General features: G+C 69.9%; 53 protein-coding genes, 1 tRNA gene and 1 pseudogene (1 of these 55 running past the window's edge). 22 read left to right on the top strand and 33 right to left on the bottom strand.

The genetic code is table 11. The features are described from left to right. Both JOE48_RS12405 and JOE48_RS12400 read left to right on the top strand, forming a co-directional pair. Positions 1-718: the final stretch of a B12-binding domain-containing radical SAM protein gene (locus JOE48_RS12405; protein WP_210030128.1), read on the top strand. It extends 968 nt beyond the left edge of the window; only the last 718 of its 1,686 coding nucleotides appear in the window; its start codon lies beyond the left edge, outside the window; the stop codon is at positions 716-718. A gap of 278 nt (positions 719-996) precedes the next feature. Next, the gene (locus JOE48_RS12400) at positions 997-1,317 is read left to right on the top strand and encodes a multidrug efflux SMR transporter (protein ID WP_210030127.1); all 321 of its coding nucleotides are present in this window, start codon (positions 997-999) and stop codon (positions 1,315-1,317) included. Positions 1,318-1,320: 3 nt separating this feature from the next. On the opposite strand, the gene JOE48_RS12395 is transcribed toward JOE48_RS12400, so the two are convergent. The 5 genes from JOE48_RS12395 to JOE48_RS12375 form a co-directional block, all read right to left on the bottom strand. Next, positions 1,321-3,006: a methyl-accepting chemotaxis protein gene (locus JOE48_RS12395; protein ID WP_210030126.1), complete on the bottom strand. Its 1,686-nt coding sequence runs from the start codon at positions 3,004-3,006 to the stop codon at positions 1,321-1,323. Positions 3,007-3,102: 96 nt separating this feature from the next. Beyond that, the gene (locus JOE48_RS12390) at positions 3,103-4,107 is read right to left on the bottom strand and encodes a magnesium transporter CorA family protein (RefSeq protein ID WP_210030125.1); all 1,005 of its coding nucleotides are present in this window, start codon (positions 4,105-4,107) and stop codon (positions 3,103-3,105) included. A 152-nt stretch (positions 4,108-4,259) separates the two neighbouring features. After that, positions 4,260-4,532 carry a hypothetical protein gene (locus JOE48_RS12385; protein ID WP_210030123.1) on the bottom strand — a complete coding sequence of 91 codons (273 nt, stop codon included), beginning with the start codon at positions 4,530-4,532 and terminating at the stop codon, positions 4,260-4,262. Between the two features lie 52 nt (positions 4,533-4,584). Next, a complete protein-coding gene (locus tag JOE48_RS12380) occupies positions 4,585-5,823 on the bottom strand; it encodes a class I SAM-dependent RNA methyltransferase (RefSeq protein ID WP_210030122.1) in 1,239 nt (412 codons plus the stop codon). After that, the gene (locus JOE48_RS12375; RefSeq protein WP_210030120.1) at positions 5,820-6,602 is read right to left on the bottom strand and encodes a TlyA family RNA methyltransferase; all 783 of its coding nucleotides are present in this window, start codon (positions 6,600-6,602) and stop codon (positions 5,820-5,822) included. The genes JOE48_RS12380 and JOE48_RS12375 overlap by 4 nt, the downstream gene beginning before the upstream one ends. A 109-nt stretch (positions 6,603-6,711) precedes the next feature. On the opposite strand from JOE48_RS12375, the gene JOE48_RS12370 reads away from it, so the two are divergent. After that, the gene (locus JOE48_RS12370) at positions 6,712-7,263 is read left to right on the top strand and encodes a superoxide dismutase family protein (protein WP_210030118.1); all 552 of its coding nucleotides are present in this window, start codon (positions 6,712-6,714) and stop codon (positions 7,261-7,263) included. Here JOE48_RS12370 and JOE48_RS12365 read toward each other — a convergent pair. From JOE48_RS12365 to JOE48_RS12340, 6 genes are all read right to left on the bottom strand, one after another. Next, positions 7,256-7,708, bottom strand: coding sequence for an acyl-CoA thioesterase (locus JOE48_RS12365; protein WP_210030116.1), 453 nt, complete (start codon positions 7,706-7,708; stop codon positions 7,256-7,258). The genes JOE48_RS12370 and JOE48_RS12365 overlap by 8 nt on opposite strands. A gap of 26 nt (positions 7,709-7,734) precedes the next feature. Beyond that, positions 7,735-7,872: a hypothetical protein gene (locus tag JOE48_RS12360; protein ID WP_210030115.1), complete on the bottom strand. Its 138-nt coding sequence runs from the start codon at positions 7,870-7,872 to the stop codon at positions 7,735-7,737. A gap of 148 nt (positions 7,873-8,020) precedes the next feature. Then, positions 8,021-8,287, bottom strand: a complete 267-nt coding sequence (locus JOE48_RS12355) for a hypothetical protein (protein WP_210030114.1) — start codon at positions 8,285-8,287, stop codon at positions 8,021-8,023. 176 nt (positions 8,288-8,463) lie between these two features. Beyond that, on the bottom strand, positions 8,464-8,649 hold the full coding sequence (locus tag JOE48_RS12350; RefSeq protein ID WP_210030113.1) for a DUF1508 domain-containing protein: 186 nt from the start codon (positions 8,647-8,649) through the stop codon (positions 8,464-8,466). 248 nt (positions 8,650-8,897) lie between these two features. Further along, positions 8,898-10,436, bottom strand: a complete 1,539-nt coding sequence (locus JOE48_RS12345; protein ID WP_210030112.1) for a DEAD/DEAH box helicase — start codon at positions 10,434-10,436, stop codon at positions 8,898-8,900. Positions 10,437-10,704: 268 nt separating this feature from the next. Then, positions 10,705-12,648 carry an OPT family oligopeptide transporter gene (locus JOE48_RS12340; protein ID WP_210030111.1) on the bottom strand — a complete coding sequence of 648 codons (1,944 nt, stop codon included), beginning with the start codon at positions 12,646-12,648 and terminating at the stop codon, positions 10,705-10,707. A 776-nt stretch (positions 12,649-13,424) separates the two neighbouring features. On the opposite strand from JOE48_RS12340, the gene JOE48_RS12335 reads away from it, so the two are divergent. Further along, positions 13,425-15,413 carry an adenylate/guanylate cyclase domain-containing protein gene (locus JOE48_RS12335; protein WP_210030110.1) on the top strand — a complete coding sequence of 663 codons (1,989 nt, stop codon included), beginning with the start codon at positions 13,425-13,427 and terminating at the stop codon, positions 15,411-15,413. Between the two features lie 179 nt (positions 15,414-15,592). Here JOE48_RS12335 and JOE48_RS12330 read toward each other — a convergent pair. Beyond that, positions 15,593-15,677 (bottom strand) — tRNA-Leu (locus JOE48_RS12330). Positions 15,678-15,798: 121 nt separating this feature from the next. After that, a complete protein-coding gene (locus JOE48_RS12325) occupies positions 15,799-16,104 on the bottom strand; it encodes a FliM/FliN family flagellar motor switch protein (RefSeq protein WP_210030108.1) in 306 nt (101 codons plus the stop codon). An 88-nt stretch (positions 16,105-16,192) separates the two neighbouring features. Between JOE48_RS12325 and lipB the strand changes: the two genes are divergently transcribed. After that, a complete protein-coding gene (gene lipB / locus JOE48_RS12320) occupies positions 16,193-16,924 on the top strand; it encodes a lipoyl(octanoyl) transferase LipB (protein ID WP_210030106.1) in 732 nt (243 codons plus the stop codon). Positions 16,925-16,935: 11 nt separating this feature from the next. On the opposite strand, the gene JOE48_RS12315 is transcribed toward lipB, so the two are convergent. Then, the gene (locus tag JOE48_RS12315; protein WP_210030104.1) at positions 16,936-19,059 is read right to left on the bottom strand and encodes a carbohydrate porin; all 2,124 of its coding nucleotides are present in this window, start codon (positions 19,057-19,059) and stop codon (positions 16,936-16,938) included. A gap of 347 nt (positions 19,060-19,406) precedes the next feature. On the opposite strand from JOE48_RS12315, the gene JOE48_RS12310 reads away from it, so the two are divergent. The 4 genes from JOE48_RS12310 to JOE48_RS12295 are packed head-to-tail and all read left to right on the top strand — an operon-like array spanning position 19,407 to position 22,630. Next, a complete protein-coding gene (locus tag JOE48_RS12310; RefSeq protein WP_245252807.1) occupies positions 19,407-19,970 on the top strand; it encodes an iron transporter in 564 nt (187 codons plus the stop codon). A 16-nt stretch (positions 19,971-19,986) separates the two neighbouring features. Further along, positions 19,987-20,331: a cupredoxin domain-containing protein gene (locus JOE48_RS12305; RefSeq protein WP_409518577.1), complete on the top strand. Its 345-nt coding sequence runs from the start codon at positions 19,987-19,989 to the stop codon at positions 20,329-20,331. Next, a complete protein-coding gene (locus JOE48_RS12300; RefSeq protein ID WP_210030102.1) occupies positions 20,328-21,761 on the top strand; it encodes a 4Fe-4S binding protein in 1,434 nt (477 codons plus the stop codon). The genes JOE48_RS12305 and JOE48_RS12300 overlap by 4 nt, the downstream gene beginning before the upstream one ends. Positions 21,762-21,805: 44 nt before the next feature. Continuing rightward, positions 21,806-22,630, top strand: a complete 825-nt coding sequence (locus JOE48_RS12295) for an FTR1 family protein (RefSeq protein WP_210030100.1) — start codon at positions 21,806-21,808, stop codon at positions 22,628-22,630. A 126-nt stretch (positions 22,631-22,756) separates the two neighbouring features. On the opposite strand, the gene JOE48_RS12290 is transcribed toward JOE48_RS12295, so the two are convergent. Both JOE48_RS12290 and sseA read right to left on the bottom strand, forming a co-directional pair. Next, positions 22,757-23,245 (bottom strand): hypothetical protein, encoded by a 489-nt coding sequence (locus JOE48_RS12290; protein ID WP_210030098.1) that lies wholly within the window; start codon positions 23,243-23,245, stop codon positions 22,757-22,759. A gap of 140 nt (positions 23,246-23,385) precedes the next feature. Continuing rightward, positions 23,386-24,231, bottom strand: coding sequence for a 3-mercaptopyruvate sulfurtransferase (gene sseA / locus JOE48_RS12285; RefSeq protein ID WP_210030096.1), 846 nt, complete (start codon positions 24,229-24,231; stop codon positions 23,386-23,388). A 397-nt stretch (positions 24,232-24,628) separates the two neighbouring features. Here sseA and JOE48_RS12280 point away from each other — a divergent pair, with 397 nt between their 5' ends. After that, on the top strand, positions 24,629-24,862 hold the full coding sequence (locus JOE48_RS12280) for a GcrA family cell cycle regulator (protein ID WP_192710123.1): 234 nt from the start codon (positions 24,629-24,631) through the stop codon (positions 24,860-24,862). A 24-nt stretch (positions 24,863-24,886) separates the two neighbouring features. Here the strand turns inward: JOE48_RS12280 and JOE48_RS12275 are convergent, their stop codons facing one another. From JOE48_RS12275 to cpaB, 7 genes are all read right to left on the bottom strand, one after another. Further along, complete coding sequence (locus JOE48_RS12275) at positions 24,887-25,864, bottom strand: type II secretion system F family protein (protein ID WP_210030094.1); 978 nt, start codon at positions 25,862-25,864, stop codon at positions 24,887-24,889. A 33-nt stretch (positions 25,865-25,897) separates the two neighbouring features. After that, a complete protein-coding gene (locus JOE48_RS12270; RefSeq protein ID WP_210030092.1) occupies positions 25,898-26,896 on the bottom strand; it encodes a type II secretion system F family protein in 999 nt (332 codons plus the stop codon). A 4-nt stretch (positions 26,897-26,900) separates the two neighbouring features. Continuing rightward, positions 26,901-28,343: a CpaF family protein gene (locus tag JOE48_RS12265; protein ID WP_210030090.1), complete on the bottom strand. Its 1,443-nt coding sequence runs from the start codon at positions 28,341-28,343 to the stop codon at positions 26,901-26,903. A 51-nt stretch (positions 28,344-28,394) separates the two neighbouring features. Then, a complete protein-coding gene (locus JOE48_RS12260; RefSeq protein WP_210030088.1) occupies positions 28,395-29,669 on the bottom strand; it encodes a CpaE family protein in 1,275 nt (424 codons plus the stop codon). A 69-nt stretch (positions 29,670-29,738) separates the two neighbouring features. After that, positions 29,739-30,506, bottom strand: a complete 768-nt coding sequence (locus JOE48_RS12255) for a CpaD family pilus assembly protein (RefSeq protein ID WP_210030087.1) — start codon at positions 30,504-30,506, stop codon at positions 29,739-29,741. An 18-nt stretch (positions 30,507-30,524) separates the two neighbouring features. Continuing rightward, positions 30,525-32,087 carry a type II and III secretion system protein family protein gene (locus JOE48_RS12250; RefSeq protein ID WP_210035719.1) on the bottom strand — a complete coding sequence of 521 codons (1,563 nt, stop codon included), beginning with the start codon at positions 32,085-32,087 and terminating at the stop codon, positions 30,525-30,527. 14 nt (positions 32,088-32,101) lie between these two features. Next, a complete protein-coding gene (cpaB, locus tag JOE48_RS12245; protein WP_210030086.1) occupies positions 32,102-32,917 on the bottom strand; it encodes a Flp pilus assembly protein CpaB in 816 nt (271 codons plus the stop codon). A 259-nt stretch (positions 32,918-33,176) separates the two neighbouring features. Between cpaB and JOE48_RS12240 the strand changes: the two genes are divergently transcribed. After that, positions 33,177-34,412 carry an ABC transporter substrate-binding protein gene (locus JOE48_RS12240; protein WP_210030085.1) on the top strand — a complete coding sequence of 412 codons (1,236 nt, stop codon included), beginning with the start codon at positions 33,177-33,179 and terminating at the stop codon, positions 34,410-34,412. A gap of 134 nt (positions 34,413-34,546) precedes the next feature. Here JOE48_RS12240 and JOE48_RS12235 read toward each other — a convergent pair whose 3' ends face one another. Together JOE48_RS12235 and JOE48_RS12230 are read right to left on the bottom strand one after the other, a co-directional pair. Continuing rightward, entirely contained in the window at positions 34,547-35,710 is a 1,164-nt protein-coding gene (locus tag JOE48_RS12235) for an iron-containing alcohol dehydrogenase (RefSeq protein ID WP_210030084.1), read from the bottom strand. A 274-nt stretch (positions 35,711-35,984) separates the two neighbouring features. Continuing rightward, a complete protein-coding gene (locus JOE48_RS12230) occupies positions 35,985-36,932 on the bottom strand; it encodes a LysR family transcriptional regulator (RefSeq protein WP_245252806.1) in 948 nt (315 codons plus the stop codon). Positions 36,933-37,048: 116 nt separating this feature from the next. Here JOE48_RS12230 and JOE48_RS12225 point away from each other — a divergent pair, with 116 nt between their 5' ends. From JOE48_RS12225 to JOE48_RS12195, 7 genes are all read left to right on the top strand, one after another. Continuing rightward, positions 37,049-38,545: a CoA-acylating methylmalonate-semialdehyde dehydrogenase gene (locus JOE48_RS12225; protein ID WP_210030082.1), complete on the top strand. Its 1,497-nt coding sequence runs from the start codon at positions 37,049-37,051 to the stop codon at positions 38,543-38,545. A gap of 186 nt (positions 38,546-38,731) precedes the next feature. Further along, the gene (locus JOE48_RS12220) at positions 38,732-39,877 is read left to right on the top strand and encodes an isobutyryl-CoA dehydrogenase (RefSeq protein WP_210030081.1); all 1,146 of its coding nucleotides are present in this window, start codon (positions 38,732-38,734) and stop codon (positions 39,875-39,877) included. Beyond that, positions 39,874-40,935: an enoyl-CoA hydratase/isomerase family protein gene (locus JOE48_RS12215; RefSeq protein WP_210030079.1), complete on the top strand. Its 1,062-nt coding sequence runs from the start codon at positions 39,874-39,876 to the stop codon at positions 40,933-40,935. The genes JOE48_RS12220 and JOE48_RS12215 overlap by 4 nt, the downstream gene beginning before the upstream one ends. A 238-nt stretch (positions 40,936-41,173) precedes the next feature. Beyond that, positions 41,174-42,067 carry a 3-hydroxyisobutyrate dehydrogenase gene (gene mmsB, locus JOE48_RS12210; RefSeq protein WP_210030077.1) on the top strand — a complete coding sequence of 298 codons (894 nt, stop codon included), beginning with the start codon at positions 41,174-41,176 and terminating at the stop codon, positions 42,065-42,067. Beyond that, positions 42,064-42,843: an enoyl-CoA hydratase gene (locus JOE48_RS12205; RefSeq protein ID WP_210030074.1), complete on the top strand. Its 780-nt coding sequence runs from the start codon at positions 42,064-42,066 to the stop codon at positions 42,841-42,843. Before mmsB ends, JOE48_RS12205 begins: the two co-directional genes overlap by 4 nt. A gap of 54 nt (positions 42,844-42,897) precedes the next feature. Then, positions 42,898-44,631: an AMP-binding protein gene (locus JOE48_RS12200; RefSeq protein WP_210030072.1), complete on the top strand. Its 1,734-nt coding sequence runs from the start codon at positions 42,898-42,900 to the stop codon at positions 44,629-44,631. Positions 44,632-44,952: 321 nt separating this feature from the next. Next, complete coding sequence (locus JOE48_RS12195; protein WP_210030070.1) at positions 44,953-45,585, top strand: transglutaminase-like cysteine peptidase; 633 nt, start codon at positions 44,953-44,955, stop codon at positions 45,583-45,585. A gap of 6 nt (positions 45,586-45,591) precedes the next feature. On the opposite strand, the gene JOE48_RS12190 is transcribed toward JOE48_RS12195, so the two are convergent. Beyond that, positions 45,592-45,849: a hypothetical protein gene (locus JOE48_RS12190; RefSeq protein WP_210030068.1), complete on the bottom strand. Its 258-nt coding sequence runs from the start codon at positions 45,847-45,849 to the stop codon at positions 45,592-45,594. Between the two features lie 321 nt (positions 45,850-46,170). Between JOE48_RS12190 and JOE48_RS12185 the strand changes: the two genes are divergently transcribed. After that, positions 46,171-46,878, top strand: coding sequence for a transglutaminase-like cysteine peptidase (locus tag JOE48_RS12185; protein WP_210030066.1), 708 nt, complete (start codon positions 46,171-46,173; stop codon positions 46,876-46,878). Between the two features lie 12 nt (positions 46,879-46,890). Here JOE48_RS12185 and JOE48_RS12180 read toward each other — a convergent pair whose 3' ends face one another. The 7 genes and pseudogenes from JOE48_RS12180 to JOE48_RS12150 form a co-directional block, all read right to left on the bottom strand. Continuing rightward, positions 46,891-47,220: a DUF6949 family protein gene (locus JOE48_RS12180; protein ID WP_210030064.1), complete on the bottom strand. Its 330-nt coding sequence runs from the start codon at positions 47,218-47,220 to the stop codon at positions 46,891-46,893. Positions 47,221-47,610: 390 nt separating this feature from the next. Continuing rightward, a complete protein-coding gene (locus tag JOE48_RS12175; protein ID WP_091721446.1) occupies positions 47,611-47,826 on the bottom strand; it encodes a DUF3126 family protein in 216 nt (71 codons plus the stop codon). Positions 47,827-47,928: 102 nt separating this feature from the next. Beyond that, a complete protein-coding gene (gene cysE, locus JOE48_RS12170) occupies positions 47,929-48,795 on the bottom strand; it encodes a serine O-acetyltransferase (protein WP_210030063.1) in 867 nt (288 codons plus the stop codon). Positions 48,796-48,999: 204 nt separating this feature from the next. After that, positions 49,000-49,899: pseudogene (locus JOE48_RS12165) on the bottom strand (helix-turn-helix transcriptional regulator); the annotation flags it as partial. A gap of 326 nt (positions 49,900-50,225) precedes the next feature. Beyond that, complete coding sequence (locus JOE48_RS12160; RefSeq protein WP_210030061.1) at positions 50,226-51,164, bottom strand: lytic transglycosylase domain-containing protein; 939 nt, start codon at positions 51,162-51,164, stop codon at positions 50,226-50,228. 220 nt (positions 51,165-51,384) lie between these two features. After that, entirely contained in the window at positions 51,385-52,206 is an 822-nt protein-coding gene (locus JOE48_RS12155; protein ID WP_210030060.1) for a Cof-type HAD-IIB family hydrolase, read from the bottom strand. A 4-nt stretch (positions 52,207-52,210) separates the two neighbouring features. Beyond that, positions 52,211-52,786: a gluconokinase gene (locus tag JOE48_RS12150; protein WP_210030059.1), complete on the bottom strand. Its 576-nt coding sequence runs from the start codon at positions 52,784-52,786 to the stop codon at positions 52,211-52,213. 174 nt (positions 52,787-52,960) lie between these two features. Between JOE48_RS12150 and JOE48_RS12145 the strand changes: the two genes are divergently transcribed. The 3 genes from JOE48_RS12145 to JOE48_RS12135 all read left to right on the top strand — a co-directional run bounded on the left by JOE48_RS12145 (position 52,961) and on the right by JOE48_RS12135 (position 55,085). Further along, positions 52,961-53,236: a DUF3072 domain-containing protein gene (locus JOE48_RS12145; protein ID WP_210030058.1), complete on the top strand. Its 276-nt coding sequence runs from the start codon at positions 52,961-52,963 to the stop codon at positions 53,234-53,236. A 184-nt stretch (positions 53,237-53,420) separates the two neighbouring features. Continuing rightward, positions 53,421-53,669 carry a Flp family type IVb pilin gene (locus JOE48_RS12140; protein ID WP_210030057.1) on the top strand — a complete coding sequence of 83 codons (249 nt, stop codon included), beginning with the start codon at positions 53,421-53,423 and terminating at the stop codon, positions 53,667-53,669. Between the two features lie 246 nt (positions 53,670-53,915). Next, positions 53,916-55,085, top strand: coding sequence for a polysaccharide biosynthesis/export family protein (locus tag JOE48_RS12135; RefSeq protein WP_210030056.1), 1,170 nt, complete (start codon positions 53,916-53,918; stop codon positions 55,083-55,085). The last annotated feature ends 100 nt before the right edge of the window (positions 55,086-55,185 follow it).

Here is a 55,185-nt window from a genome sequence, read left to right as displayed (position 1 = left end):
CGTGACCGCCGGCTTCATCGTCGGCTTCGACACCGAGAAGGACAGCATCAGCAAGGCGATGTCGCTCTGCATCAGCCAGACCGGCGTCCCGATCGCCATGGTCGGCCTGCTCTTCGCGCTGCCGAACACCCAACTCTCGCGCCGCCTGCGCAAGGAGGGCCGCCTCTACGAGAACTACGCGGCGACCACGGCCGACCAGGGCGACCAGTGCACGCAGGGGATCAACTTCGTGACCCTGCGCCCGCAGCGCGACGTGCTGGCCGATTATCGCGACGTCCTCCAGGAGATCTACGACCCGCCGAACTTCTTCGACCGGGTGCGGGTGGTCGCGCGGCAGGTGAAGCGGCCGAAATTCGCCGCTCAGAAGCTCAACTGGCGCCACATCGTCCACGATCTCTATTCGCTGCTGCGCGTGTGCTGGCGGATGACCGTGCGGCGTCCGGAACTGGCCAAGCACTTCTGGAGCGTGTTCCTGGAGACCGCCCGCCGCAACCCGGCCGCCCTGGAGGCGGTGGTCACCAACATGGTGATCTACCTGCACGTCTACCCGTTCTCGCGCTACGTCATCCGCGAGATCAACGGCCGGATCGCCGAGCTCGATGCCGGCCGCTGGGTGCAGCCGCCGGTCCTGGCACCCGAGGCCGAGACCTGCAAGGCGCCGCCGGTCGGCAAGGTGGTGGCCAAGGCCGAGGTCAAGCACCTCGCGGCGGTGGCCTGACGGGCCGCCTGTTCAGGGTATCCCGCCGGCGTCCTCATTTCGAGGTGCCGGAGCGCAGCGGAGGCCTCGAAGGAGGCCTCCAGCCAGCCGCGCGATCCCTGGAGCCCGCCTTCAAGGCCCGCTGACGCGGGCGCTTCAGGATGAGGGGACGGGGGGCGCGCGCGCCACCGCCCTTGCGGCCGGCTTCTGTGAACCTTAGCTGAGCTTCCGCGAGGCCACGTCCTCCCCCGCAGGCGGGATACAAGTCCGGGACGGCCCGGCCCTTTCAGGAGGGCCGCATGGCCTGGATCTATCTCGTCACCGCGGGCGTGCTGGAGGTCGTCTGGGCCTTCGCGATGAAGCAATCCGACGGCTTCACGCGCCTGTGGCCCACCGGGATCATGGCTGTGTCGATGGCCGGCAGCGTCGGCTTCCTGGCGCTGGCCATGCGCACGCTGCCCCTGGGAACCGCCTACACGATCTGGACCGGCATCGGCGCGGTCGGCGCGTTCCTGATCGGCATCGCCGCCCTCGGGGAGCAGGCAAGCGCCAGCCGGATCCTCGCCGCCGGCCTGATCGGCTCCGGGCTCGTCCTGATGAAGCTGTCGAGCCCGGGCTGAGCCTCAGGCGGCGCGCACCGTCTGCAGGAACACGTCGATTTCCCGGCGCAGCTCGGCGGATTGCTCCGAGAGGCTCGCCGCCGAGGCGAGCATCCGCGTCGCGGCGGAGCCCGTGTCATCGGCCGCCCGCGCAACCTCGTCGATCGTGCCGGTGACGGCGCCGGTCCCGGATGCGGCCTCGGCGACGTTGCGGGCGATCTCCCGGGTCGCCGCACCCTGCTGCTCCACGGCCGCCGCGATCGAGCTCGCCACGCTGTCGATCTCGCGGATGCGCGTTGCGATCTCGTCGATCGCCCCCACGGTCTGACCGGTCGCGCCCTGGATGCGGCCGACCTGCCCGGCGATCTCCTCCGTCGCCCGGGCGGTCTGGCCCGCGAGCTGCTTCACCTCGCTGGCGACCACCGCGAAGCCGCGGCCCGCTTCACCCGCCCGGGCGGCCTCGATCGTGGCGTTGAGCGCCAGCAGGTTCGTCTGACCGGCAATGTCGGTGATGAGGCGCACGACGTCGCCGATCCGGCCCGCGGCGATGCTCAGCTCCTGCACGAGGCCGGCCGTCTCGCCCGCCTGGACCACGGCCCCCCGGGCAAGCTCGGCCGAGCCGTCCACCTGCCGGCCGATCTCCAGGACCGAGGCCCCGAGTTCTTCCGCGGCCGCCGCGACCGTGCCGACATGCATGGCGGCCTCCTGCGCCGCACCCGCCACGGTCGCCGAGCGCTCGGCCGTGTGGGTGGCGGTGCTGGTCATGGCCTCGGCCTCCGCCCGCAGGCCGAGGGCGGCGTCCGAAACCCGCGCCAGCACGCCGCCGACCGCCGCCTCGAAGGACCCGGCCATGGCATGGACGGCGCGTCGGCGCTGCACTTCGGCGCCTTCCCGCGCCAGGGCGGTCTCCCGCTCCAGGGCACGGCTGTGGATCAGGTTGTCCTTGAAGACCTGCACGGCCGCCGCCATCGCGCCGATCTCGTCACCGCGTCCGGTGTGGGGAACCGGTACGGTCTCGTCGCCCTGGGCGAGCCGGCCCATCGCGCCGGTCATCCGCTCGATCGGGCGCGCGATCCCGAACAGGGCGAACAGCATCGCGGCCGCCGCAACCGCGAGGCCCACCACGGTGGCGGCCATCGCGATGAGCTTGGCGCGCGTTGCCGCCTGCACGGTCTCGGCGACGTTGGCTTCCGTCAACGCCCGGGCCGAGGCGATCGATTCCGTCAGGCTCGCCACCGCCGCGTCGTTCTGCGCCGCCGTCGCGGGGTCCAGTACGAGCCCGAGGGCGCCGGGTTGATCGCCCGCGATCATCAGCTCGACCACTTGCAGCTGGATGTTCTGGTAGGCGTTCCAGGCCGTCGTGAAGCGCTCGTAGACCTCACGATCCCGCGGGCTGGTCAGACGCTCCTGATAGGCCTGCCGGAGGTTGGAGAGCTCCGCCAAGGTGTCGGTGAGCGCGGTCTGGTTCTTGTCCAGGGCCGCCGGGTCGGGGGAGGCGACCGCGAGCCGGTAGAGGCGCAGCCGCGCCTCCCGCACGGCCGTGCCGATGGCCTCGGCCTGGTTCTGCGCGGGCAGGGCCTGCTGAGAGACCGCGTCGGCGTTCCGCTCGATCTCCGACAGGGTCACGACGCTGGCGATCCCCTGGCCGACGGCGGCGAGGGCGAGCAGGCCGATCGCACCGGCGAGGACCGTCTTGAGAGAGAGTCGCATGAGGTTTCCGTCCTCGCGGCCGAGCCGCGCCTACAGGCTCCGCCATGCTCCCGCACAGGTCTTAATATTTTATCGGCTCTGTACCAGCATTTCTGGCTAAAGCCACTTCTTCCACCGGAAGAAAACGTATGGGAATACAGCGGCGACCACCATCATGACCAGCGCCATCGGGTATCCGAAGGTGAGATCTAGTTCCGGTATGGATTTAAAGTTCATGCCGTAGATCGACGCGATCAGCGTCGGCGGCATGAAGACCACGGCCATGACCGAGAACAGCTTGATGATGTTGTTCTGCTCGAGGTTGACGAGCCCGAGGGTCGCATCGAGCAAGAATTGAATTTTCGTGGACAGGAAGGTCGCGTGCTCCTCCAGGGATTGAAGATCCCGCAGCGTCGAACGGACATCCTCCCGCAGATCACGCGGAGCCTTGTTGGTTCGATACGTCGCGGACAGCGAGAGCAGGATCCGCTCCATCGAGACGAGGCTCTCGCGCTGCTTCGAGATCAGGTCGCCATGCCGGCCGAGCGCGCGCAACGTGTCCTGCAGGGCGGTGTTGCGGGCGGACGGGTCCTCCTGCACCTCGAAGATCTTGCCGGACAGGCGGTCGATGCGCTCGCCCTGGAGCTGGAGCACGTCGGCGGCGCGGTCGATCACAGCCTCGATCAGGCCCGCGAGAATCGCCTCGCCGGAGGCCGCGGAGGCGCTGCCGTTGCCCATCGATCGTCCGGCGCGCTGCGTGTACATGCGGAAGGCCTGCGGCTCCTCGTGGCGCACGGTCACGAGCCGGTTGCCGCGCAGGATGAAGGTGATGCCGGCGAGACCCGGCTCCTCGGCGTCGCTCACCTTCGAGAGCACGCGCCCGGTCATGTAGCGGGCGCCGTCCTCGACGTAGAGCAGCTCGGAGGGCTCGATGTCCTTCATCTCCTCGCGGGTGGGAACCTCGATCCCCGCGAAGGCCTCGACCTTCAGCTCTTCCTCGCGGCTCGGTCGGATCAGGTCGAGCCAGATGGTGTCGTCGGGGATCGTGTCCTGAAGGTCGATGACCCGGCGCTCGAGCAGCGTGGCTCCGGCGCCGACGGCAGGCTGGTGGATGAAGATCACGAACGGGTCTCGGATGCGGAACGGTCACGGAGCGACGCTGGCCCAGCCCGCATCCGGCACGCCGAGTCCCGACGCAAGCTGTGCGGCGGATGTGGCGGTGTTTTCTGACGCTTCCGTGACATCGCCGCCCGCCTCGCAGGGACGGCCCGGCCTCAGTTGCAGCCCTCGCAGATGCTGTCGTCGATCTTGTCGGTCAGCGCCCGCTCGCGCCGCTCTTCCCGGCGCGACGGAATCTCGCCCGGGCCGAGCGACGTGCCCGGCGGCTTGGTCACGCCAAGGCTGTTGGTGTTCGGTGCCGTGATGGTCGAGGCCGGTCCCCCGCCGGTCCCGGTCTGGTCGGGCGCGACGGTCTGCGCCGCCAGCGGGGTTGCGCAGGCGAGGCTCAGGACGGCCGGCGCGAGCGGGCGAAGCGAGCGGCGAGTCATGGGACCTCCAATCCTCGAGAGAACGTGGGACTTCGCCGCCGGTTGCGTGGTTTCAGCGCCGCCGCGCGGGCGGGCGGCGAAACACGCCGACCATCTCGACGTGGTCCGAATGGCGGAACTGGTCCACCGGCGTGACCCGCTCCAGCCGGTAGCCACCCGCGACGAGCGCCGCCGCATCCCGGGCGAAGGTGCCGGCATCGCACGCGATGCCGACCACCAGGGGCACACGCGACGCGGCGAGCTGGCGGGCCTGGGCCTCCGCGCCGGCCCGCGGCGGATCGAACACCACCGCGTCGAAGGCGTCGAGCTCGATCGGGAGCAGCGGCCGGCGGAAGAGGTCGCGGCGCTCGCGCGTGATCGCGCGCAGTCCCGTGGCCGCACGGGCCGACCGGTCGAGGCCCGCGAGGGCGGCGGCATCGGCTTCCACGGCCTGGACCGCGGCCTCACGGGCCAGCGCGAGGCTGAGCGGCCCGCACCCAGAGAACAGGTCCGCGACGCGCTTGGCGCGCGGTCCCAGCGCCGACAGCGTGAGATCCGTGAGCACGGCCTGCCCGGCGGCGGTTGCCTGGAGGAAGCCGCCGGGGGCAGGATAGAGGCGGCCTCGGCCATCGGTGACCGAGACGGGCTCGGCCTCCATCAGGCGCTCGCCGTGAAGGGAGAGCCGGGCGAGGCCGAGCTCGCCGGCGATCCGCACCAGGGCGGCGCCGACGCCGGCGCTCACCGGCCCGTGCCCGCGCAGGTCGACGTCCAGGCCCTGGTCGGTGGCGGTGACGGCCACGTCGAGGGGCTTGCGGCCATGGCCGAGGGGCGCCGCGAGGCGGCGCGCCACCTCGGGCGCGGCGTGCAGCGCCGGCACGGTGATCGGGCAATGGTCGATCGGCACCAGCGCGTGGCTGCGCGCCGCCATCAAGCCGGCCTCGGCTCGGCCGTCGATCTCCCGGACATGGAGCGTGATCCGACGCCGCCCGGCGCCATGCGCGTCGATGGCCGGGTCGGGCGCCACGTCGAGGCCGGCCTGGGAGAGGGCCTGCGCGATGAGGCCGCGCTTCCAGGCGAGTTCCGCCGGCCGGGCGAGATGCTGCGTGCGGCAGCCGCCGCAGCGCATGAAGTAGGGGCAGAACGGCTCGACCCGGTCGGCCGAGGCCTGCGCGATGCCCAGAAGCTCGGCCCGCCGGCCCTCCCGGCGGATCGTCGCGCGCTCGCCGGGCAGCGTATAGGGGACGAGGACCCCGTCCTCGGCGATCCCGTCGCCGCGGGCGCCGAGGTCTCGGATCGTGACCGTCTCGCTCATGGGAATCGCGCGCCAATCAGGAATTCGGCATTGCCGTCGCCGCCCGGAACGGGCGAGTCAATCAGGCCGAGGATCGTGGCACCGAGCGCCAGCAGCGCGTCCCGTACTGTCGCGCAGACCTCCGCGTGCACCTCCGGATCACGCACGAGGCCGCCGCGCCCGACCCGCGCGCGGCCGGCCTCGAATTGCGGCTTGATCAGCGCGACGAGGCTGGAGCCGGGTGCGAGCAGCCCCGGCAGAGGCGGCAGCACGAGACGCAGGCCGATGAAGCTCACGTCGACGGTCGCGAGATCCGGAGGCGGCGTCAGCGCGGCCGGAGCGAGGGTGCGGATGTCGGTGCCTTCCAGGTTCGTCACCCGCGGATCGGCCGCCAGGCGGGGATGGAGCTGCCCGCGTCCCACATCCACCGCGTAGACATGAGACGCGCCGCCGGCGAGCAGAACGTCCGTGAAGCCACCCGTGGAGGCCCCGACATCGAGGCAGGTGCGCCCATCCGGAACCAGCCGGAACGCCTCCAGGGCCGCGGCGAGCTTGAGGCCGCCCCGGGACGCGTAGGGATGCTCCGGCGTCGCCTCGACCCGGGCGCCCGGGGCGATCGCGTCCGACGGACGCGTGAGCGGCCGCCCGTCGACCCGCACGAGCCCGGCCCGGATCGCCGCCTGCGCCCGCGCCCGGCTCTCGAAATGGCCGTGTTCCACGAGGAACAGGTCGGCGCGCCGCTTGGGCGGTTCAGCCGCCGCGGTCGTGGCGGGATCCGGTATGGGCCGGTCGCGATTCATCAGGGTTTCGTGCGGTGCCGGTAGAGCTGCGGTAGAGGTTCGGCGGTGCGGCCCTGTCGAAGGGCGGCGCGCTCCCTAACTAGACCGGGCCGTACAGGAGAGCCACCGCATGATCCGTACCCTGCCGCTGCTCGCATTGCTCGGGACCTTCGCCGCGAGCGGCGCCCTCGCGCAGGAACCCCCGAAGGAGGCCGCCAAGGAATCCGCCAAGGCGGCCGAGACCTACGAGGCCCCGATCAAGAACGCCAAGGGCGACACGATCGGGAAGCTGGCGATCCGCGACGGCGCGAACGCGCTGGTGCTGCGTGTCGCGATCCAGCCCGGCGGCCTGCCCCCCGGCTGGCACGGCATGCACTTTCACGCCGTGGGCGACTGCTCGGATCCGAAGTTCATGAATTCCAAGGCCCATGTGAACCACGACCAGAGCAAACACGGCCTGCTGAACGCGGAGGGTCCCGACGAGGGCGATCTGCCGAACCTCTATGTCGGCCAGGACGGCTCGGCCCAGGCCGAGGTGTCGAGCGAGACGCCCCTCAATGGCGAGGGCGGGCTCAAGGACGGCGACGGATCGGCGCTGATCATCCACGCCAACGAGGACGATCACACGGCTCAGCCGATCGGCGGGGCTGGCGACCGGGTTGCCTGCGGGGTGATCAAGTAGCCGCGCGGGGCGAGGGCACCGCCGGCGGGATCGGCCGCGGGCGGCCAGCCTCGTCGATTGCCACGAACGTGAAGGTGGCCTGGGTCACGCGCTCGCGGACCTGGGTGCAGAAGCGCCGCGCCCAGGCCTCGACCTCGATCTTCATCGAGGTGCGGCCCACATGCGACACCCGGGTGTAGACGCACAGCACGTCGCCCACGCGGACCGGCCGGATGAAGGTCATGGCGTTGAGCGACACGGTCACGACCCGGCCCTGCGCCCGGTCGACGCCGGCGATACCGCCGGCCTGATCCATCTGCGAGAGAACCCAGCCGCCGAAGATGTCGCCATTGGCGTTGGTATCGGCCGGCATGGCGATGGTGCGCACCGTCAGGTCGCCCTGAGGTGAATCGATGTCCTGCGGCACAGGAACACCTCCGGCCGATGAGAGTCCGACCTGCTGCATGCCGTCCATCCGCCCGCCTCGCGCCGTCAGGACAGCAGGCCGGCGAGCTTCAATCCCGCCGCCAGCAGAACCGCGACCGCGCTCAGGATGCATTCGAGCGGGATGGATTGCCAGAGGTCCCGCGTCGGCGCTGCCGGCTCGGCGCGTTGCGCGATATCGTTCATCGGATGTCCTCCCGGGCAGGCCGATCTGCCGCGGCCTGTCCCATCGCCTGCACAATAAAGCAGGCGCGCCGTCTGCGCACCTCGAATCAGGATATGAAAAAGCCCGGCGGCTCAGGGGAGCCGCCGGGCCGGTCAAGCCAGCTGGCGCTTAGTAGTAGAACCGGCGGCCGTAATACGGGCGGCGCCAGTAGGGACGCGGGCCGTAGAACCGGCGGCCGTAATACGGGCGGCGCCAATAGGGGCGCGGGCCGTAGAAGCGGCGACGGTAGTAGTACTGGGCCTTCTCGGTGACAGCGGGTGCAGCGCCGGCCGGCAGGGCGAGCCCCGGACCGACGGGGGCGGCGGACGCTCCTTGCGGCGCGGCGGCCGCGAAGCCCAGCACCAGCAGGGCCGCGAGCAGGAATTTCCTCAGCACGGTCTCGACTCCCTTTGTGTGATTGCGTCTCGGTCGACGAACCGCACGGGATGCGAGGACCTCCGCCCGGTTCGAACCGCTGCAACGCATGGGCGAGCGGAAGCGTTGCAGCTTAACCGCTGCGACGTTTCGAACAGGGTTGATCGCGGATTGAGACCCGGCTGGGACTGGCAGGATCAGGCGATCTTGGTCGTCATGTCCTCGACACGAGCCTCGGCGCTCTGGCGCACAAGCGCGATGCCGTGCTCGCAATCCTCGCGGCGGGCATAGCCCTCGCCGGACTCCGCGATCACCTCGCCGTTCCGGGCCCGCAGGCGCCAGCGCCATTCGCCCTTCGCGTCCCGGTAGAGTTCGAACCGCATGGTGCAGGCTCCCTGTGAGATCCGGAAGGAGATGGGTCGAACGGCCTGCGGAGGAAAGAGACCGGACGTCGGCCGGCCGCACGCGGTGCCTGCGCGCGGCTCCGTCATCGCGGGCGACGCTGGCATCGGCCGCCGATGCCCTTCGAGGCGCGGCCTCGCAGGCGCTTCCGAGCGACTCTCAAAAAGAAAGCCGCCCGGGACGGACTCGTCCCGGGCGGCTTCGTGATCGCGATGGGCAGCGTCAGGCCTCAGGAGCGGGGCGACCGCTCCAGCCAGCCGATGCTGCGGCCCTCGCTGCCGCCGCTGCGCGGACGGGCATCCGCCCGCTGGGGCGGCCGGGCGTCGCGGTTCGGACGGCCCTGGCTCGGGCGCTCGCCCTGCGGCCGGGCGGGACGGTCCGCGCGGGTCTCACGACCCTGCGGGGCGTGCTGCGGAGCGTGGCCGCGGCCATCGGCCCGACCCTCCTGGGGGCGGCCCTGACGGGGCGCACCCTGACCGCCGAATCCGCGGCCGCCACCGGGCTGCCCCTGCTGGGGACGGCCCTGCTGCTGTCGGGGCCGCTGGCCCTGTCGACCGCCGCCGGGGCGCTGCTGCCGCTCGGGGCGGCGCTCCTCCTCACGGGCGATCTCCGCGGCTTCCTGGCGCGACGGCGGGTTGAAGCCCTCGGGGAAGCCCGCGACCGGCACCTTCTGGCGGGTGATGCGCTCGATGTCGCGCAGGTAGGCCTTCTCCTCGTCGTTGCAGAACGAGATGGCGAGCCCGTCCGCGCCGGCACGGGCGGTACGGCCGATCCGGTGGACGTAGCTCTCCGGCACGTTCGGCAGATCGAAATTGACCACGTGGCTCACGGCTTCGACGTCGATGCCGCGGGCCGCGATGTCGGTGGCGACCAGCACCCGGCTGGAGCCGTCCTTGAACGCGGCGAGCGCCCGCTCGCGCTGGGGCTGGCTCTTGTTGCCGTGAATCGCCGCCGCCGCGATGCCGACCTTGTCGAGGCCGCGCACGACCCGGTCCGCGCCGTGCTTGGTGCGGGTGAAGACAAGGACGCGCTCGATCGCCGGATCGCGCAGGATATGGCCCAGCAGGGCCTGCTTGGCGCCGGTATGGACGAAGATCACCTGCTGCTCGACCCGCTCGGCCGTGGTGGCGACGGGGGTCACCGCGACCTGGACCGGATCGGCGAGGTACTGGCTCGCGAGCCCGGCGATGTTCTTCGGCATGGTGGCCGAGAAGAACAGGCTCTGGCGCTTCTGCGGCAGCATCTTCACGATGCGCTTGAGGGCATGGATGAAGCCGAGGTCGAGCATCTGGTCGGCCTCGTCGAGGACGAGGATCTCGACGCCGTCGAGCGTCAGGGACCGGCGCTCGATCAGGTCGATGAGCCGGCCCGGCGTGGCGACCAGGATGTCGACGCCGGGTGCGAGCGCCCGCTCCTGGCGGCTGATGGTGACGCCGCCGAACACCACCGTGGTGGTGTAGGACAGGTACCGGCCGTAATCGGTGAACGATTCGGCGATCTGGTTGGCGAGCTCGCGGGTCGGCGAGAGAACCAGCACCCGGCAGCCGCGGCGCGGGGCGCGACGGTCCGAGAGCGAGAGGCGGTGCAGGATCGGCAGCGCGAAGGCCGCGGTCTTGCCGGTGCCGGTCTGGGCGATGCCGCAGAGGTCGCGGCCCGCCATGGCCGGCGGGATCGCCTGGGCCTGGATCGGGGTCGGCGCGACGTAGCCGGCCTCGCTGAGCGCCCGCAGCACGGGCTGGGCGAGGCCGAAATCGGTGAATTGGGTCAAGGATGTATCCGATGCAGCAGGGCCGGCCGCGCGCGTCGCGAGACTGCGAGCGATAACACTTGGGGAGCCGGTCCGTTGGCAGGGGGCAGCCCGCGTGATGGGGCGGCCCGGGTGCATGCACGTTATGAAGAGGGGGGCCGGATCACGCCGGAAGGCGCCCGATCCGTCACGCAGCCCCCTCAAGCGGGCCATGACGGCCGCTGACGCTGCACTGGCGATATGACGGTGTGCGCCTGCGAAGTCAATGCAGGGCCGGGTTGCGGCGGCGTCAGGCCGACCGCCGCGCGTGCTGGTACAGGGCCGCCCCCGATCCCGCGAACAGCAGCAGGCCGGCCAGGGCCGCCGGAGCCGGATCCTCCGCTGCGGCCACCGCCAGGGGCGCGTCGCTGCCAGACAGGTAGACGATCAGCGCGAAGGCGACGCCCCACAGGCTCTCGCCGACGATGAGGCCGGTTGCCGTAAGCGTGCCCATGCGCAGGGACCGCCCGGAATCGGGCCGGCCCCGGGCCCAGCGATCGTACAGGGTGCCGATCACGGCGCCCGCCACCAGCGGCAGCACCAGCTTCATCGGCAGGTAGATCCCGAGCGCGACCGCAAGCGGCGGCAGGCGCAGGGCTTTCAGGCGGCCGAGCCCCGCATCCAGCACGACGAGACACAGGCCGGCGGCGGCGCCCCATCCGAGCATGCGCCAATTGGCGTCGCCGGTCAGGACGCCCCGCGCCAGGGCGGAGATCAGCCCGGCCTGCGGTGCCGCGAGCGCGTTCGGACCCGCCCCGGGCGCGCCCGCGAAGCCGAAGCTCGCCCCGAGGAGGTTCAGGACCGGTGGGATGATCACCGAGCCGAAGGCCACGCCGATGATCAGGGCGACTTGCTGCTTCCAGGGGGTCGCGCCGACGAGCTGGCCGGTCTTGAGATCCTGCAGGTTGTCGTTCGCGATGGTGGCGACGCCGAACACGATGCCGGTGACCGCCAGCGCGTAGGCCACCAGTGCCCGGGTGCCCTGGGGATCCGCCGTGCGGCCGAACAGACCCAGCAACAGCGCCGCGCTCGCCAGGACGGCCAGGATGCCGACGCCCGACAGGGGTGCGTTCGACGCGCCGATCAGGCCGGCCATGTAGCCGGTCACCGCCGCCACGCCGAGCCCGACCACGAGGATGAACAGCAGCGCGCCGGCGATCAGCGGCAGGGCCTCCTCCTCCAGCGGCGTTCCGGCCAGCACGCCCCACAGCAGCCAGCCGATCGGCGCGAGCAGGGCGAGGGAGACCGCGATGACCGCGGAGACCGGCAGGTCGCGCTCCTCGCGGGCGAGCACCTCACCCGCCCTTCGGACGCGTCCGGCGGCGAGCGCCGAGCGGATTCCGCCGAGGACCGGACCGGCGATCCGGACCAGCGTCCAGATCGCCGCGACGCCCATCACGCCGGCGCCGAAGAAGCGCACGTCCTGGCGGAAGACCGTGCCGACCCACGCCTCCAGGCCCACGCCCGGCATCGGCTGCTCGGCCGTGAGGAGCGGGATCAGCCCGCCCCAGGCGATCGCCAGCCCCAGCGCCATCGCGGCCCCGACCGAGGGCCCGACGAGGTGGCCGACGCCGATCAGCGCGAAGGACAGGTTACCGGCGATCCCGGTGGCACCGGCCCCGACCCGGAACCAGGCGCCGGCACTGTCGAGGACGAGGCGGGTCTGCGCGAGCGCCGCGAAGGCCGCCGAGACGAGGCCGTTCCAGGCGAGGATCCGCAGCCCGCGGGCGCTGTCGGCCTCTTCGGCCCGGCTGCGCGATCCGACCGCCAGAACCTCCGCGGCGGCCCGGCCTTCGGGAAAGGGCAGATCGGACTCCACCACGAGCGCCCGGCGCAGGGGCACGGAGAACATCACGCCGAGGATCCCGCCCGTCGCGGTGATGCCCGCCGTGGTGAGCCATGGGAAGCCCTGCCACCAGCCGATCATCACCAGTCCCGGCAGCACGAAAATGATGGCCGACAGCGTGCCAGCCGCGGACGCGACGGTCTGGACGATGTTGTTCTCCAAGACCGTCGCGCCGGGCAGATGGCGCAGGATTGCCATGGCGATGACGGCGGCGGGAATCGAGGTCGCGAAGGTCAGACCCACCTTGAGGCCGAGATAGACGTTGGCGGCGGTGAACAGCAGCGTGATTGCCCCGCCCAGGGCGATGCCGCGCCACGTCAGCTCGGCGGATTGGGGGGTGCAGGCCATTCGGATCAGACTCGAGGTCGGACTGGGATCAATTTAAGCGCCTTCTCTGAGATGGCGCAACAGTTTCTCTGCGGAAATCGCTGGATGTATTTGGAGATTGACTGTAAAATATCGAATATCTGAAATATTTCTAATTCGATCATCTGACGGCGTCGAAATAAAAACTCGATCTGATATGAGTGGCATTAGAGGATAGTTTCGAACGATCCGGGCATCCTGTGTCGGGATCGGCGGTCCTGGCCCCCTGCGCGCGCCTTGTGGGCGGCGAACGGCTGGCCGGCTCGGTCGCTCGTGTCCTGTGGTCGCGGTTCGCCCGGGTCAGGTTAGGAATGGACTGGCCAAATCGACCGCGTTGCGTGCCGGACCCTGTGGAAGAGGCCAGGCTTCGGGATCGTCGCTGGAGCGTGCGTCAGCGTCCCAGGGCGCGCACTGCTTGATGCTGCGGCATGGCTATCCTGGTCCGGCTTCAAAACCTCCCGGTTCGAAGCCGGCCTCTCCGAGGCAGATGCAATCGAGCCAGAATAGATCCCGAATGTTCCAATTTATTATTAGGCTGAGTTTCTGTGAAGTTCATCGTACGCTTCGGCATTGATCGCCGTTCGCGTGATCGGAATGCAGCACCGCATTGATGCTGCCTTCGTATAAGCGAAGCTCCGCATTCCAGGGTCGAACTCCGATGTCGACGCTCCCGGACTTGCGTTTCGGGATCGCCGACATGCTATGATTAAAGCAATGAGGCGCCACGGTTCGGGTCGTAAGCGCAGGGCGGAAAGGTGATGGTCAGGCGTCTGGCGGCGATCGTGGTTGCCGATATCGTCGGGTACAGCCGGCTGATGGGCGCCGACGAAGCGGGGACGATCCGACGCCTCAAAGGTCTCCGTCGCGAAGTCACCGATCCGGCCATCAAGGCGGCACAAGGGCGCATCGTGAAGTCGATGGGCGACGGCCTGCTGGTCGAGTTCCCGAGCCCCTTGAGAGCTGTCTCCTGTGCGATCCACATCCAACGGGCGATGGCCGGGTTCGAGCCCGCATTGCCGGATGACAAGCGGTTCAAGCTGCGCTTCGGGATCAATGTCGGCGACGTGATCGCCCAGCCGGACGGGGATCTGTTCGGGGATGGCGTCAACGTGGCGGCGCGCCTGGAGCCCTTGTCCGAGCCCGGCGGGCTGTGCGTGTCGCGCTCGGTCCACGAGCAGGTGCGCGACAAGGTGCCCTACCGCTTCGAGGACAAGGGCAAGCTGGACCTGAAAAACATCGCGCGTCCGATCGGCGTGTTCGCTCTCTCCGCGGACGCCGTCCGGACCCTCGCGCCGCCCGACGATGAGGAGGACGACGCGGACGAGCCGTCCGCCGCGACCGGCGGGATTCCGCTTTCGCCTCCTGCCGCGGCGGCGCGCCCACGCCGGGGACTCGGCGTTGCCGCGTCGGCTTGCCTCGCGGGCGGCCTGATCCTCGCCCTTGCGGGCGGCACGGTCTGGTCCCTGTGGTCGAGGGCGGCGCCGAGGCCGGAGCAGACGCTCGCGGTCCAGAACGGACTGCCGCCGAAGCCGCTGCCGCCGCTCTCGCTCGTGGTGCTGCCGTTCGCCAACCTGAGCAACGATCCGGAGCAGGATTTCTTCGCCGATGGGCTGACCGAGGATCTGACCACCGACCTCTCGCATCTTGCCGGCAGCTTCGTGATCGCCCGCAACACGGCCTTCACCTACAAGGGCAAGGCCGTCGACGTGAAGCAGGTCGGTCGTGATCTGGGTGTCCGGTACGCGTTGGAAGGGAGTGTTCGGCGCACCGGGGATCATGTGCTCCTGAACGCGCAGCTCATCTCGACGGAGACGGGCGCGCACATTTGGGCCGAACGCTTCGATGGCGAGCGGAGTCGGCTGGGAGAGATCCAGGCCGAGTTCGTTGCGCGACTCGCGCGTTCGCTGGATATTCAGCTCAGTCAGGCCGAAGGACTGAGAATATTGCGGGAGGGCTCGCTCAACCCGACTGCCGCCGACCTGAATATGCTCGGATGGGCCGCGATGAACCGGCCGCGGACGCCCGCAAATACGTTGGAGGCGCGCGGCAAGTTCGAGCAGAGCTTGAAGATCGATAGCAACAACCCGCAAGCGAAGATCGGACTTGCGAGAGCCATCGCGCAATCCGTCAACACAAGGGTCAGCAAAGATGTCGCCGCCGATTCCCGGCTCGCCTTACGGCTCGCGGATGAAGGTATTGCGGCGAACACGCAAAGTTCGATGGCCCATTACGTGAAGGCGGAGGTTCTTCGGGCGACGAAGGATTTCGAGCTGGGGCTGCGAGAGATCGCGGTCGCCGTCGAATACGATCCGAACATGGCGATCGCGCACGCACTTGCCGGTATCATCAATCTCTGGGACGGAAAGGCCGACAAGACCTTCGGGCATGTCGAGAAGGCAATCCGGTTAAGTCCGAAAGACCCGCTCCTCAATGCGTGGGAGTATTATATCTGTCACGCCCATACACATTTGAAGCATTGGGACGAGGCGATCAAGTGGTGCAACCGGTCGGTCGGGCACACGCCGTATTACTTCTCGTATATCGATCTGGCCGTGGCGCATGCTTGGCTGGGTCACAAGGAACAGGCCAAGGACGCTATCGACAACGTCCTCAAGCTCATGCCCGGCTACACGGTGCACACGCTGGCCAAGGCCGACTATTCACGAAACCCGACGTTCATGGAGGAATATGCACATATCGTGGAGGGGGCACGCATGGCCGGCCTGCCCGAGGGCTCGACGGATTGAAGGAACGCGATCGCGAAGGCCTGGGCGGCCTCGCATGGCCGCCGCGCGACGTCGCCGCGCCGGCCGAACCGCTCCATCACATCATTCTGAGACGTCGTTGACGGGACCGCTGCGCAACAGCCGGTCGCCTCCGTCACGATGTTTCGCCCCTGACCTCTTCTCATACTTCAAGAAGAGGTTGGTGCGGCCAAGAGGACTCGAACCTCCACCCCTCGCGGGACTAGCACCTCAAGCTAGCGCGTCTACCAATTCCGCCATGGCCGCATCGGACCCGAAGCCCGGTCCGCTTGCCCGACCGTTGCGCCCCGCGAGAAAACCCGAGGCCGCTTTCGTGTCGCGCGGCGCAGCGGATAACAGATCGATCCGCCGCCGACAAGCGCTCCGCTCACGGGGAATCGTAGCCGCCCTCCAGGAATGGGACCGCGCCGTCGCCGATGCTGATGCCGGGCTCGACGATCGAGGCCGCCTTGCGGATCAGTTCCGTCACCTCGACGGAGATGCGGTCGCCGGTCACCACGATCTGACCGCGGGCGATCGGGTGATCGTTGGCCAGGATCTCGACCATGTCGCTGTCGCTGGCCTCCAGCTCGATCACGGCGCCGCGGCCCATGCGCAGCAGCATGTGAAGCGGCATGCGCGCGCGGCCCAGCACCACCGTCAGATCGACCTTCAGGGTCTCGAAGACCGCCACAGCCCGCCATCCCGTCTCGCGGCCGGACCTTGCCAGCGCCGGCCGCGAATGTTGAAGGCTTCGACCATCGACGCAGGATGGTGAACTCTTGGTAAACGCGCCGCGCCTCACGGTCCGTCCGCACGCCTTCCCCAAGCGACCCGGCCCCGATCCGGTCGCCGGGCCGGTGGGCTGGCGTGTGAGCGACGCGCCCGTGGACTACGCGCCGGCGCTCGCCTGGATGGAGGCGCGGGCGGAGGCGATCGCAAGCGGCGCGGCGCCGGAATGCGTCTGGCTGCTGGAGCATCCGCCGCTCTACACCGCCGGCACCTCGGCGCGGTCCGAGGATCTCGTGGCGCCGGACCGTTTCCCGGTTCATGCCACCGGGCGCGGCGGGCAGTACACCTATCACGGCCCGGGTCAGCGGGTCGCCTACGTGATGCTCGACCTCGACCGGCGCAGCCGCGACCTGCGCGCCTACGTGGCGAGCCTGGAGGCGTGGCTGATCGAGACACTCGCCGCCTTCAATGTCCGCGCCGAGCGCCGGGAGGACCGGGTCGGCGTCTGGGTGCGCCGTCCCGAGAAGGGACCCGGCGTCGAGGACAAGATCGCGGCGATCGGCATCCGGGTCCGCCGCTGGGTCAGCTTCCACGGCATCAGCCTGAATGTCGAACCCGACCTGTCGCATTTCGATGGGATCGTCCCCTGCGGCGTGCGGGAGCACGGGGTGACGAGCCTCGTGGATCTCGGCCTGCCGGTGAGCATGGCCGAGGTCGACATGCAGCTGCGGGCCGCCTTCGAGGATATCTTCGGACCGACGGTGAGCGAGGCGGCGGACTGACCGGATCGCGATCAGAAATCCGCGTGGAGCCGCGAGGCGAAGAAATGCGCCGGCCCGCGGTCGCGGTTGTAGCCGGGATTCCCGATGAACTGATAGTCGAAGGTCAGGGTCACGAACTTGGTGAGGTTCAGGGCGTAGTAGGTCTCCAGCGCCCGCTCGGTGCCGTAGTTCAGCCGGCCGTCGCCGATCAGCAGCCCGTAATAGCCCGCCGCGAAGGCGGCCCGGTGCGAGGGCGAGAGCCCGTTCATCGCCGCGCCGATCCCGACCGTGTCGTCCGGCCGGTCCCAGGCCTTGCCCTTCAGCGACAGGCCGCCGGAAAAGCTCTGGTCGATGTCGGTGAAGGAGATGTTCTCCGTGCGCCCGTCGTTCAGGCTGGCCCGGGCGAACAGGCCGAGTTCCGGCGTGAGGGCCTGCTCCAGGTTGATGTAGCCGCCGGTCTTGCGCCGGGGGCGCCGGGTTGCCCCCACCGCGTCGTTGATATCGTCGAAGGCGCCCAGCTGCGTCAGCGTCACCACCTCCCGGTTGTTGGCCGAGACGCCAACATTCGAGAACAGCCCGAAGCGCAGCTTGCCCGGCTGCTCCAGCCACGGGAGCACGTAGCGCTGCTCGAACTCGGCGTTCAGGCCGGCGCGGCGGAACACGCGCGGGTCGAGCACGTCGCTCGACGGCTCCTTGGGCACCTGCGTGTAGGCGGCGCGGATCGCGAATTCGGGCCGGTTGTACTCGGCGTAAACCCCTTGCGTGAAGCCCGGGAGATTGGCCGGGAAGTCCCAGGCCGAGGAGCCCCAGAGCGACCAGTTGAAGAAATCGACGCGGGGATCGTGCGCGTAGATGTTGCCGTCGAAGAAGTCGCCCAGCGCGAACTTGCCGGCGATCAGCGTGATCCGCTCCGAATCGTAGCGGGTGGCGACCTGGTTCGGGCCGTCCGGCACCTCCACGGTCTCGCCGCCGAGCCCGAAGGTCTGCTTCACGTAGTAGCGGTTCGAGCGCAGCTTCGGGAATGGGGCGCCGGCCTTCTGCGCCTCGCCGTTGACGAAGCCGGCGACGCCCAGCGTCCGGGACAGGCCGAAGCCCTGGCTGAATTCGGGGTTGTAGTAGACCTCGGTGCTGTCGGAGAGCTTCAGCCCGAGGAAGATCGTGGCCGTGGTGGTCTGCCGGGCCTGATGCGGGACCAGGCTCTGCGCACCCGCGTAGGGCGAGCGGAAGCCCGGCACGCCCTGCGCGATCAGGGTGGTCTGCCCGTGCAGCGAGAAGCGGCCGGTGTCGCCGTTGTCGGGATCGTGCGGGGCGGTCTCGTCGGGGTCCGGCGGCACCCTCAGCCCGTCCGGGAACCACATCAGCCGCGCGAACATCTGATTCGAGGTGAAGCTCGCCCGGCTCGTCACCGGTCCGCCGCTCTCCCCCGGTATCGTGCCCAGCGGGAAGCGCCGGCTGCCGCCGAGGTCGATGTAGCGGTAGTCGATGCCCAGGGCGAGCGTGTCGGAGATGGCGTATTGCACGCCCGCGCCCAGGGTGAAGCCGACATAGCCGAGGTCCCGCCGGGCCGTGCTCCGGCCGCCCGTGTCGAGTTCCGGATAGTCTGCCAGGACGCGGGCGTTGGCGCCCGTGAGCCCGAAGCTTCCATAGATCAGGTAGCGGCCGAAGCTGTAGCCGATCCGCGCCCGCAGGCTCCCGTACAGGTCGGTCTTGGCGCGTACGATGTTGAAGGCCGGATCCACGCCCCCGAAGCCGAAGCCCGCGATGGTCGACGGGACGGGCCGCTTCAGGTTCGCCACATCGAGGCTGGCCTCGACGCCGTAGACCCACGGTCCGGTCTGCCAGTTCCAGCCGCCGAAGGCGCCGCCGACCGCGGTGGTGGCATCGCGACCCTGATCGCTGCGGCCTGTGGAGTCGCCGCTCTTGAAGGGAGGGATGGAGCGGCCGCCGATCGTGGTCGGGCCGAAGCTGTAGGCGCCGTAAGATCCGCCCGCGCTGCCCTCGAGACCGAGATAGCCCCCCGACCAGTCGGCGTAGCTGGCCGCCTCCGCGGGCGGGCGCTGTGCGGCGAGGTCCGCCGCCGCCGCCTCACGTGTGAGAAGCGGCAAGGTCAGCACGAGCGCTGCGGCGCTGGCCAGGTGCACGGAGGGGATCGTCATGAGATTCGCAACAGGAATATAGCACTTGCTAAATCGGCGTGCGGCCTCGTGCAAGCCGTGATCCGCGGTCGTACCCTGGCGGCTCGCGTTTTCCCGCGCCGGAACGCATTCTCGCTTCCCAGCGTGGCATTGCGGTGACGATCCCCAATTCCGTTTGTTGGTCAAGATCCGAGCGGGTGCGGCACGTTGAACCTCTTCGTGCGAATCGCTGAGACTTCCCGTGATCCCGACGAAAGACCAGGGAATACAGCGTGCGCCTTCGAAAGCGTCTTAGATTAGAATTGTTATTATTTGATTCTGCTGCGATTCCTGTTTGAACTTCGCGCACGAGGGCTTATGTGCGAGGCATGCGCGCTTCGAACGTCGTCCTGACCCTCCGCGGATTCGCCGCGGCCTCCCTTCTCGCGGTCACGGGCGTTGCCGTGGCCAAGGAGGTGCCGATCGGACCGCACGTAACCCGGAACGGGCTGGAGGTCGCCGCGGTCTACCTGCAGCCGATCGAGATGGATCCGCCCGGCATGATGCGCGAGGCCGCGCAGTCGGACATCCATCTCGAGACGGATATCCGGGCCGCGAAGGACAACCGCAACGGCTTCGCGGAGGGCGACTGGGTGCCGGCGCTCGCGGTGCGCTTCGAGGCGGTGAAGCTCGATGGCGACAAGCCCACGGACCAGAAGGTCTCCGGCATGCTGATGCCGATGGTGGCCAATGACGGGCCGCATTACGGCGATAACGTCAAGCTGTTCGGCCCCGGCCGCTACCGTCTCACGGTCACGGTGGCGCCGCCCGGCAAGGACAGTCATTTCGGTCGTCACGTCGACAAGGAGACCGGGGTCGGTCCGTGGTTCGAGCCCTTCGACGTGACCCAGGACTTCACCTTCGCCGGTGTCGGCAAGAAGGGCGCCTACTGAGAATCCGGAGTTGTCTGTGCCGTCCCGTCTGTTCCGTCACGTCCGATTCGCCGTCCTGCTGCTCGCCGCTGCCGCAGCGGCGCCCGCGCGCGCGGACGACCTGCCGGTGATCAAGGTCGAGATGCGCGACGGGGTGATCCTCCCGGCGGTCATCGAGGTGCCGGCCAACACCCGGTTCAAGCTGGAGATCTCGAATACCGGCCAGTCGCCGGCGGAGTTCGAGAGCACGGAGCTGAAGCGCGAGAAGGCGCTGGCCGCGGGATCGACCTCGGCGATCGTGTTCCGCACGCTCGACGCCGGGACCTACCAGGTGTTCGACGACTTCCACCCGGAGGCGAAGGCGACCCTGGTGGCCAAATGAGCGCGTCAACGGCAGCGCCAGGCTCCCTCACGCTGCCCCGCGTCGCGTCGCGGCGGGCGGTGCTCGACGCGCGGCTCGCCCGGTTCGGTGACGGGCTGCGCCGTCACGGCTGGATCATCCGGGCCATCCAGTGGCTGATCGTCGGCGTCTACGCGGTGCTGGTGATCGTCCCGGCACTGCTGCCGCTGCCCGGCAACGCCGCCCACATCTGGACCAACCTGACGCTCGCCGCGCAATTCGCCTTCTGGGGAATCTGGTGGCCCTTCGTGCTGGTGAGCATGGTGCTGGTCGGCCGGGCGTGGTGCGGCGTGCTCTGCCCCGAGGGGGCGCTCAGCGAGTTCGCGAGCCGCTGGAGCCGCGGCTATGCGGTGCCGCGCTGGATCACGTGGCAGGGCTGGCCATTCCTGGCGTTCGCCGGCACCACGGTCTACGGGCAGATGACCAGCGTGTACGGCTATCCGAAGCCGGTTCTCGCAGTGCTCGGCGGCTCGACCCTCGCGGCAATCGCGGTCGGCCTGCTCTACGGGCGCAACAAGCGGGTCTGGTGCCGCTATCTGTGTCCGGTGAACGGCGTGTTCGCGGTGCTGTCGAAGCTCGCCCCCGTGAGCTTCCAGGTCGACCGCGCCGCCTGGGCGGCCTCGCCGAAGCCCGCCCGGGGTTCGGAGGCCTTCAACTGCGCGCCGCTCGTGCCCGTGAAGGCGATGCGCGGGGCCGGGGCCTGCCACATGTGCGGCCGCTGCAGCAACCATCGCGGCGCGGTGCACCTCGCCCTGCGCTCGCCGAACCACGAGATCGTCCACGTGGCCGGCCAGGAGCCCAGCCTCGATCAGACGATGCTGATCCTGTTCGGCATGCTTGCGCTGGCGGTGGGCGCGTTCCAGTGGTCGGCGAGCCCCTGGTACGTCGATGCCAAGCAATCGGCGGCCACGTGGCTCATCGAGAACGGGACGACGTGGCCGCTGGAGCATTCCGCGCCCTGGTTCGTGCTCACGAATTATCCCGACCGCAACGACGTGATGACCCTCCTCGATGGCGCGCTGCTTCTGGCCTATATCGGCGCCGCGACGCTGATCCTCGGGGTCGCGCTGTCGGCGATGGTGGCGCTCGCAAGCCGCATCCTCGGCGGCTGGTCGCTCCGGCGATTCCATCACCTGACCCAGACGCTGATCCCGGTCGCGGGTTGCGGCGTCTTCCTGGGGCTCTCGGCGCTCACCGTCACGTTCCTGCGCGGCGACGGCATCGTGATCCCTTACGTGGCGGAGATCCGTGCCGGCCTGCTCGCCGGCGCGAGCCTCTGGAGCGTCTGGCTCGCCTGGCGCGTGGCCGGCCTCAGCGCCGGCGGACTCCGCCGGGTCGCAGCCTCGGCCTGCATCGCCGGCGCGGCCGCGCTGTCGGTGGCCAACTGGGTGCTGCTGTTCTGGATCTGGTAGCGCGGCCGGTGCACCCCGCAATCCTCTAACCCCTGGAGACCGCCATGATCGGCGCCTTCGTCATCGCCTTCCGCGAAGTCATCGAGGCGGGCCTCATCATCTCCATCGTGCTGGCGGCGACCCGGGGCATTCCCGGGCGGATGCGCTGGGTGTTGCTCGGGGTGGCCGGCGGGCTCGCGGGCGCCGGCCTCGTCGCCCTGTTCGCCGAGAAGATCTCCGACGCCTTCGAGGGCAACGGCCAGGACATCCTCAACGCCGCGGTGCTGATCGTCGCCGTGCTGCTCCTGATCTGGCACAACACTTGGATGAGCAAGCACGGCAAGGAGCTGGCCGGCGAGCTGCGCGCGGCCGGTGCGGCGGTGCGCTCGGGCGAGCGCGAGGCCGCCGCCCTCTCGATCGTGATCGGCGCCGCGATCCTGCGCGAGGGCGCCGAGCTGGTCCTGTTCCTGTACGGCCTCGTGGCGTCCGGCACCTCCGGGGCCGACATCCAGTTCGGCGCCGTTTCAGGGATCGGGGCGGGCGTGCTCCTCTCGGCGGTGACCTATCTCGGCCTCGCCTCGATCCCGAGCCGCTACGTGTTCTCGATAACCAGCGTGCTCATCATCTTCCTGGCCGCGGGACTCGCCGCGCAGGCTGCCCAGTTCCTCGCCAACGCAGGTGTGGTCGACATCCTCGGCCACACCCTGTGGAACAGCTCTGGGCTGATCGCCGAGAATTCCTGGCCGGGTCGCGTCCTGCACGCCCTCGTGGGCTACACCGACCGGCCGACCGCCCTGCAGGGGGTCGTCTACCTCGCCACGATCGTGGTCATGATCGGCCTGATGCAGTGGAGCGCCGCCGACAAGCGCCGCGCCATCCGGGCGGCCTAGGGCTCGGTGATTCCGGGCCGCCGACAAGCGGCCCGGGTCGACATCTCGGACCGCGCCCGACCAGTACCGCCGCACCGCTGGTCGATGCGGTGGAGCGGGTGCCGGGGCAGTCCCCGCCGGCGGCCCTCAGGCCAGCGGGGCCCATTTCGCGGGATCGGCCGGCTTCTCCTTGTAGATCGTCCCGGCGAAGTCGACGTGCAGCTCCGTTGCCGCCGCCTCGCCCCGGCGCGCCAGGACCTCGAAGTGCTTCGGCTTGCGGCGCGGCGCTTCCGCCGGCGTCCAACCGGCCGCGGCAACCGCCGCCAGCGCGCGTGCAGGATCGGCCGGCCCCTCGGGACGCGTGTCCGCCTGCTTGGATCCGGGCGCGTGATGAGGTTTCTTGTGATGGATCTCCACCGGATCCCGGCCCGCTGCCGAGATCCGCGTAACCTTGATCTCCGAGGGGCGACGCTCGCCCTCGAGGATCACGTGGAGACCGCTCGCCAGCGCGAACGCGTCCGCGCCTTTCGGCCCGAGATCGGCCAGATGCGTCTGGCCGTCCGCCTCGATGGTGAAGCGATGGGCGAAGACGTGCCGGATGGTGCCTGAGAGGGTAGTGGTGTCGTGAAGCGGCATGATTTTCTCCGTAGAGCGCCCAACCGCAGGCGCTTCCGATATATCGGAATTGATACGGAGCGTTCAAGAGGACCTCGGCATACCCGCAGCCCTGTGGCTGCGGGATCCGTGCGTCCGGATTTCGACGCGCGGGCCGCGGCTCAGGCGCCCGTCGCCACAGCCCGGGTCGGATCGGCGCCCCACTCCGACCAGGAGCCGTCGTAGAGACCTCGGGCCGGCCGGCCCATGGTTTCCAGGGCCAGGGCGATGATGGCCGCGGTCACGCCCGAGCCGCAGGTGGTCACGATCGGCCGGCTCGGGTCGACGCCGTTCTCGGCGAAGACCGAGGCCAGTTCCTCCGGGCTCTTCATGCGGCCGTCGCGCTGGAGCGCCGCGTAGTGCAGGTTGCAGGCGCCGGGCATGTGTCCGGGGCGGACACCGGGCCGCGGTTCCGGCTCCTCGCCGCGGAAGCGCGTGCCGGAGCGGGCATCCACCACCTGGGCCGAGCCGGTCTCCAGGGCGCGGGCGACGTCGGTCGCGTCCGCAACCGCGCCGTGATCGAGGCGGGCGGTGAAGTGCCGGCGCTCGGGCTGGCGCGGCTCGCCGTCCTCGGTGGGGTAGCCCGCAGCGATCCAGGCAGGGAGGCCGCCATCGAGCACCAGAGCGTCGCGCACCCCGAAGGTCTTCAGCATCCACCAGACCCGCGGGGCCGAGAACAGGCCTTGGCCGTCATAGACGACGATCTGCTGGCCGTCGCCGACGCCGAGCGCGCGCATCCGCGCGGCGAAGATTTCGGGCCGGGGGAGCATGTGCGGCAGGCTCGACTCGGTGTCGCTCATCGCGTCGAGGTCGAAGCGCCGGGCGCCGGGGATATGCGCCACGCGGAACTCGGCCTCGGGATCGCGGCCGGCCGCCGGCAGGTACCAGGATGCGTCGAGGACCACGATATCCGGGGCGGCGAGACGGTCGTGCAGCCAGTCGGGGGACACGAGGGGCGCATGGGCCATAGGGCAGGTCCGGCTCTGTTCGCGAGAGCGCGCACCAAATCACAGGTCGCACCGGGTTGCACGTCCGGGCGTTCGCCGAGCCGCGGCGTCGAGGCGGTTTCGTCAGGTCCGCGAATGGCAGTGCAGCGGCCCGTGATACGACGAGCTACGCATCCTGCACCATGGTCCGATGCAGCCAATGCAGGCTGGTCTTGTTTTAAAACGCCTTAACCCCAGTTACGACATCATAATCACGCCGTTCGCGTCGGTCCCCGTGGCCGGCATTGAGCCGGCCGCCCTGCAGGCCGGTCCGGTGGACGCGAGCCGGGGCACGGCCCAGCGAAAGGTGTTCCACCCTCCCTGACTGCCGGGGCGTCTTTTCCCGCCGAGCAGGATGCTTATTGAGCCGATCGATCCCATGAATCAACTCGTCCGCATGTCCCAGATCGGCGATGCCGAGACCGTCAAGGAACCCTCTGCCGACCTGCGCGTGCCCTTCGCGCAGTCGGGCGCCTTTGTGTGCAAGTACATCATCGGCGAGCCGAACGACCGCGCGATCTGCTGCGGCGCGCCCGTAGCCGACGGCAAGAGCTGGTGTGCCTATCACCGCCGGATCGTGTTCGAGCCGACCCGCCCCGGCCGCATCCGCTGAGAGAGCCGCCGGGCGCGCCGTCGGTCATTGGGTCCGCATGATCTGGATGACGGCCGGCGTGATGATGACGACGAACAGCACCGGCAGGAAGAACAGGATCATCGGAACCGTGAGCTTGGGCGGCAGCCCGGCCGCCTTCTTCTCCGCCTCGTTCATGCGCTGGTCGCGGCTTTCCTGGCTCAGCACCCGTAGCGCCTGACCGACCGGCGTGCCGTAGCGCTCGGCCTGGATCAGGGCGGTCGCCACGGCCTTCACGGGGTCGAGCCCGGTGCGCAGGACGAGGTTCTCGTAGGCCTGCCGGCGGTCCGGCAGGAACGACATCTCGGCCGTCATCAGGGCCAGTTCCTCGGCCAGCACCACCGAAGCGCCCGCGATCTCGGTGCTCACCTTCCGGAACGCGTGCTCGATCGCCATGCCGGACTCGACGCAGATCAGCGTGAGGTCGAGGGCGTCGGGCCAGGCCTTCCGGATCTCGGTCTGGCGCTTCTTGGCGGCGTTGACCAGGAACAGCTCCGGCGCCTTGATGCCACCGTAGGCCGCCCCGATCACCAGCCCGAACCGGACGAGGTAGGAGGTGTCGATCGCCTCCAGCACGAACAGGTAGAACACGGCGCCGACCACGCTGGCGCATGGGACGACCAGCCGGAAGAACAGGAACGCCGTCTCTGACCCCTGGCCGCGGTAGCCGGCCTGCATCAGCTTCCGCTTGGCCGTGTCGGTGCCGAGCCAGCGGTGGAGCTGATACCGCTCGACGATGGATTTCATGTAGGCCTTCGGCTCCACGCGCAGCGTGACCCGACTGACCGTGCGGTCGCCCTGCAGCCGCTCGCGCCGCCGGATCTGCTCGCGCTCGTCGCTGACGAGCTTCATCCGCTTGGCGAGCCTGTCGGTCTCGAAGAAGGGCTGTGCCACCGCGAAGGCGGTCGCGGCGGCCGCGATCGCGGTCAGCAACGTGCCCATGAAGCGGGGATCGAACAGCTTCTCCGCGATGGCGTCGATCATGAAGCGGTATCCGGCAACGGGAGCAAAAGCGCCTCAGAACTCGAAGGCGATCATCTTCTTGATCGTGAAGATGCCGATCGACATCCAGATGGCTGCGGCGACCAGGGCGATCTTGCCGGTATCGGTCGTCCAGAGCAGCGAGATGTAGTCCGGGCTCGTCAGCGACGTGATGCCCGCCACGCCGAAGGGCAGGCAGGCGATGATCGAAGCCGAGGCCTTGGCCTCCATGCTCATCGCCTGGATCTTGCCGCGCATCTTGGCCCGGTCGCGCAGCACCGTAGAGAGGTTGTTCAGCGCCTCCGACAGGTTGCCGCCCGATTGCTGCTGGATGTTGATCACGATCGCGAAGAAGTTCACCTCGGGCGTGGGCACCCGGTCGACCAGGCGGGTGACCGCGTCGCCGAGCGAGAGGCCGAGCGCCTGGGTCTCAATGACCGTCCGGAACTCGCTGCGGACCGGCTCCTCGGCCTCGCGCGAGACCATGCGGAAGCAGTCGCCGACCGGGATGCCGGTGCGGATGCCCCGCACCACCACGTCGACGGCGTTGGGCAATTCCTTGTTGAATTTCGCGATGCGCTTGAGCCGCATGCGGCGCAGCAGCAGGGCCGGCAGGCCGAACCCCCCCGCGAAGGCGGCGCCGGCCGCCGCGATCGGGCTGTCGGTGATGATGTAGAGCAGGAGCCCGAGGAAGCCCGCGAGGCCGGCCGAGATCAGGTAGAAGGTCTGCTTGGTCCAGGCGAGGCCGGCGCGGGCGAGCTTCAGCTCCAGCGTGGCCTTCGAGGCACCCTTGGCCTTCGCCTCGATCTCGCTCAGCGTCTTGGCGACCTGCTCGCGCCGATTGACCGTCACCCCCCGGATCGCCGCTCCGGAGGCGGAGACGCCGATCGATTTCAGGCGCTTGCTCGCCCGGCGCTCGTCGCCGAACAGGGGCAGGATCGCCACGTAGGCCACCGCCGCCACGGCGATGCCGATCAGGCCGGCGGCGATCGGCAGGTTGGACCCGCCCGCAGCGGCGATGGACAGATCGGGCATGCGCTCAGCTCCGATCGACGACCTCGGCGGCGTCGAGCGCCTCGCCGAGCCGGCGTTCCAGGCCGTAATAGCGGGCCCGCTCCCAGAATTTCGGCCGGCCGATGCCGGTGGACCGATGACGCCCGACCAGCTTGCCGTTCGCGTCCTCACCGACGATGTCGTAGAGGAACACGTCCTGCGTGGTGATGACGTCGCCCTCCATACCGAGCACCTCGGTGATGTGGGTGATGCGCCGCGAGCCGTCGCGCAGGCGCGTGGCCTGGATCACCACGTCGATCGAGCCGCAGATCATCTCGCGCAGCGTCTTCGAGGGCAGGGTGAAGCCGCCCATCGAGATCATCGATTCGATACGCGACAGGCACTCGCGCGGGCTGTTGGCGTGGAGCGTGCCCATCGAGCCGTCGTGGCCGGTGTTCATCGCCTGGAGCAGGTCGAAGGCCTCCGGTCCGCGCACCTCGCCGACGATGATCCGCTCGGGCCGCATGCGCAGGCAGTTCTTGACGAGGTCGCGCATTGTGACCTGGCCCTGGCCCTCCATGTTGGGCGGCCGCGTCTCGAGGCGCACGACGTGGGGCTGCTGGAGCTGAAGCTCGGCCGCGTCCTCGCAGGTGATGACCCGCTCGTCGAGCTCGATGAAGGCGGTGAGGCAGTTGAGCAGCGTGGTCTTGCCCGAGCCGGTGCCGCCGGAGATCACCACGTTGCAGCGCGACTGGCCGATGATCTTCAGAACCTCGGCGCCCTCGGGCGAGATCGCCCCGAAGCGCACGAGCTGCTCCAGGGTAAGCTTGTCTTTCTTGAACTTACGGATGGTGAGCGCCGGGCCGTCGATGGCGAGCGGCGGCGCGATGACGTTGACGCGGGATCCGTCCGGCAGGCGGGCGTCGCAGATCGGCGAGGCGTCGTCGACCCGGCGGCCGACCTGGCTGACGATCCGTTGGCAGATGTTCATCAGCTGCTGGTTGTCGCGGAATCGGACGCTGGTCAGCTGAATCTTGCCGTTGACCTCGATGAAGGTCCGGTTGGCGCCGTTGACCATGATGTCGGCGATGTCGTCGCGGGCGAGCAGCGGCTCCAGCGGGCCGTAGCCGAGCACGTCGTTGCAGATGTCGTCGAGCAGCTCCTCCTGCTCGGCGATCGACAGGACGATGTTCTTGAGCCCGATGATCTCCGTGACGATGTCGCGGATCTCCTCCCGCGCGGTCTCGGCATCGAGGCGCGAGAGCTGCGTCAGGTCGATCGCCTCGATCAGGGCGCCGAAGATCAGGCTCTTGGTGCGGTAATAATCCTCGGACCGGGCGTTCTCGACGACCGCCGGGGTCGCCTGCGCCGCCGGCTTGGGCGGAGCCGCGGCCTCGCGCTGGGCGGGGACAGCCTGCGCCGCAGTCCGCGCCTGCGGGACCGGCGGGGCGGCCGCCGGCGCGCCACCGATCTGTCGCCTACCGAACATGGGCCAGATCCTCGGCGCCGTCCTGAGGGACCTCTCGGGGAAGCGGTTGCATCACGAAGCCTTGCGGCCGGCGAGCACGGCGCTCGCGAACTTGGCGCTGGCGAACTTGGCGAGCAACGGCTCGAGAAGGCTCTGGCGCCCGCGCCGGTTCTCCGGGCGGCCGAGGGTCATGGCCGCGAGATCGTTGAAGAGCTCGGCCACCTTCGAGCCGGCCTGGATCTCGGCGATCATCTGGCCATTGTTGGCGGCGGTCCCGAACAGGGCCGGCTCGAAGGGGATCGTAAGCGCGACGGGGGCCTCGAGGGCCTTGGCGAACTCGGCGGCCCCGATCTCGGGGCGCTTGGGCACGCCGACGCCGTTGAGCAGGATGCGGGGTGACTGGTCGTTCGGGCGCCCGTGCCTGAGCGCGCCGAGCAGATTCTTGGTGTTGCGCAGGCAGGCCAGATCGGGACCGGCCACGATCAGGATCTCGTCGGCCGCGGTGAGGACGCGCTTCGTCCACGCGCTCCACTGGTGCGGAACGTCGAGGACCACGCAGGGCACGCTCGCCCGCATGTACTCGATCAGGGAATCGAAGGCCGGCTCGGAGAGGTCGATGGTCCGGTCGAGGCTCGCGGGGGCCGAGAGCAGGCTCAAATTGTCGCTGCACTTGGACAGCAGCCGCTCGACCAGCGCCGAATCCAGGCGCTCCGGGGCGAACACCGCCTCGGCGATGCCCTGCGGCGGATCCTGGTTGAAGTTGAGCGAGGCCGTCCCGAAGGCGATGTCGAGATCGGCGATCACCGTCTGGACACCCTGGCCGCGGGCCACCGACCAGGCGAAATTATGCGCCACCGTCGAGGCGCCGATGCCGCCCTTCACGCCGACGACCGCCACCGTGCGACCCACCGGCTTGACGCCGGGGGCCGTGAACAGGTCGGAGATCGCCGCGATCAGTGTCAGCGGCTCGACGGGGGCCATCAGATAGTCGGACACGCCGCGCTGGATCAGCTGCCGGTAGAGCGTGACGTCGTTGAGGTGGCCGATCACGAGGACGCGGGTGCCCTCGTCGCAGACCTCCGCCAGAGCATCGAGGTATTCGACCGGCTTGGAGCGCACGCCCTGCGTCTCGATGACGATGACGTTGGGCGTCGGCGCGTGCCGATAGGCCTCGATCGCGGCGCCGCCGCCGCCCATCCGGACCTTGACCTGCGCCTTCTGCATCCGCCGGTCGAGGGCGGCGCCCTCGATCATGGCAGCCGTCTCGCTGGTCTCGCAGAACGCCTGGATGGTGATCCGGGGCACCGGGGCAATCGTGCGCTCGGTTGTCTCGGACAGGTCTGCCATGACGGCACTTTCAGGTTCGCGTTCGGATCGCGGCGTTGGAAGGAGACGCGGTGGCTTTCGCGGTCGGCGTCAGTTGCCGACCTGAGACTTGACGGCGGTCTGCCCATCCTGACGCCATGCGGTTGACGGATCCTTGCCGTCGCGTAACTGGCCGATGTCCCTGACCCGCTTCACGGAGTCGATCCGGCCCTCGGGGCGCCCGCGCACCAGGTCGACCGGATCCGCGATCTGCGCAGCCACGTTCGCCTGCATGGCGCAGCCCAGGTTCCAGCTCGGCTTGTTGCTGTAGTCGAACGCGAAGCTGCTGGTCCCGACATCCTGGGGCCACAGCCCGCACTGGTCCGCCACCTTGGCCTGCATGCGCTGGAAGCTCAGACGGATCGGCGCGGCGAGGCTGGGCGCCGCCACGGCATAGCCGCTGACCGTGATCTCGCGGGCGCCAACGCCGTCCTGGCCGCCGCGCCGGCTCAGCGCCGCGGCCGTGCGCTCCACGGCCGCCGCCTGGGCCGGCGGAACGCCCTGGGGCACTTCCATCAGCAGGACGCCGCGGCCGAAGCGGCGGTATTCCAGCATGAAGGCGTCGACATCGGCGGCCTGGCGGGGGTCGAGATGGCCGATCCCCGTCGGGAAGACGTCGAGGCTGCGGGTCCCGTCGGCCAGGACGATCGGGTGGCGTGCGCGGTAATCCGACAGGTCGATCCCGCCGGTGGTCGCGGGATCGCTCTTGCAGGCGGCCGCGAGGGCACCGAGCGCGCAGGCGGCGAGTAGGCTCGCGGCACGGCGCGACGGAGCGGTCGATGGGCGTCCGGACACCGGTCGGGTGGTAGGTCGGGTCATGGCTTGCGATCCTCAGCCTTACTCGACGATGAAGCCGACGCGGCCGCGATACGTCCGCCCGAGCGGCGCCGCCGCGGTTGGGCCGACCGTGCCGTAGAGGCGGTTGATCTGGCCGAGCAGCACGGCCTGGCCGTCGGTGGAATCGACGAAGTTGTCGTCGGGCCGGCTGACCTGCTTCGGCTCCATCGCCCGGGCGATGTAGGGGGTGCACATGATCATCAGCTCGGTCTCCATGCGCTGGTAGTCGCGGGAGCGGAACAGCGCGCCGAGGACCGGCAGGTTGATCAGGCCGGGCAGGCCGGAGATCGCCTGCTTGTTCACCTGCTGGATGAGGCCGGCGGTCATCATCACGCCGCCCGAGGGCAGCTCGACGGTCGTCTCGGAGCGGCGCACCTTGGTGCCCGGCACCGCCACGGTCGAGTTGCCGACCGTGTAGCTGAAGCTCGACTGCTGATCGATCTCGGTGACGTCGGTGGCCACACGGATCGAGATGCGGTTGTCGGCGAGCACGATCGGGGTGAACGACAGGGAGACGCCGTAAGGTTTGAAGGTGATGCCGGGGGTGCAGAAGCCGCCGACCGCGCAGGAGGCCGAGCTGGGCACCGGAAACTCTCCGCCGGCCAGGAACTTCGCGGCCTCGCCGGAGATCGCGGTCAGCGTCGGTTCGGCCAGGATCCGCGAGACGCCGGCCTGCTCGAAGGCCTTCAGGGTCGCCTGAAGCGAGAAGCCGCCCGCCTTCACAGAGGCCTGGAGCTGGTTGGCCGCCGGCGCGCTGCCCCCGGTGATCGGGAACGGAAGGCTGTTGACCAGGGCCGGCGACGTCACGAGCCCGGTGGTCTGGTCGATCGCCGTGCTGAGCGGGTTCAGCGCCGACCAGTTGCCGGTGGTGTTGATCCCGAACTGCTTCAGGACACTGCGCGACACCTCGACGACGGTGACGCGCAGCATCACCTGGTCCTTGTTGCGGATGGTGAGGTTGTTGATCACCGCACCCCGCGCGCCCGCCGAGACGCCGCCGCTCGGCGCCCCCGAGGAGGCACCCCCGCCGCCGAGCCCCACGAAGGCGTTGGCGATGTCGATCGCCTGCTGGGCATCCGCGGAGGAATTCACCGAGCCCGAGAGCAGCACCGAGGCGCCCGACGAGCGCACGTCGAAGCGTCCGCCCGGGATGCTCTGGTTCAGGAGCTCGCGCAGGGTGCTGAGGTTGAGGTCGCGCGCCACGGTCACGTCGAGGGCGGCGATCTGGCGCCCCTCGGCATCCATCATGAAGATCGAGGTCGCACCGTCGGCCATGCCGATCACGAACACCTTGCGGGTCGAGCGGACGACGGCGTTGGCCACCGCCGGGTTGGCGACGAAGACCTCCTTGGCGTCCCGCGGCAGGTCGATGATCACGGAGCGGCCGGCGGTCAGCTCGACCCGTCGGGTCGAGGCAGCCTCCGCGGAGCCGACCGTGAGCACCGGCGCGGGACCGAGGGCCGGGCGGTCCTGCGCGGCGGCCGGCCCGGTCAGCGCGGCGATGAGGGCGAGGCCGCAGGCCGAATGGCGGGCCGGGCGGCGGAAGGCGAGGGGGGCGGTCATGGCGGTCACGGCGCTCACGGCGTCTGCTGCCGCGCGACGCCGAAGCGCACGACGGTCAAGGCGGGATCGGGCGTCTGCGTCGGGGGGGCGTCGGCCAGCGAGGCGTCCGACGACCGCCCCGCATCCGCGAGGCTGCGCAGCGACAATGACAGGGCGCCGACCTTCTGGGCGAGCGCCAGGGTTTCGGCCTGTGCGGGCGTGACCGCGAGGGTCGCGGTCTCGCCGGTCACGACGTTGGTGCCGTTCTTCTCCTGGATCAGCTGACCGATCGCCAGGATGCGGATGTCGGTCAGGAGGGTCTGGGACAGCTGCGCATCGCTGTTGTTGCCCCGGGCATTGGTCTCGTCGCGGAAGGTCCGGATCACGTCGACCCGGTCGTTGGGCAGGATGAAGCCGCCGGCCGAGTTGGTGCCGCGGCTGTCGGTCACGATGGCGACCGCCCGCATCCCGGACGGCAGGATCGCGGCCATGAAGCCGCTTTCCGGGCGGACCAGCTTCTGCGAACGGATCGGCTCGCCGGCGAGGAAGCCCGAGCGGACCGAAGCCCCCACGGTCTCGTCCAGGGCCTTCGGATTGCTCGCGCGGGTGAGGTAGCCGACGGTCACGGCGCTGTCCGGCCAGGGCTGCCAGCGCAGGTCGGCGGCGCGCAGCACCTGACCCATGGGCATGTCGGCGGCGGCCACGAGGACGTCGGTCATCGGCGCCGGCGGCGCCTCGGCCTTGGGCGGGGGCGCGGGCGGCGGAGGCGGATCGCCGCCGCTCATCAGGAAGGCCGCACCGCCGCCCGCCGCGAGGGCGATGCCGAGGACGGCCAAACGGGCTGGTTTCATCGCATGACCACGCCGGAGACGGCCGAATTGCCGCCTGTGACCGGAACCTGCGCGGGAAATCGTGTAATTATGGTTAAGCTATTATAACCTCAGGGCTTGCGGCCGGTCCGAAAACGGGGCGCCAATCCCGGCGCGCGTCACAATCCGCACGATCCTTCAGCATCCGGCCGAGCGTGGCCGTGGCGCGTCACGCGTTCGTGACCTATCCTGCCGCCGGAACCGCCTCAGAAGCGGACACGCGGCTCGACCCGGGGGAAACATGATCAGGACAATCGGCGGCGCGGTGCTGGCGGCCGCCCTCGCGGGGACGGCGCTCGGCTCGACCCCGGCCGCCGCGCAAGGCGGCGGCTTCTCGGGCAACGCCGTGCGCATCGGCATCCTCAACGACCAGTCGGGCCTCTACGCCGAATTCGGCGGCCAGGGCTCGGTCGAGGCCGCCCGGATGGCGGTCGAGGATATCGGCGGTACGATCGGCGGCGTGCCGGTCGAGATCCTGACGGCCGACCACCAGAACAAGCCCGACATCGCCTCGGCCATCGCCCGGCAATGGTACGACCGCGACGGCGTCGACGCGATCATGGAGCTGACCACCTCCTCGGTGGCGCTGGCCGTCCAGGGCCTGTCGAAGGAGAAGAAGAAGATCACCATCACCACCGGGGCCGCGAGCAGCGACCTCACCGGCAAGGCCTGCACGCCCTACGGCTATCACTGGGCCTACGACACGCGGGCGCTGGCGGTGGGCACCGGCGGTGCGCTGACCCGGGCGGGCGGCGATACGTGGTTCTTCCTCACCGCCGACTACGCGTTCGGTTCGGCGCTGGAGGCCGACACCAGCCGGGTGGTGACCGCCAACGGCGGCAAGATTCTGGGCAGCGTGCGGCACCCGCTCTCCAATCAGGATTTCTCGTCGTTCCTGCTCCAGGCGCAGGGGTCGAAGGCCAAGGTGATCGGGCTCGCCAATGCCGGGCTCGACACCTCGAACTCGATCAAGCAGGCGGCCGAGTACGGTATCGTCGAAGGCGGCCAGAAGCTCGCGGCCCTGCTGTTCACCCTCTCGGAGGTGCACGGGCTCGGCCTGAAGGTCGCGCAGGGCCTGACGCTGACCGAGGGCTGGTACTGGGACGCCAACGACGAGACCCGCGCCTTCGGCCAGCGCTACATGAAGCGCACCGGCCGGATGCCCAACATGATCCAGGCCGGCACCTACTCGGCGGTCCTGTCCTACCTGAAGGCCGTGAAGGCCGCCGGTACCGACGAGACCGAGGCGGTCAACGCCAAGCTCAAGGCGCTGCCGGTCGACGATGTCTTCGCCCATGGCGGGATCGTGCAGCCGAACGGCCGCATGGTCCACGACATGTACCTGTTCGAGGTGAAGAAGCCGGCCGAGTCGAAGGGCCCGTGGGACCTCTACCGGCAGCTCGCCACCATCCCCGGCAAGGAGGCCTACGCCTCTCCGGCCGAGAGCGGCTGCCCGCTGACGGCGGCGGCGAAGTAGGGCTCACCCCGTCATCGCGCGCGCAGAGAAGCGACCCAGGGCTGCGCCACCTCGGTGAGCGCGGCGCGGCCGGGTTGCTTCGCTGACGCTCGCAAAGCCGGCGGTGTGTCGGATCCGCGGACCGAAGCCGCCGATCACCCCGCCCAGACCCGCCGGTACAGCGCGACGATCTCGTCGGCACTGGGCTCCAGCGGGTTGTTGGCCGGGGAGCCGGAGGCGAGGGCCTGGGCCGCCATGGTGGGGAGCAGCGCGTCCCAACGGGCCGGGTCGATCCCGTATTCCCGGGGGCCCGGCACGTCGAGGTCGTCGTTCAGCGCCTCGAGTTCCGCCACGAGCGCCGAGACCGCGCTCCTGTCGTCGGTGTCCGGCTTTGCGATTCCCATGGCGCGGGCGCAGGCCGCGTAGCGGTCGATGGCGGCCGGGGCCGAGAAGGCCGTGACCGCCGGCAGCAGCATCGCGTTCGACAGGCCATGGGCCACGTGGAAATGCGCGCCGATCGGCCGGCTCATCCCGTGTACGAGCGCCACGGAGGCGTTCGAGAACGCGATGCCGGCCTGGGTGGCCCCAAGCATCATCGCCTCCCGGGCCGCCCGGTCGCCGGGATCGGTCCAGACCCGGCGCAGGTTCGGGGCGATCAGCTTCATCGCCTGCAGCGCCAGCCCGTCCGAGAACAGGTTCGACTTGCGCGACACGTAAGCCTCGATCGCGTGGGTCAGCGCGTCGATGCCCGTGTCGGCGCTGAGCCGCTTGGGCTTCGAGAGCGTCAGCTCGTAATCGACCAGAGCCGCCACCGGCAGGTAGGCGAGACCGATGCACAGCATCTTCTCGTCCGAGGTCTCGTCGGTGACGATGGTGAACCGGGTCGCCTCCGAGCCGGTGCCGGCGGTGGTGGGGATCGCCACGATCGGCAGGCCCGGCTCGTCCTGCTGGCGGGGCGCCTTGTAGTCGCGCATGTGGCCGCCGTGGCGGGCGAGCACCGCCACCGCCTTGGCGGTGTCCATCGGGCTGCCGCCGCCGAAGCCGACGACGCAGTCGAAATCGCCGGCCTGGAGGGCGGCCAGCGCCGCCTCCACGGAGGCGACCGTCGGGTCCGGAACGGTCTCGGAGAAGATCGTCGCCTTCGCGCCCGCCGCGGTCAGGCGCTCGAGCAGCGTGTCGGTGCGGCCGCTCCCGGCGAGATAGGGATCGGTGACCACGAAGGGGCGCGACAGGCCGAGCTGGCCGAGCACCTCCGGCAGGAGCCGCGAGGCGCCGGGTCCGACGCGCATCAGCCGGGGCAGGGCGATCGAGGCGACCATGTCTTGCGTCTCCCACCCGGCGCCTGGGCTGGCGCGCCGGGACGGCCGATCTTAGGCCCTGTGTCCGCGGGGCGAAACGGCTACCGCTGACAAGTCGAGGCAAGGAAGCGGTTCGTTTCCGGCCATCGGCGGTCTGCAAAAGCCACCGCGCCATTTTAGGACGGCGCAGCAGGGCCCGGAATCCAGATCCGCGACGTCCTGACCGATCGAACACCGGCGGGGGCTCTGGATGCCGGGCTCGGCTGCGGCGCCCCGGAATGACGGGGTCGTCAGGTCAAGGCGCGGCGTGCCCGCGTTGACCTGGACTGGCCGCCTGCGCGCCCGGCCCGGCGAACAGCGCCCCCGCCGCCTCGACCTCGCCGGCGATGAACCCCGCCACCGCGCGGATATGGGCCGCCTTCCGGTGATCCTCGTGGATGTGCATGTGGAACGAGCGCGTCAGCGAGACCGCTTCGGGGAGCACCGGGACCAGTCCCGGATGCGCCGCCGCGATGAAGGCCGGCAGGATGCACAGGCCGGCGCCGCCGAGCGTCGCGTGGACCTGGGCGAGGAGATTGGTGGAGCGCAGGCGGGCTGAGACCGCCGGGCCGAGCGCTCCGAGGTAGTTCAGTTCGCGCGTGAACAGCATGTCCTCGATGTAGCCGACGAAGGGATGCGCCGGCAGGTCCGCCAGCCCGGCGATCGGCGCCGCGGCTGCGAGGTAGGATTCGGCGCCGTAGACGAACAGCCGGTAATCGGTGAGCCGGCGCGCCACCACCCGCGCCTGCTGCGGACCGGACAGGCTGATCACGATGTCGGCCTCGCGCTTAGACAGGCTGAAGATCCGGGCGGTGGCCATGATCTCCACCTCCAGGCCCGGGTGACGGGCGGTCAGCCGGTGCATGCGGGGCGCGAGGAAGACGCTTCCGAATCCGTCCGGCGCGCCGATCCGCACCGTGCCGGAGACCGCCTGGGCCGCCTCCGTGGCGGCGCTCGCCGACAGGAATGCGCTCTCCATCGTCTCGGCGACGCCCAGCAGGTTCGCGCCGTCCTCGGTCAGCGCGTAGCCGAGGTTGCTGCGGTGGAACAGGCGGGCCCCGAGGCCCTCTTCCAGGGCCCGGATCCGACGGCCCACCGTGGTGTGCTCGGTGCCGGTGCGTGCCCCGGCGGCGCTGAGCGTCCCCGTCCGCGCCACCGCGAGGAAGAAGCGTAGGTCGTCCCAGTTGGGCCCCACCCTGGCCATGAGCGCACCCCCACTGTGCATCGATGCACGACGGCTGTAAGCGCATCCGGCTTTATCGTTCAAGGGATCCTGTTAGGCTGCGCCCAAACCAAATCCACCACGACAGGGAGGCGCGCATGCGCACGATCGGGCATTACATCGGCGGCCGGAACGTCGGCGGCGAGAGCGGGCGCTTCGCCGACGTGTTCCACCCCTCGACCGGCGAGGTCCAGGCCAAGGTCGCGCTCGCCAGCAAGGCCGAGATGCGCGCGGCGATCGAGAACGCGGCGGCGGCCCAGCCGGCCTGGGCGGCCACCAACCCGCAGAAGCGCGCCCGGGTGATGATGCGCTTCCTGGAACTCATCCGCGGCGAGCACGACGCGCTGGCCGAGCTGCTCGCCTCCGAGCACGGCAAGACCGTGCCGGACGCCAAGGGCGACATCCAGCGCGGCGTCGAGGTGGTCGAGTTCGCCTGCGGCATCCCGCACCTGCTCAAGGGCGAGTACACGGAAGGGGCCGGGCCTGGGATCGACGTCTATTCCCTGCGCCAGCCGCTCGGCGTGGTCGCCGGCATCACGCCGTTCAACTTCCCGGCCATGATCCCGCTTTGGAAATGCGCCCCGGCCATTGCGTGCGGCAACGCCTTCATCCTGAAGCCGTCCGAGCGCGACCCGAGCGTGCCGATCCGCATCGCCGAGATCTTTTTGGAGGCCGGCCTGCCGCCGGGCATCCTCAACGTCGTCAACGGGGACAAGGAGGCGGTCGACGCGATCCTCGACGACGAGGACATCAAGGCGGTGGGCTTCGTCGGCTCCTCGCACATCGCCGAGTACATCTACGTGCGCGCCGCCGAGACGGGCAAGCGTGCCCAGTGCTTCGGCGGCGCCAAGAACCACATGATCATCATGCCCGACGCCGACATGGGCCAGGCGGTCGATGCGCTGATCGGCGCCGGCTACGGCTCGGCCGGCGAGCGCTGCATGGCGATCTCGGTGGCGGTGCCGGTGGGCGAGAAGACCGCCGACCGGCTGATGGAGCGGCTGATCCCGCGGGTCGAGTCGCTCAAGATCGGCCCGTCGCATGACGGCTCGGCCGATTACGGGCCGCTGGTCACGGCGGAAGCGGTTCAGAAGGTCGCGGGCTACATCGACAAGGGCGTCGCCGAGGGCGCCGAGCTCGTGGTCGACGGCCGCGGCTTCAAGCTCCAGGGCTACGAGAACGGCTTCTACATGGGCGGCTCGCTGTTCGACCGCGTGACGCCCGACATGACGATCTACAAGGAGGAGATCTTCGGGCCGGTGCTCTCGGTGGTGCGGGCCAAGGATTACGAGGAGGCGCTGGCGCTGCCCTCGACCCACCAGTACGGCAACGGCGTCGCGATCTTCACCCAGGACGGCGACGCGGCGCGGGACTTCACCGCGCGGGTCAACGTCGGCATGGTCGGCGTGAACGTGCCGATCCCGGTCCCGATCGCCTATCACACCTTCGGCGGCTGGAAGCGCTCGGGCTTCGGTGACCTGAACCAGCACGGGCCGGACTCGATCCGTTTCTACACCAAGACCAAGACCGTGACGCAGCGCTGGCCGAGCGGCATCAAGAGCGGGGCGGAATTCTCCATCCCGACGATGCGGTAGCGGCGGTTCTTCCTCCCCGCTCTGTGGGGAGGGGCCCGCGCACTCTCCTCCCCCTTGTGGGGAGGAGCCGGAGGTGGGGGTGGTTCAGGATCGAGCGGTCGGGTGCCTCCTGCACCACCCCCACCCCTGACCCCTCCCCGCAAGGGGGAGTGGGGAGCGCCTGCACTGACCTTTGGAGCCACGCCCATGAGTTTCGGGCTCGATGAGGATCGCACCGCGATCCGCGAGATGGCCCTCGGCTTCGCGGCCGAGCATATCGCGCCGCACGCCCTCGACTGGGACCGGGACAAGACCTTCCCGGTCGAGACCCTGCGGGCGGCGGCCGCCCTCGGCATGGCGGGCATCTACGTCCGCGAGGATGTCGGCGGATCCGGCCTCTCGCGCCTCGACGCGACCCTGATCTTCGAGGCGCTCAGCACCGGCTGCCCGACCGTGGCGGCATTTCTGTCGATCCACAACATGTGCGCCTGGATGATCGACGCCTATGGCGATGATGACCAGCGCCGGCGCTGGCTCCCGTCCCTGATGGGCATGGAGCGGATCGCCAGCTACTGCCTCACCGAGCCGGGCTCCGGCTCCGATGCGGCGGCGCTCCGTACCCGCGCCGAGCGGGACGGCGATCATTACGTGCTCACCGGCGAGAAGCAGTTCATCTCCGGCGCCGGCGCCAGCGACCTCTACGTCTGCATGGTCCGCACCGGCGCGGCCGGGCCTTCGGGCATCTCGGCGATCGTGGTGGAGAAGGGCACGCCCGGCCTGTCCTTCGGCGCCGACGAGCGCAAGATGGGCTGGAACGCCCAGCCGACCCGCGCCGTGCGCTTCGACGGCTGCCGTGTGCCGGCGACCAACCGCCTGGGTGCGGAGGGCCAGGGCTTCCGTATCGCCATGAGCGGGTTGGACGGCGGCCGGCTGAATATCGCCGCCTGCTCGCTCGGCGGTGCCCAGGCGGCCCTCGACAAGGCGCTCGCCTATATGGGCGACCGGCGCGCCTTCGGGGCGAAGCTCACCGATTTCCAGGCGCTCCAGTTCCGCCTCGCCGACATGGCGACCAGCCTGGAGGTCTCGCGCACCTTCCTGCGCCACGCGGCCGCCGCGCTGGACGCCAGGGACCCGGCCGCGACGCAGCTCTGCGCCATGGCCAAGCGCCACGTCACCGACGCGGCCTTCGATGTCGCCAACCAAGCGCTCCAGCTGCACGGCGGCTACGGCTATCTCGCCGAGTACGGCGTGGAAAAGATCGTCCGCGACCTGCGCGTGCACCAGATCCTCGAAGGAACGAACGAGATCATGCGGGTGATCATCGCCCGCGGGCTGACCGGGGGCCGCCGTTGACCGACGTGATCGTCGAGCGCGTCGGCGCCCTCGGCCGCCTGCGCCTCAACCGGCCGAAGGCGCTGAACGCCCTGAACCACGGCATGGTGCTGGCGATCGACCAGGCCCTCGACCAGTTCTCCGCCGATCCCGGCATCGCCGCGGTGCTGCTCACCGGCGAGGGCGAGCGCGGCCTGTGCGCGGGTGGCGATCTGCGCGGCCTGTACGAGAGCCGGGGCAACGCCTTCGCCGAAGCCTTCTGGCGCGACGAGTACCGCCTCGACGCCCGGATCGCCGACTACGAGAAGCCGTTCGTGGCGGTGATGGACGGCATCACCATGGGCGGCGGCGTCGGGCTCGCCGGCCATGCCGCCCACCGCATCGTCACGGAGCGCTCCCGCATCGCCATGCCGGAGACCGGCATCGGCTACCTGCCGGATGTCGGCGGCACGTGGCTGCTGCCCCGGGCTCCCGGCGAGATCGGCACCTATCTCGGCCTGACCGGCGAGCCGGTCGGCCCCGCCGACGCGATGTTCTGCCGGCTGGCCGACGCCCTGGTGCCGTCTGCGGTGCTGCCTGACCTGATCGACACCCTCGTGGCGCTCGATCCGGATGCCGGGCATGACGGCGTGCGGGACGTGATCGCCCGGTTCGCGCAGGATCCGGGCCCGCCACCGTTGGGGGCGCACCGGGCCCTGATCGACCGCTGCTTCGCCTTCGACATGGTCGACGAGATCCTGTCCGCCCTCGACGCGGACGGCTCGGACTTCGCGGCCGCGACCCGGAAGACCCTGCTGACCAAGGCACCGTCGAGCCTCGTCCTGACGCTGTGCCTGCTGCGGCTCGGCCGCGGTGCCCCGAACCTGGAGGCCTGCCTGGAGCGCGAGTACCACGCGTCGCTGGCTCTCCTGGAGGAGGGCGATTTCCGCGAGGGGATCCGCGCCGCGGTGATCGACAAGGACAAGCACCCGCGCTGGAACCCGCCGACCGTCGACGCCGTCGATCCGGCGCGGATCGCCCGCTGGCTGGAGAAGCGGGCGGGGCCGGTTTTTTCGGACGCGCGCACGGGGGCGGTGTGATGTGAGGTGCCGCGTCCCAGATCCCTGACCGTCGGCACTTCCGGATCTCCATGGGAGCGCTGGCCCCCCTCTCGCGTGCGGGAGAGGGACAGGGTGAGGGACCGGGTCTTTCCGGAGAAGGCGTATCCCGCACCCCAACCCTCCCCCGCACGGGAGAGGGGGTATGGCGAGCCCGCAATGGACCGGCCAGGCCGGCCGTCGGGGCGGGAGGAGCGAGACACAGGACAGGGAGGGTTGAATGGCGCAGACCATCGGGTTCATCGGTCTCGGCAACATGGGCGGGCCCATGGCGGCCAACCTCGTGAAGGCGGGCCATACCGTACGGGGCTTCGATCTCGTGCCGGCCTCGCTGGAGGCGGCGCGCGCCGAGGGAATCGCGATCGCGGGCTCGGCCCTGGAGGCGGCCGAAGGGGCGGATGTCGTGGTCACCATGCTGCCCGCCGGGCGGCACGTGGTCGAGGTCTGGACGCAACTCGCCGAGGCGCTTCCAGCCGGCACCCTGCTGATCGATTCCTCCACGGTCGACGTCGAGAGCGCACGCAGGGCCCACGCCCTCGCCGAAGCGCGGGGCTGCCTGTCGGTGGATGCGCCGGTCTCCGGCGGAACCGGCGGCGCGAAGGCCGGGACGCTGACCTTCATGGCCGGCGGCGCCGAAGCCGCCTTCGCGAAGGCGGAGCCGCTGCTCAAGGCGATGGGCAAGAACGTGTTCCATTGCGGCGATGCCGGAGCCGGGCAGGCGGCCAAGATCTGCAACAACATGATCCTCGGCATCTCGATGATCGGCGTCAGCGAGGCCTTCGCGCTCGGCGAGAAGCTCGGGCTGTCGCATCAGGCGCTCTACGACGTGGCCTCGGTCTCCTCGGGCCAGTGCTGGTCGCTGACCACCTACTGCCCGGTGCCGGGCCCCGTGCCGACCTCGCCGGCCAACAATGGCTACAAGCCGGGTTTCGCCGCCGCGCTGATGCTCAAGGACCTCCGGCTCGCCCAAGCCGCCGCCCTGGCCTCCGGGGCCGCGACGCCACTCGGCGCGGAGGCCGCGCAGATCTACGGTCTGTTCGAAAGCGCCGGCCACGGCGGCGAGGACTTTTCCGCGATCATCACTATGCTTCGCGGTCAGGGAGGCGAGTCGTGAGCGACACGTACGAGACGATCCTGACGGAGACGCGCGGCCGCGTCCTGCTGATCACCCTCAACCGGCCGAAGGCGCTGAACGCCATCAACGCGCAGCTCACCCGGGAGGTGATCCGGGCGGCGACCGAGGCGGATGCCGATCCGGGAATCGGCTGCATCGTCGTCACCGGTTCGGCCAGGGCCTTCGCGGCCGGCGCCGACATCAAGGAGATGCAGCACGCCACCTACGCGCAGATGTACGCCGGCGACCGGTTCGCCGACTGGGACCGGTTCACCGCCGTGCGCAAGCCGATCATCGCCGCGGTGGCGGGCTACGCGCTGGGCGGCGGCTGCGAGCTCGCCATGATGTGCGACATCATCCTGGCGGCCGACACCGCACAGTTCGGCCAGCCCGAGATCAAGCTCGGAGTCATGCCGGGGATCGGCGGCAGCCAGCGGCTGACCCGCTTCGTCGGCAAGGCCAAGGCCATGGAGATGTGCCTGACCGGCCGGATGATGGACGCCGCCGAGGCGGAGCGCGCGGGCCTCGTCTCGCGGGTGATCGCGGCCGACCAGCTTCTCGACGAGGCGCTGAAGGCGGCCGAGACGATCGCGTCCATGTCGCTGCCGATCGCCATGATGACCAAGGAGGCGGTCAACCGGTCCTACGAGACCACGCTGACCGAGGGCATCCGCTTCGAGCGGCGGGTGTTCCATGCCATGTTCGCCACCAAGGACCAGAAGGAGGGCATGGCCGCCTTCGTGGAGAAGCGGCCGCCCCGATTCGAGAACACCTGAGCGGAGCCCGTCCCTCTGGGGGAGGACGCGGTCAAAGGACGAGGGGGAACGACCATGCCGAGCTTCCGGGAGGCCCGCGACTGTCTGCTGGCCCATCGCACCGATTACGCCGCCGCCGTCGCGGCCTTCGCGTGGCCGGATCCGGTGCCGTTCAACTGGGCGCTCGACTGGTTCGACGCGGTCCTCGCCGGTCCCGAGAGCCGCGACCGCGACGCGCTCCGCATCGTCGAGGTGAGCAGCGGCGCCGAGCAGAGCTTCACCTTCGGCGAGCTCGCCGCGCGCTCCAACCGCGTCGCCAACCACCTGCGGCAGCTCGGCCTGAAGCGCGGCGACCACCTGCTCCTGCTGCTCGGCAACGTCCCGGCCCTGTGGGAGACCATGCTGGCGGCGATGAAGCTCGGCGCCGTGGTGATCCCGGCGACCACGCTGCTGACCGCCGACGAGCTCGCCGACCGCCTCGCCCGCGGGCGCCCGCGGGCGATCGTGGCCGGCCCGGAGCAGATCGCGCGGTTCGCGGGCCTCGATACCGGCGGCGCCATCCGCCTCGTCACCGGGGCCGCGACGGAGGGCTGGGCCGCCTATGACGACGCGCTCAGGGCGTCGGACAGCTTCGCGGCGGACGCTCCGACGGGGGCCGACGACCCGATGCTCCTCTACTTCACCTCCGGCACCACGGCGAAGCCGAAGCTGGTGCGTCACAGCCACCGCTCCTATCCGGTGGGGGCGCTCTCGACCATGTACTGGCTCGGGCTCCAGCCCGGGGACGTGCATTGCAACGTCTCCTCGCCGGGCTGGGCCAAGCACGCCTGGTCGTCGTTCTTCGCGCCGTGGAACGCCGGGGCGACGATCTTGGTGATCAACCAGGCGCCCTTCAACGCCGCCGCGCTGCTGACGCAACTGGAGCGGACCGGCGCCACCACGCTCTGTGCGCCGCCGACCGTCTGGCGCATGATCATTCAAGAGGACCTGACCGGCCGGACCCTCGCCCTGCGCGAGGTCTGCGCGGCGGGCGAGCCCCTCAACCCGGAGGTGATCGAGCGGGTGAAGAGCGCCTGGGGCCTCACGATCCGCGACGGCTACGGCCAAACCGAGACCACGGCGCTGATGGCCAACACGCCGGGCCAACCGGTCGTGCCCGGGGCCCTCGGCCGGCCCCTGCCGGGCTACCGGGTCCATGTCCTCGACCTCGACGGCCAGCCGGCCTCCGAGGGCGAGGTCTGCCTCGAACTCGGGGCGCACCGGCCCGCCGGCCTGATGCAGGGCTACGACGACGGCCAGGGTAACCTGTCGGGTGCCGATGACGCCCTCTATCACACCGGCGATGTCGCCTTCGTGGACGACCAGGGCTGCTACACCTTCGTGGGCCGGGCCGACGACGTGTTCAAGTCCTCGGGCTACCGCATCAGCCCGTTCGAGCTGGAGAGTGTGCTGATCGAGCATCCGGCCGTGGCCGAGGCCGCCGTCGTGCCGATACCCGACCCGATGCGCCACACGATCCCGAAGGCCTACGTGTCCCTCGTGGCGGGCGCATCGGCCTCGCCGGAGACGGCGCTCGACATCTTTCGCTTCACCAATGCCCGGCTCGCGACCTTCAAGCGCCTGCGCGGACTGGAATTCGTCACCGACCTGCCCAAGACCATCTCGGGCAAGATCCGTCGCGTGCAGCTGCGTCGTCTGGAGCACGAGGGTGTCACCGACGATCCACACCGGGGCAAGGCCTACAGCCAGGCGGATTTCCCCGAGCTGAAATCCGAGGCGGAGCGGAAGCTCGACCAGACCGCGGGGTGACCGTTGCGGCTTCATCGCGCGGGGCGCGAAGGAATCCAGGCTAGCGCGACACCGGCTGATGGGGCGCCCTTGATTTGCTTCGCGCCGCTCGCGCGGTCGATGGCGGCGTCCCCAAGGCGTTCCGTGCGCCGGTGACGAACGCTCAAGGTTGCCGGTTTCCGAAGCCGAAGCCACGGATTCGCCGGGCTGATCAAGCGACCCGTCGACGCTGTCGTGCGTCACCCGACCCCCGCCAGCGGATCGATAAAATTGCGCGCATCGGCTTCAGCGCCCCGGAGGCTCTGCGGCGCAATCCTGGCCTCAACAACGGGGACGGGTGCGATGGGCGCGGGGCTTCTCAGGACGGTTCGGGCGATGCTGGCCGGTGCGGCGGTGCTGCTCGGCCTGGCGCTCCCAGCGTCGGCGCAGACGCTGGCGAGCCTTCCGGCGGAGGCGGGTGCCCGTGTGCAGGGCGATGCCCGTCCGATCGCCGCGTGGGTGACGTTCTGCCAGTCTTACGCGGCCGAATGCGCGGTGGACCGGACCGAGCCGGCCCGGATCGGCCTGACGCCAGCGACCTGGGCGACGATCGTGTCGGTGAACCGTCGGGTGAACAAGGCGGTCGAGCCGATGACCGACCAGGACCACCTGCACGTGGCCGACCGCTGGGACCTGGCCGAGGACGGCATCGGCGATTGCGAGGACTTCCAGCTGCTGAAGCGCCACCTGCTGGCCGAGGCGGGTCTGCCGCGTCGGGCGATGCGCATGACCGTGGTGATCGACGAGAAGGGCGAGGGCCACGCGGTGCTGACGCTGGTCACCGACCGGGGCGACCTCGTGCTCGACAACAAGACCAACGCGATCCTGCCCTGGCACCGGACCGGCTACGTGTTCATCAAGCGCGAGAGCCAGGATGCCGTCGCCTGGGTGTCGCTCGGCGGCGTCACCTCGCCCGTCACGACCGCCAATCGCTGAGGGGCTTCACGCCGCCCGGCTCAGCGGCAGCCGCGCGAGGCTCGCCACGTAGGACTCGACCTTGCCGATGAAGGCCGCGAGGTGGGGGGCGACGCCCCGAAGGTTCGCAAGGTCCCGGACCAGGATGTCCCGCGACAGCACGCGATCGCCCTCGCTCGTTGCGCCGGCCAGATACGAATCGACCGCGTGTTCCGCGATATCGATCGCGCCGGCCCGACCATCCTCGGCGAGCGCTCTGATCACCTGCTGGATGGCGGGCTGCATCTCTATATCCTTGCCTGCGGTTCGGCTCGGTCCAACACCGGACTGGCCGCCTTTTTGCGATCTGTTCGGGCGCAGTGCGAGACCTGCGCGCGAGCGGCTCTGAAAAGCCGGCAAAGCTGACGCGAATCAAGGCCTGCGGTCGTCACGCAGACCGGCCATGCGCAAGTCGCATGAGCTCGGTTTCGGGTCTGCGGATGCAACACGCGCTTAAAATGGAACCGATCCGGCCCCCCGCGCGTTGTTGCCTTCGGCTCTGACCATTGTGCGCTGCATGAGAGCGTGTCACCTTTCCGTCATCATCGGGCGGCGGGGGCTTGGACCATGCGGCACGCGGATGGCGGACTCTCGTGTCAGACGTTCGGCGAGCTGCGGTGGCGCGGCTGGACCGATCCTGTGCGCCGGGCGCGCCAGGTCGCGAGCTTCGCTCTGGTCGGCACGATCCTCACGATGGGCGGCGCCACGACCCACGCCCATGCGCGCCTCGTCCTGCCGGACGACGTCGCGGTCGCCGAGTCGACCGGACCGGTGCGTGCCATTGCGGGCTGGACCGATTTCTGCGCCCGCCTGCCTCAGGAATGCACGATCGACACCGCCGAGCCGTCTGCGGTTCCCCTTACCGTGGCGGTGTGGCGAACGCTGCAGAGCGTCAATCGGCGGGTGAATGCGCGCATCCGGCCGATCACCGATCAGGCGCATTGGGGCATCGTCGATCGCTGGGATTTCCCGGATGACGGGTTCGGGGACTGTGAGGATTACCAGCTTCTGAAGCGGCGCATGCTGGTGGAGCGCGGCCTGCCACGGCGCGCCCTGCTGATGACCGTGGTGATCGACGAGACCAACGAGGGTCACGCGGTGCTCACGATTCGCACCGATCGCGGCGACTTCATCCTCGACAACAAGACCGACGCGATCCGCTCCTGGCGGCGCACCGGCTACAGCTTCATCAAGCGGGCCGGACAGGATGGGCCGGCCTGGGTCTCCCTGGAGGGCAAGGACGGTGCCGCACAGGTTGCGACCGCCGAGCCCTGACCGGGGCGACGTTCAGGCGCCGACCAGCATCGCCGCGAGATCGAGGGCGACGCGCCCCGAGAGCAGGCCCCAGCCGCACGCGATGACCGTGGCCAGCATGACGAATGGCATCGGCCGTCCCTCGATCCGCCGGCCGCGCACGGTGTTGCGCAGGATGATGAAGGGGGCCGAGAAGGCCAGCATCGGCAGGGCCGCCACGGCGGGCAGGCCGCCGCGCTCCAGCAGGCTGAAGCTCGCCCGCCGCGCGGCGAATAGCTCGAAGGCGCTGGCGATCAGACCCGAGAGCGCCAGGCCGATGCACAGCGTCCGGATCGATTCGAGGGCGGCAGGCGTGACGACCATTATTCGCGCTCCTATACAGGTTGCGCGCAGCTTAGACCCGCCATTTACCGGTTGTTAAGCACGACCACGCGTTAGCGTTAACCCGTACACAGGCACCGATGGGTGGAACCCGGGCCCTACGCGTCAGGGCAGGTCTTTCCCGGACGAGGCGCGATATCCTGGACTGTACTGCCGCTGGAAATCTCGCCGGCTGACCGATCGGCCGCGCCGTCATTCCGGTGCGCCGCAGGCGAGCCCGGACTCCAAGGCGCACGCCGGACGGGGCAATCCCAACACGCTGGCACGCCGAGGTCTTGCCCTGACGGCGGTTCTAGATCCCGGGTGCCGCTACGCGGACCCGGGATGACGGGGGCGGACGCTTCAGCGGCTCAGACGGCCGGGCCTCGTGCCTTAGGCGTCTTCCTCAAGGTCGATGTCGAGGATCGCCATCCGGAACACGAAGGAATCGTCGCCGTCCTCCTTGTCGTCGGCGATCACGCCGATCGACTCCTCGCCGATGAACACCTCGGCGGAATCGCCGGTCTTCATCGCCGTCAGGCGGATGTTGTTGTTCGCGAACTTGCGGCGCAGGTAGTCCTGGAGCTTCGCGGTTTCGGCTTTGGTCACGCTGTCTGATCTCCCTGGCGGCGCTGGCGCCGCTGATGGGCGGTGGGCTTGCCACGCCTGCGACGGAGCGGCAAGCGCTGCCATTCGCGCCGCGCGGCCGCCTCAGATGCCGTCGCCCAGGTGGATGAACTGATCGAGGGCGACCAGCTGATCCATCGCCCGGGCCGGATCGTCGCAACCCGCGGTGCCGACCACCCGGGCCGGCACGCCGACCACCGTGGTGTTGGGCGGCACAGGGCGCAGCACAACCGAGCCGGCCGCCACCCGGGCGCAGGCCCCGACCTCGATGTTGCCGAGGATCTTGGCGCCGGCCCCGATCATCACGCCGCGGCGGATCTTCGGGTGGCGGTCGCCGCGCTGCTTGCCGGTGCCGCCCAGCGTCACGGCGTGGAGGATCGACACGTCATCCTCGATCACCGCGGTCGAGCCGACCACGAGGCCGGTGGCATGATCGAGGAAGACGCCTCGTCCGATCCGCGCTGCCGGGTGGATGTCGCACTGGAACACCTCCGAGACCCGGCTCTGGAGGTAGAGGGCGAGGTCGCGCCGGCCCCGATTCCAGACGTGATGGGCGAGGCGGTAGGCCTGGAGGGCATGGAAGCCCTTGAAGTAGAGCACCGGTTCGAGGGCCCTGAGCGTCGCCGGATCGCGGTCGATCACCGCGCCGATATCGGCGCGGAACGCCTGCCCGATACTCGGATCCGCGGTGATCGCCTCGTGGAACGCGTGCGCGACGAGGTCGGCCGGCAGGGACGGATGGCCGAGGCGGGCGGCGACCCGGTGGGACACCGCCGCTTCCAGGGTGGCGTGATTCAGGATCGTGGCGACGATGAAGGACGCGAGCTGCGGCTCGCTGCGCAAAACGTCCTCGGCCTCGGCGCGAAGCCGCGACCAGACCGGGTCCAAGACCGCGAGGTCATGGCCTGCGGGATCGTGGGGCTCGCGGTTGAGGGCAGGACTGGCGCTCATGATCGGATGCTCATGTCCGAGACTCCAGGCTTGCTCGCCGCCGCCCTGCCGTACTGCGCCGGGTCAGAGCGGGGTGGTGGACCCCGCTCCGCAGGGCCGATGGTCCGGCTCTAGCGTGGTGTGTTGCGCCGCGGTGATCAAGGGCCGACGCGCCGGAAGGGCTGCGTTGACGGCATGGCTGTCACCGGGCCGGCCGGCAGCGGATCAGTCCGCTGTCGGCACCGGGTGCTTGAACCGGGCCTCGATCGCCGCCGTCAGCCGGTCCAGCATCGTCTGAACCGGAATATCGGAGGTGTCGACGGTGGCCGGCGCCCGCGCGTAGAGCGGTTCCCGGCTCGCCAGCACGGCGCGCAGTTCCTGCATCGCCGAGGCATGATCACCCGTCGTGGCGAGATGGCCCTGCTCGCGGACACGGCTCATGTGCTCCTCGGGCCGGGCGCGCAGCCAGATCGTGTAGAAGGCCTGGAGCAGCAGATCGTAGGTCAGCGGCTCGGCGACGATCCCGCCGCTGGTCGCCAGGATCAGCGGTCCGGGATGCTCGGTCAGCCGGCGCAGAGCCGCCTGCTCCAGGCGTCGGTAACCCTCCTGGCCGTAGATCGCGAAGATCTCCTGCACCGACAGGGCGTTCTCGCGCTCGATCTCGGCGTTCAGCTCCACGAAGGTCCAGCCCAGGCGCTCTGCCGCGAGCTTGCCGAGGGTCGACTTGCCGGCGCCGCGCAGGCCGATCAGCGCCACCCGCGGGCGATTGCTCGCCTCCGGCCGGTTGCCGCCGGAGAGCGCCTCCTTGGCGGCGGCGATCTGGGCCGGGCTGGCCTGGCTGAGAAGGTCGCGCACCAGAGGCCAGTCGGGCAGGGCGTCGTTGCCGGTGATCAGGTCATCCAGGCGCACGCCCATGGCGTTCGCCACCCGCCGCAGCAGGATGATCGAGACATTGCCCTGGCCGCCTTCCAGCTGCGCGATGTAGCGCTCGGAGAGGCCCGAAGTCTGCGACAGGACCTTGCGCGACAGCCCGCGCACGGTGCGCGCGTGCCGAACGCGGCGCCCGAGGTCCGTGAGAAAGTGAGATTCCTGTTCCACCACGCCGCTCATGGCGTCGTCCGCTTTCCTGCCAGCTCGAAAGCAGAGACCGTACCCTGCATACCTGCCGCTTCGCGATCCATCGCACTCCGCGATCCCGCAGGGCAGCGAGCTGCCCGAGCATCTGCGCGGAGACTGACGTATCCTGCCCTGAGGTCTGTGTTGCGCCGCCTGTGTCCGGCCGCTGCAACCGGGCGCCGATGCAAACCGGGCCGGTCCAACCACGCTGCTGGCGTGTCGCCTATGTGTTGCGGAACGCCCCGATGGTCAAGCCTTGGGCATGATCCTTGTGTGGGCAGTTGGGCGGCCGACGCAGTCTGCGTCCGGTCGAACGCGGCGGCTCCGCGCGTCTGTCACTCGACCGGCAGGGCCACGGCCTCGCGTACGGCCACACTGGCGGGCGCGCGCCGCGGCGTGGCGGCCGCCAGCATCTGAACGGGCGGACGACGCGGCGGCAGCGGCACTTCGACCGCCTCGGCGGCCGCAGCGGCCTCGGCCTGCGGCTGCGGAGACAGGCGCAATTCCGCGATCGCGGTGGGACGCGCGTCCGCCACCGCGACGGCACTGCCGAGGCCCACGGGCCGGCGCGGCGGGAGCGGGACCTCCACGGCCTGGACCGCAGCGGCCTGGTCCGCCGGGGCCGCGGCGGCCGCAGTCGGCTCGACGGACAGGCTCGCGAGCTGGACCGTGGCCCCGTCGAGGGCGGCTGGGCGGCGCGGCGGCAGGGGCACCTCGACCCGCTCGCTCGGCACCTCCGCCACCGCCGCGGCACTCGGCGCGTAGGCCAGGGCGGACGCGGCCGTGCCGGCGTTGCGATCTGCCGCGCCGCCGCCGAACAGGCTCGCCAGGGCGCTGGCCGACGCCGCCACGGGGGCGACGACCGAGGCGACCTCGGTGGAGATGCCCTGGCGCTTGGCGGCGTAGTAATAGCCGCGGTTGTAGTACTGGTAGGCTTGACTGACGTTCCCCTGGGCGGTGCGGTACGCGCCCGCCAGATACGCCACGCCGTAGCGCAGGTTGGTCGCCGGATCGTAGAGTCCCGCGGCGTCGCCCGTGTAGCCGAGGCTGCGCGCGGTCGCGTGCTTGATCTGCATGAGCCCGAGGGCGCTGCCGCCCTTGGCTTTCGGGTTGTAGTTGCTCTCGCGCTTGACCACCGCGTGGACGAAGCTTGCCGGAACCCCGTTGGCCTTGGCCTGCTGCTCGATCAGCGCGTCGATGTTGTCGCGCGCGCCCTGCCCGAAGGCGACGGCGGGCACGACCGCGATGGCGGCGGCCAAGAGAAGGCGATGCATGCCGAGACCCGGAGCTGCTTGTTCTGTGGCTAAGCTAGGTCGCGGGCAAATGAGGCCGGAAAGCGGCCTCGGTTCGGCAGCCTGTGGGCGACGGGTGCATCGGGCATGGTCGCGCCCGGATCTGTGTTTCGCCGGCAACAGCCGTGCGGCCCTCCGGGCGCCGGCGGCGTTATCCACAGGTTGATGCGGAGGCGCGCGCACCGGCGCTGCGGGAAGCGCGTCAGGGCAGGATGAACCGCGCGACGCCGTGGGCGAAGCCGTCCGCGTCGTTGCTGTCCGTGACGGCGTGCGCGGACGCCTTCACCGCCGCCTCGGCATTGCCCATCGCCACCGAGAAGCCGCTGCAGGCGAACATCGGCCGATCGTTGCCGGCATCCCCGAAGGTGGCGATCCGCTCGGGCGGAATGCCGAGATGCCCGCTCATCCAGGTCACGAACCGGCCCTTGTCGAGGTCGGGCGGCGTGACGTCGAGATAATAGGCCTGCGAGCGATGCACCGTGGCCCGGTCGGCCAGGGCCGCCCCGATCTGCGCCTCGCAGGCGGCGAGGTGGGCGGGGTCGCGGCTCACGCCGACGATCTTGGCGGCGGCGCCCATGAGCGTGCCGAGATCGTCCACGACGCGCGGCTCCGCGCCGATCGTGCGGCGTTCCAGATCCGTGTAGGGGCCGTCCGGATCGCGCAGGCACCAGGCGCCTTCGGCGAAGACCCAGACATCGAGCCCGGCGGCCAGGAGCTGATCGAGCGCGGCCCTGGCCGCGGCTTCCGGAATGAGGCGCTCCGCGATCGGCGACAGGTCGGGCCGCACCACGCTGGCGCCGTTGAACGCCCCCATCGGCAGATCGAGGCCGAGCTGGGCGACGAGAGCCCGGAGCCCGATCGGCGGTCGCGCTGAGGCGATGCTGAAGCCGATCCCGGCCGCGCGCAGCCGGCTCACGGCCGCGACCGTGGCGGCGGTCAGGCGCTTGTCGCCGGTCACGAGGGTGCCGTCGACGTCCGAGATCACCAGGGCGATCCCGGCGGCTTTGGTGGGCCCCGATCCCATCGATTCACCCTGCTCCGGTCTGGGCGCGCGCTTCGGCCGCGAGCTGTGCCACGACGCGATCGGCGATCCTCTCGGGCGGCTCGGTGATCCCGACCGTGATCGGGTGCTCGTCCGGACCTGGCGCCTCCAGCGTGGCGAACTGGCTGTCCAGAAGACGGGGCGACATGAAATGTCCCTGCCGCGCGACGAGGCGGCCGGCGATCAGGGCCCGGTCGCCGTCGAGGAAGACGACGCGCACCTGGCGGTTCCCGCCGGTGAGGACGTCCCTGTAGGCCCGCCGCAGGGCGGAGCAGACCACCACGCCCGATTCCCCTGCCTCAAGCCGATGCCGGACCCAGACCGCGATCCGGGCCAGCCAGGGCGCGCGATCCTCGTCGTCCAGGGCGTGCCCCGCATGCATCTTGGCGACATGCTCGGGGGTGTGGAAGCTGTCGCCGTCGACGAAGATCCAGCCGAGCTTCTCGGCGATCAGGGCGGCGACGGTGCTCTTGCCCGAACCCGAGACGCCCATGACCACGAGGACCTGCGCGGCGCTGGCTGGACTCCCGGCATCGTGCGTCGTCCTCGTCTGCGGACTCATCAGGATCACCGCGGCTCCGCGGCGCACTGGGCGCCGTGAGGTTCATCAATAGGACGGGGACCAGGGAAGGAAAGATCGTCGCATCAATCCGGGGACCGTTCGGCGGGCCAGGAACCACCCCGCAAACCGCGCGTTCCCCTCCGCGAAGACAGAACATTTCAGGAACATAGATCCATGGCCAACACCGCCGGGAAGTCAGCCTCGAAGACCGATCAGAAGGCCGCAGGGTCTGCGGACAACCCCAAGACCGACCCCAAGGACAGCTCGAACCAGATCAAGGATCCGGACCAGTGGACCACCGGCGGCGAGCCGATGACCGGCGCTCAGGCGTCCTATCTCAAAACGCTCTCGGAGGAGGCCAAGGCTCCCGAGGCGTTCGACCCGGAACTCGACAAGGCCGAGGCCTCCAAGCGGATCGATGATCTGCGCCACAAGGCCGGTCACGCCTGACCGACCGGCGGGCGCGTCCGGGTGATCGGGCGCGCCCTCGTGGGGGTCAATCCCTGTTGAAGCCTGTGCGACGACCCTGTTTCGCGCAATCCATTAAGCCGGCGGCAAGTGCAGGGACGCTAGACGGGATCTCGGGCTGAGCGGCCACGCGCATGGCACCGCTTGCCGAGAGGGCGTTTCGACCATGGACGAGCCGAGTTGCGGCAGGACGGGGGCGGGCACCCCGCTGTTCCGGATCCTCGCCGGCCTCGCAGGTCGGACGACCGCCGAAGGAATACGATTCAAGCAGGATGCGCGCGGATCGACGGCGCTGGAATATGCGCTGATCGGCTTCCTGGTGTTCGTGGTCGCCGTCGGAAGCATCCGGTTTTACGTGTCGCGCCTGAATACGGTCTACGATCGGATCAACACGGCCATCACCCAGGCCAATTGAGAACGCCGGACCGAGGCGGGCGACGCCGATCCGCCCGGGTTGCGGGGGGGGCCTTTTTCAGAACTCGATAGTGCTGACGTGCCGCCGCAAGCGGCATTGTGCGGTGCTTGCCCCGAAAAAGCTGTGCTTAGCGAGGATGAATCCGCCGGCTCGACCGTCGCGGGTGCAGTGTGGCCCACCCGCTACGGACACCCGGGCGGCCTTGGGCTAGGCACGGGCTCGGCAATACCGATGGGCAACATCTGGATGCGCACACTTCCCCTTGCTCTGCTCGCCGCGACGGCGATGTCGGGCTGCACGTACCTGCCCGCGGCGGGTCCGACGGCGAGCGCGATCCAGGCGGGTGCGGAGGTTGCGACCGCCGATGGCGGCCTGGTGGCGCGCTACGAGATCATCGACGTCACCCCCAGCGTGGTCGAGGCCCTGCGCGGCCGTCCGCTGGACAGCCTGCTCGCCTCGTTCGGCGACCACCGCCCCTCGACCGAGCCGGTCATCGGCATCGGCGACATGGTCTCGGTCTCGGTCTGGGAAGCCGGCTCCGGCGGCCTGTTCTCCGGGCCGCTGGTCGCCGACCGGTTCTCGGCCGGCTCCAAGTCCGCCCTCATCCCCGAGCAGCCGGTCGGGCGCGACGGCGCCATCTCGGTGCCCTATGCCGGGCGCATCAAGGTCGCCGGCCGCCGCACCCAGGACGTGCAGGCGCTGATCGAGACCGAGCTCGCCGGAAAGGCCATCCAGCCGCAGGTGCTGGTCTCGGTCACGCGGCCGATCAGCCAGGCCGTGACCGTCACCGGCGAGGGCGCGGCCGGCGCCCGCCTGCCGCTCTCGGGCCACGGCGACCGCATCCTCGACGTCATCGCGGCCGCCGGCGGCAACCGCGCGCCGGTCAGCGAGACCTTCGTGCGGCTCTCGCGCGGGCCGGTCACCGCCACCGTGCCGCTGACCGCGGTGGTGTCGAACCCCAAGGAGAACATCTACCTGCGGCCCAACGACGTGCTCACGCTGGTGCGCGATCCGCAGACCTTCATCGCGGTCGGCGCGCTGGGCAACAGCACCGAGCTGGCGTTCCAGGCCGACGGCATCACCCTGGCGCAGGCGCTGGCCAAGGCCCGCGGCCTGTCAGACTTCACCGCCGACCCGGCCGGCACGTTCATCTTCCGGTTCGAGCCGGCCAGCGTCGTGCGCCGGCTCAGCCCCGGCTCGCGGCTGCTCGGCACGCCGCTGGTGCCGGTGGTCTACCGGATCGACATGCGCGACCCCAACAGCCTGTTCGTCTCCCAGGCGTTCCGGATGCGCAACCGCGACCTCGTCTACGTCTCGAATGCGCCGTTCACCGAGGTCTCCAAGGTGCTCTCCGCGTTCAGCGGCGTCACCGGACCGGTCTCCTCAATCGCCACAGCTTACGCCTACACGAAGTAGAGGCGCCCCGCCTTCGGGGGCGCGGCGGAAAAAAATCGCGTTTCCCGTGATCCTCGCGTATGGGCTTCGAGTGCGGTGCGGGAAACTTGTGGACATTGTA

The sequence above is a fragment of the Methylobacterium sp. PvR107 genome (assembly GCF_017833295.1).
GTDB lineage: Bacteria > Pseudomonadota > Alphaproteobacteria > Rhizobiales > Beijerinckiaceae > Methylobacterium.
Note: the sequence above shows the minus strand (reverse complement) of the source record. Positions and strands in the feature narration are given on the sequence as shown.

Excerpts from the sequence above, each read along its gene's own strand:
- JOE48_RS12400 (WP_210030127.1), top strand. The coding sequence starts at position 997 with ATGGCCTGGATCTATCTCGTCACCGCGGGCGTGCTGGAGGTCGTCTGG.
- JOE48_RS12395 (WP_210030126.1), bottom strand. The coding sequence starts at position 3,006 with ATGCGACTCTCTCTCAAGACGGTCCTCGCCGGTGCGATCGGCCTGCTC.
- JOE48_RS12385 (WP_210030123.1), bottom strand. The coding sequence starts at position 4,532 with ATGACTCGCCGCTCGCTTCGCCCGCTCGCGCCGGCCGTCCTGAGCCTC.
- JOE48_RS12380 (WP_210030122.1), bottom strand. The coding sequence starts at position 5,823 with ATGAGCGAGACGGTCACGATCCGAGACCTCGGCGCCCGCGGCGACGGG.
- JOE48_RS12375 (WP_210030120.1), bottom strand. The coding sequence starts at position 6,602 with ATGAATCGCGACCGGCCCATACCGGATCCCGCCACGACCGCGGCGGCT.
- JOE48_RS12370 (WP_210030118.1), top strand. The coding sequence starts at position 6,712 with ATGATCCGTACCCTGCCGCTGCTCGCATTGCTCGGGACCTTCGCCGCG.
- JOE48_RS12365 (WP_210030116.1), bottom strand. The coding sequence starts at position 7,708 with ATGCAGCAGGTCGGACTCTCATCGGCCGGAGGTGTTCCTGTGCCGCAG.
- JOE48_RS12360 (WP_210030115.1), bottom strand. The coding sequence starts at position 7,872 with ATGAACGATATCGCGCAACGCGCCGAGCCGGCAGCGCCGACGCGGGAC.
- JOE48_RS12350 (WP_210030113.1), bottom strand. The coding sequence starts at position 8,649 with ATGCGGTTCGAACTCTACCGGGACGCGAAGGGCGAATGGCGCTGGCGC.
- JOE48_RS12340 (WP_210030111.1), bottom strand. The coding sequence starts at position 12,648 with ATGGCCTGCACCCCCCAATCCGCCGAGCTGACGTGGCGCGGCATCGCC.
- JOE48_RS12335 (WP_210030110.1), top strand. The coding sequence starts at position 13,425 with ATGGTCAGGCGTCTGGCGGCGATCGTGGTTGCCGATATCGTCGGGTAC.
- JOE48_RS12315 (WP_210030104.1), bottom strand. The coding sequence starts at position 19,059 with ATGACGATCCCCTCCGTGCACCTGGCCAGCGCCGCAGCGCTCGTGCTG.
- JOE48_RS12310 (WP_245252807.1), top strand. The coding sequence starts at position 19,407 with ATGCGCGCTTCGAACGTCGTCCTGACCCTCCGCGGATTCGCCGCGGCC.
- JOE48_RS12300 (WP_210030102.1), top strand. The coding sequence starts at position 20,328 with ATGAGCGCGTCAACGGCAGCGCCAGGCTCCCTCACGCTGCCCCGCGTC.
- JOE48_RS12295 (WP_210030100.1), top strand. The coding sequence starts at position 21,806 with ATGATCGGCGCCTTCGTCATCGCCTTCCGCGAAGTCATCGAGGCGGGC.
- JOE48_RS12290 (WP_210030098.1), bottom strand. The coding sequence starts at position 23,245 with ATGCCGCTTCACGACACCACTACCCTCTCAGGCACCATCCGGCACGTC.
- sseA (WP_210030096.1), bottom strand. The coding sequence starts at position 24,231 with ATGGCCCATGCGCCCCTCGTGTCCCCCGACTGGCTGCACGACCGTCTC.
- JOE48_RS12280 (WP_192710123.1), top strand. The coding sequence starts at position 24,629 with ATGAATCAACTCGTCCGCATGTCCCAGATCGGCGATGCCGAGACCGTC.
- JOE48_RS12275 (WP_210030094.1), bottom strand. The coding sequence starts at position 25,864 with ATGATCGACGCCATCGCGGAGAAGCTGTTCGATCCCCGCTTCATGGGC.
- JOE48_RS12270 (WP_210030092.1), bottom strand. The coding sequence starts at position 26,896 with ATGCCCGATCTGTCCATCGCCGCTGCGGGCGGGTCCAACCTGCCGATC.
- JOE48_RS12265 (WP_210030090.1), bottom strand. The coding sequence starts at position 28,343 with ATGTTCGGTAGGCGACAGATCGGTGGCGCGCCGGCGGCCGCCCCGCCG.
- JOE48_RS12260 (WP_210030088.1), bottom strand. The coding sequence starts at position 29,669 with ATGGCAGACCTGTCCGAGACAACCGAGCGCACGATTGCCCCGGTGCCC.
- JOE48_RS12255 (WP_210030087.1), bottom strand. The coding sequence starts at position 30,506 with ATGACCCGACCTACCACCCGACCGGTGTCCGGACGCCCATCGACCGCT.
- JOE48_RS12250 (WP_210035719.1), bottom strand. The coding sequence starts at position 32,087 with ATGACCGCCCCCCTCGCCTTCCGCCGCCCGGCCCGCCATTCGGCCTGC.
- cpaB (WP_210030086.1), bottom strand. The coding sequence starts at position 32,917 with ATGAAACCAGCCCGTTTGGCCGTCCTCGGCATCGCCCTCGCGGCGGGC.
- JOE48_RS12240 (WP_210030085.1), top strand. The coding sequence starts at position 33,177 with ATGATCAGGACAATCGGCGGCGCGGTGCTGGCGGCCGCCCTCGCGGGG.
- JOE48_RS12235 (WP_210030084.1), bottom strand. The coding sequence starts at position 35,710 with ATGGTCGCCTCGATCGCCCTGCCCCGGCTGATGCGCGTCGGACCCGGC.
- JOE48_RS12230 (WP_245252806.1), bottom strand. The coding sequence starts at position 36,932 with ATGGCCAGGGTGGGGCCCAACTGGGACGACCTACGCTTCTTCCTCGCG.
- JOE48_RS12225 (WP_210030082.1), top strand. The coding sequence starts at position 37,049 with ATGCGCACGATCGGGCATTACATCGGCGGCCGGAACGTCGGCGGCGAG.
- JOE48_RS12220 (WP_210030081.1), top strand. The coding sequence starts at position 38,732 with ATGAGTTTCGGGCTCGATGAGGATCGCACCGCGATCCGCGAGATGGCC.
- mmsB (WP_210030077.1), top strand. The coding sequence starts at position 41,174 with ATGGCGCAGACCATCGGGTTCATCGGTCTCGGCAACATGGGCGGGCCC.
- JOE48_RS12200 (WP_210030072.1), top strand. The coding sequence starts at position 42,898 with ATGCCGAGCTTCCGGGAGGCCCGCGACTGTCTGCTGGCCCATCGCACC.
- JOE48_RS12195 (WP_210030070.1), top strand. The coding sequence starts at position 44,953 with ATGGGCGCGGGGCTTCTCAGGACGGTTCGGGCGATGCTGGCCGGTGCG.
- JOE48_RS12190 (WP_210030068.1), bottom strand. The coding sequence starts at position 45,849 with ATGCAGCCCGCCATCCAGCAGGTGATCAGAGCGCTCGCCGAGGATGGT.
- JOE48_RS12185 (WP_210030066.1), top strand. The coding sequence starts at position 46,171 with ATGCGGCACGCGGATGGCGGACTCTCGTGTCAGACGTTCGGCGAGCTG.
- JOE48_RS12180 (WP_210030064.1), bottom strand. The coding sequence starts at position 47,220 with ATGGTCGTCACGCCTGCCGCCCTCGAATCGATCCGGACGCTGTGCATC.
- cysE (WP_210030063.1), bottom strand. The coding sequence starts at position 48,795 with ATGAGCGCCAGTCCTGCCCTCAACCGCGAGCCCCACGATCCCGCAGGC.
- JOE48_RS12160 (WP_210030061.1), bottom strand. The coding sequence starts at position 51,164 with ATGCATCGCCTTCTCTTGGCCGCCGCCATCGCGGTCGTGCCCGCCGTC.
- JOE48_RS12155 (WP_210030060.1), bottom strand. The coding sequence starts at position 52,206 with ATGGGATCGGGGCCCACCAAAGCCGCCGGGATCGCCCTGGTGATCTCG.
- JOE48_RS12150 (WP_210030059.1), bottom strand. The coding sequence starts at position 52,786 with ATGAGTCCGCAGACGAGGACGACGCACGATGCCGGGAGTCCAGCCAGC.
- JOE48_RS12145 (WP_210030058.1), top strand. The coding sequence starts at position 52,961 with ATGGCCAACACCGCCGGGAAGTCAGCCTCGAAGACCGATCAGAAGGCC.
- JOE48_RS12140 (WP_210030057.1), top strand. The coding sequence starts at position 53,421 with ATGGACGAGCCGAGTTGCGGCAGGACGGGGGCGGGCACCCCGCTGTTC.
- JOE48_RS12135 (WP_210030056.1), top strand. The coding sequence starts at position 53,916 with ATGCGCACACTTCCCCTTGCTCTGCTCGCCGCGACGGCGATGTCGGGC.